Raw genomic sequence first — 57,671 nt, forward strand, 5'->3', positions numbered from 1 at the left:
AGCCCGCCGCTCCTCCGCCGTCTGCGGGTCACGCGCCAGCCGCGCACGCCATGCTGGCATCCAGTCCCTCAGCGCCTCCGGCTCCTCGCTATTGCTCAGTGCACGGAAGGTAATCGTGAAGTCGGCCCGTGCCAGCTGCATCGCGTCCAGCAGCCCCTGTATCAGCTCAAGGTCGCCGTCCTCCTCGCTCACCAGGCCGATCTTCCTTCGGAAGCCCGCCAGCCAGTATTTCGTATAGATCGCCGGAAAAGCCTCGACGCGCTCGGTGGCAATCCGGATCGCCTCCTCGCGGTTCTCGTTCAGGAAGGCCAGCAGCGTCTCGGCCAGCCGCGCCAGGTTCCACTGCGCGATGGGCGCCTGGTTCTGATAGGCATAGCGGCCATAGGTGTCGATGGAGCTGAACACGGTCGCCGGGTCATAGGCGTCCATGAAGGCGCAGGGGCCATAGTCGATGGTCTCGCCCGAAACGCTCGAGTTGTCGGTGTTCATCACGCCATGGATGAAGCCCACCTGCGCCCAGCGCGACACGAGCGAGGCCTGGGCGTCCATCACCGCGTCGAGCAGGGCAAGTGCGGGGTTCTCCGCGCCCTTGAGGTCCGGATAGTGGCGCGCGATCACATGGTCGATGAGCAGCCTGAGCGATTCGAAATCCTTGCGCGCGGCGAAGAACTGGAAGGTGCCCACTCTGATGTGGCTTGCCGCCACGCGGGTCAGCACCGCGCCCGGCAGCACCGCGTCACGGTAGACGCGCTCGCCGGTGGTGGCCGCCATCAGGGCGCGGGTCGTCGGAATGCCCAGCGCATTCATGGCCTCGCTGACCAGATATTCGCGCAGCACCGGCCCCAGTGCCGCCCGCCCGTCGCCGCCGCGCGAGAAGGGGGTGCGGCCGGGGCCCTTGAGCTGGATGTCGCGGCGACGGCCTTTCACGTCGATGACCTCGCCCAGCAGGATGGCCCGGCCATCGCCCAGCTGCGGAACGAAATTGCCGAACTGGTGCCCGGCATAGGCCTGGGCAAGCGGGCTGGCGCCCGCGGGGATCGCGTTCCCCACGGCCACCTCGGCCGTCAGAACCCGGGGGTCGATCCCCAGCTCCCGGGCCAGGGGTTCGTTCACCTTGATCAGCCGGGGGGCAGAGACGGGGGTCGGGTCTACCCCCACATGCATGGTGCCGGGCAGCCGGGCATAGGAGTTGTCGAAGGGAATGGGGCGGTGAGCTTCGGTCATGCCCGGCACTATAGGGTGGTAAGTGCGGAAGTTCCCCCCGGAAGCGACATAAAGAATTCTTTATGTCCTCATGGACAGGGGCGAGGACCACTGCTATAGACGCGCCCAATTCAGCCAATGAGGACCCGACCATGACCCGCGCCCACGACTATCACGTTGCCGACATCAAGCTTGCCGACTGGGGTCGCAAGGAAATCGACATGGCCGAGGTCGAAATGCCGGGCCTGATGGCCACCCGCGCCGAATACAAGGCGCTGCAGCCGCTGCGTGGTGCGCGCATTTCGGGCTCGCTGCACATGACCATCCAGACCGCCGTGCTGATCGAGACGCTGGTGGCACTGGGCGCTGACGTGCGCTGGGCCTCCTGCAACATCTATTCGACGCAGGATCACGCCGCCGCCGCCATCGCCGCCGCCGGCATCCCCGTCTTCGCCTTCAAGGGCGAGACGCTGAAGGATTACTGGGACTACACCGCCAAGATCTTCGATTGGCCCGATGGCCAGCCCTCCAACATGATCCTCGATGACGGTGGCGACGCCACGCTTTACATCCTCTTGGGCTCCAAGGCCGAGAAGGATGCGAGCCTCATCGCGCACCCCAAGAGCGAGGAGGAGGAATATCTCTTCGCCGCCATCAAGAAGCGCATCAAGGAACAGCCGGGCTGGTTCGACAAGGTGAAGGCTTCGATCAAGGGCGTCTCGGAAGAGACGACCACCGGCGTCCACCGTCTCTATGAGCTGCAGAAGAAGGGCGAGCTGCCCTTCCCCGCGATCAACGTCAATGACTCGGTGACCAAGTCGAAGTTCGACAACAAGTACGGCTGCCGTGAGTCGCTGGTGGACGCGATCCGTCGCGGCACCGACGTGATGATGGCCGGAAAGGTGGCCGTGGTCGCAGGCTATGGCGACGTGGGCAAGGGCTCGGCGGCTTCGCTGAAGGGTTCCGGTGCCCGCGTCATCGTGACCGAAGTCGACCCGATCTGCGCGCTGCAGGCCGCGATGGACGGCTTTGCCGTGCAGACCATGGAAGACGTTGTCGCGACGGCTGACATCTTCGTCACCGCCACGGGCAACAAGGACGTGATCACGGTCGATCACATGAAGCAGATGAAGGACATGGCCATCGTCTGCAACATCGGCCACTTCGACAACGAGATCCAGGTGGCGGAGCTTAGGAACTTCAAGACCACCAACATCAAGCCGCAGGTGGACATGGTCCACATGCCGTCGGGTGCGCGCGTCATCCTGCTGTCTCAGGGGCGCCTGGTGAACCTCGGCAACGCCACGGGCCACCCGAGCTTCGTGATGTCGGCTTCCTTCACCAACCAGACGCTGGCCCAGATCGAGCTCTTCACCTCGGCCGGCACCGGCAAGTACCAGAACGAGGTCTATGTTCTGCCGAAGCACCTCGACGAGAAGGTCGCCCGCCTCCACCTCGAAAAGCTGGGCGTGAAGCTGACGAAGCTCCGGGACGACCAGGCGGCTTATATCGGCGTGACACCCCAGGGTCCGTTCAAGCCGGAATATTACCGCTACTGAGGATTCCGGCCCGCCCCGCTTTTGGTTATACCGAAGCGGGGCGGATGACCGTGCTGATTCGGCACGCCATCCCGGCACTTGGACCGGAGAAGACATGGACGCCGGTTTCGGCAGCAGCTTGGCGGGCGATGGGGTCGCCCTCATTGCGGTTTTGGCCGTCACGGGCGCATTCATCCTCACCCGTCGCATGCTGCGTCGCTGGGGCGGCAAGACCGCCGGCCAGCGCATCGCCGACCTTGAAGCCCGTTTGAACGAGGCCGAAACCGCCATTGCGGCGGAAGCCCATGTGCTGGTGATCTGGCGCGGCAAGTCCGCACTCCCCGATCGCGTGCTGGGCTCCATGCATGGCGCGGCCACCCTGCCGGAGAGCCCTGAAGCCCTCATCGCCTTCCCCTCCTGGCTTGATCGTGATTCGGCCCTGGCCCTTGCCGACTGCCTGCGCGACCTCCGCCAGCACGGCACCCCCTTCAACATCGCCATCAAGAGCCTCGGCGGCGAATTGCTGGAGGCTGACGGCCGCACCGCCGGCGGCCTTGCCACGCTGCGCTTCCGCCCGCTGGCCGGCGAACGCCGCGACATCGCCGCCCTGGCGCATGAGGCGCACCGGCTGGGCAAGCAGGTGGAGCGCCTCAGCGCCGTGCTCGATGCCGCACCCTTGCCCGTCTGGCTGCGCGGCACCGAAGGCAAGCTCCTGTGGGTGAACCAATGCTACGCCGCGGCAGTCGATGCCCAGGATCCGGACGTCGTCGTGGGGCAGGGCACCGAACTCGCCGGCCGCGCCGCCATGGACCGTACGGCGGCCAGCGTCACGACGGGCTGCCTTGGCCGCATCCATGCCGTGGTCTCAGGCTCGATGCGGGCACTCGACGTGTTCGAGGTTCCCGTTTCCGGCGGCACGGCGGGCTTCGCCATCGACATGACCGTGCTGGAGAATGCCGAGAAGGAACTGGACCGACACATCAAGGCCCACACCTCGACGCTGAACAAGCTCGACACCGCGATTGCCATCTTCGGGTCCGACCAGCGCCTGCGCTTCCACAATGCCGCCTATGCGGAGCTCTGGCCGATCGATTCCGACTGGCTCGACAGCCACCCGCCCGATGCCGAGATTCTCGACCGCCTCAGGAATCAGCGCTGCATCCCCGAGCAGGCGAATTACCGTGAGTGGCGGGCCAAGCAGCTCACCGCCTATACCACCATCGAACCGCGCGAGGACTGGTGGCACCTGCCCGACGGGCGCACGCTGCACGTCGTCTGCGAGCAGCACCCCTTCGGCGGCGTCACCTATCTCTATGAGAACGTGACCGACGAACTCGCACTCGAAAGCCGCTACAACGAGCTGATCGGCGTGCAGCGCGAGACGCTGGACAATCTCGAGGAGGGCATCGCACTGCTTGGCTCCGATGGCCGCCTCAAGCTCTACAATCCGGCCTTCGCGCAGTTCTGGCAGCTTGACCCGGAGGTGCTCGAAGCCCAGCCCCACATCGAGGAGCTGGCGCAGCACGGCAGCCAGCTCGCCACCGATTCGAGTTCATGGGACGAGGTGCGCTACAGCGTCACGAGGCTCGATGCCGAGCGCAAGCCCGTCACTGGCAAGATCGATGTGTCCGACCATGTCCTGCAATTCGTGGCCGTGCCCCTGCCTGACGGCAACACGCTGCTCACCTTCGCCGACATTTCCGACTCGGCGCGCATGGAGCGCGCACTGCGTGATCGCGCCGATGCGCTGGAAGCAGCAGACCGCCTCAAGAACATGTTCCTCTCGAACGTGTCCTACGAGATCCGCACGCCGCTCACCTCCATCCTCGGCTTTGCCGAAGGCCTGCAGATTGGCCTCGCCGGACCCCTGACGGCGAAGCAGCAGGAATATGTGCGTGACATCCGTCGCTCGTCGACGGACCTCAAGACCATCATCGACGCCATCATCGACCTGACCGCCATCGACGCCGGTGCCCTCGAGCTCAAGCTCGAGCACGTCGAAGTCACTTCGTTGCTCGAATCCGTGGCCGAGAAGCTGGCCAACCAGATCGACGAACGTGACCTCACGCTCAACATCGAAGTGGGTGCCGACGTCAATGCCTTCGTCGCCGATGCCAAGCGCGTGGAGCAGATACTTTCCAACCTTCTCTCCAACGCCATCGGTTTCTCGGATCGCGGCGCCACCATCCGCATGGGTGCCAAGAAGACCCGCGGCCAATTGCAGCTCTGGGTCTCCGACCAGGGCCGCGGCATCGAGCCCGAATTCCAGAAGCAGGCCTTCGACCGCTTCCAGTCGCGCCCCGTGCCTGGCGGTCATCGCGGCCCCGGCCTCGGCCTTGCCATCGTCAAGAGCTTCGTCGAACTGCATGAGGGACAGGTGTCGCTCCTCTCAAAGATCAACCAGGGCACCACCGTCCTCTGCACCTTCCCGCTCGACGGCCCGGGCGCGGCGCAGCGCCCGGACATGCGCAAGACGGCCTGAGCAGGATGCAACTCACCCGCCGTTTCGACTCCGCAGCAGCGCTGGAATCCTTCGCCGCCGAACTCTCGCTCTTTGCACGCCGCGGCATGGTGCTGCTGCTGAAGGGTGATCTTGGCACCGGCAAATCCACCTTTGCGCGCGCCTTCATCCGCGCGCTGGCGCAGGGTGTTGAGTTCGACGTGCCGAGCCCCACCTTCACGCTGGTGCAGACCTATGACGAAACACGCGTGCCGGTGGCCCATGCCGATCTCTATCGCATCGGTTCCGCACAGGAACTGGACGAGCTCGGCTTCGATGATCTGGTGAAGACCCATGTGCTGGCCGTCGAGTGGCCAGAGAAGATCCTCAATGAAGTGCACGCCGACCGGTTGCTGATCGAACTCTCCGGCTCTGGCAACCACCGCGACGCCGTGATCACCGCGCGCGGTGCATGGGAGCAGGCATTGTCGCGCAACACCGTGATCAACCTGTTCCTCGCCACCACGCGCTGGGCCAATGCCGAACGCCGCTTCCTCGAAGGCGATGCCTCCTTCCGCCGCTACGAGACGCTGCACCTCGGGAGAGAGGTGGCGATCCTCATGGACATGCCGGCGCGCCCTGACGGGCCGCCAGTGAAATATGGCAAGCCCTACAGCGCCATAGCGCACCTGGCGGAGGACATCCGCGCGGTGATCGCCATCAACGGCGTGCTCTGCGAGCGCGGCTACAGCGCGCCCAGAACCGGGGCTCACGATCTGGCACAGGGCTTCGCGGTGCTGGAGGACCTGGGTCGCCAGGTCTATGGCGGCATGATCCGTGAAGGCCGGGACATGGCGGAACCCATGTCCGCGGCCGTTGCCGTGCTCGCCGACATGGCAAGCCGCGAGTGGCCGCGTGATGTACCGCTCGATGGCCAGACCCATCGCGTGCCGCCCTATGACGTTGAGGCCCAGCTGATCGAAGTCGATCTGCTGCCCTCATGGTTCTGGCCGCACCTGAACGGCGCGCCGATCCCGGCTGTGGTGCTGGCGGAATTCGAAGCGCTGTGGATGGAACTCCTGCCGCTCACGCAAAGGGGCCGCCGCGTCTGGGCGCTGCGCGACTATCACTCACCCAACTTGCTGTGGTTGCCGGAGCGCAAGGGGCTGGAGCGTGTCGGAATCATTGATACACAGGATGCGCTGATGGGCCACCCGGCCTATGACCTCGCCTCCATGCTGCAGGATGCACGCGTCGATATCGACTTCGGTGTCGCCGATGCGCTTTACGAACAATACTGCGCATTGCGGAAGGATGATCCCACGTTCGACCGCGCGGAATTCGACGTGGCCTATGCCATACTCGGTGCGCAGCGCGCCACCAAGATCCTCGGCATCTTTGCGCGGCTGTCGAAGCGCGACGGCAAGCACGGCTACCTCCGCCACATCCCCCGCGTCTCGCGCTATCTCGAACGCAACCTCGCGCACCCGCAGCTGGCGCATCTGAAGCGCTGGTTCGACACGCACCTGCCCGCCGCGCGGCGCGAGATCGCCTGATGCACAAGACTGGCACCCGCGCCATGGTTCTCGCTGCTGGCTATGGCCAGCGCATGCGCCCGCTCACGCTGACGCGGCCCAAGCCCCTGGTGGAGGTCGCTGGCAAATCGCTCATCGACTATGGCTTTGACCGGCTGCGCGCCGCCGGCGTGGAGGAGGCAGTGGTGAACGTCCACTACCTGCCTGACCAGATCGAGGCCTGGGCGAAGCGACAATCAGCACCCCGCATCATGATCGCTGATGAGCGGGCAGAGATCCTCGATACCGGGGGTGGTGTCGCCAAGGCCCTCCCGCTTCTGGGTGACGCGCCCTTCTTCGTCATCAACAGCGACAGCTTCTGGGTGGATGACGGCACCCCCGCGCTTGATCGCCTGCGCGCCGCGTGGGACGATGAGGTGATGGATTGCCTCCTCCTCCTTTCACCGCTCGCGCGCACCGTGGGTTATGACGGCAAGGGCGATTTCGTGCGAGGCGTGGATGGCAGGCTGGCGCGCCGCGCCACGTCGCAAGGAACACCACTCGCCTATATCGGCGGCTATCTCGTCTCCCCGCGCATCTTCAAGGACGCTCCGGAAGGCGCCTTCTCGATGAACCTGTTGTGGGACCGCGCCATTGCCGCAGGCCGCCTGTTCGGCATTGAACACACCGGGCGCTGGCTGCATGTGGGGACGCCGGAGGCCATCGGGCTTGCCGAAGCGGCGCTTGGTGCATGAGCCATGGCACGACACATCCCGCGCCTCTTCACCATCGCGCCTGACAAGCCCTTCCTCGAGGTTCTGGCCGACGCCGTCCTGAAAGGCTTTCCGCATGCGGATGGCAAGGCACCGGGCAAGCTCGACCTTGCGCGCTGGACCATCCTGCTGCCCACCCGCCGCGCCGTGCGCGAGCTGGAGGACATTTTCTTCCGCAAGACAGGTGGTTCGGGTGTGCTGCTGCCGCGCATCCAGCCGCTGGGCGACATCGACGAGGACCTGCTGCAGCCGGAGCATGGCGCCGAGGAGCTCGGAACCCCGATGAGCGTGCCGGGCCAGCTTCTGCTGCTGATGGACCTCATTGACGACTGGGCGGCAGCCAACCCGATGACGCGTCTGGCGCAGGAGATTGCCGCAGCACCCCACCAGGCGGGCGGCCTCGCGCAATCGCTTGGCGAGCTGCTCGATGCACTGGAGACCGAGGACGTTGAGGTGGCGAAGATCGCTGATCTCTATGGCCTCGAATCCGCTCGCCACCGCGAAGCGATCCTCGAGTTCCTGGCGATCGCGCGGGAGAAATATCCCCAGCGGCTGGCGGCAGAAAAGGCCATGGGCCCGCAGGCCCGCCGCTCGGCGATCCTCAGGCGCGAGGCGAAGCGGCTTGAATTCACCCGCACCGAAAGGCCCTTCATTGCCGCAGGCTCCACGGGCTCCATCCCGGCCACCTGCACGTTGCTCAAGGCCATCGCCGGCCTGCCCAACGGGGCCGTGGTGCTTCCCGGCCTCGACACGTTGATGGACGAGCCAGGCTGGACGGCCGTCGGCCCCACGCACCCGCAGCATGCACTGAAGCAGTTGCTCGCCCGCCTCGATGCCACGCGGCAGATGGTGTCCGAGATGGGCGGCGCGCCGGGCCCGCGCGCCTGGCTGGCGAGCGAGCTGATGCGGCCCGCCGAAACGGCGCATCTCTGGCATGGCGCGCTCAAGGGGCAGGAGGCGCGCGTGGCTGAAGCCATGCAGGGCGTGGAACTCGTCGAGGCGCGCTCGGTTCCGGAGCAGGCGCTGGCTGCCGCGCTGATCCTGCGCGAATGCCTGGAAACGCCCGGCCGCAGCGGCTGCCTCGTCACGCCGGACCGCCAGCTGGCGCGGCGCGTCAAGGTGGAGCTGCAGCGCTGGAACATCACCATCGATGATTCCGGCGGCGAGCCGCTGATTCGCTTCGGTGGCGCCTCGCTCCTCAACCTGCTGCTCGAGGCGCTGTTGCAGAACTTCGCCGCCGAGCCGCTGGCAGCCCTGCTGCGCCATGACCTTGCGACCTTCGGCCTGCCGCCTGATGAGGCGCGCCACCATGCGAGCCTGATCGAGCTTGCCTTGCTGCGCACCGGCACGGGTGCGCCCGAGATCGGCAAGCTCTCCCATGCCCTGCGCACCGCCACCGCGAAGGACAATCGCCGCGCCCTGTCGCTGGCGGTGAAGCACGTCACCGATCCGCAGTGGGAAGCGACCATTACGCAGGCGAGCCGCATCTCGGATGTGCTGTCACCGCTTGCCGCCAATGCGCCGGACACGCTCGCCGAACATCTCGACCGCCTCGTTGCGGCCTGCGAGGCGATCGCCGGGGAAGCCTTCTGGGCGGGCGAGGGCGGTGCGGAACTGTCCGATGCCTTCGCGTTGCTGAAGCAGGAATCGCGCCTCCTCAATCGCTGCGACCTGCAGCGCACGGCTGCCATCCTCCGCCACTGGCTGCATGGGCTTCCGGTGCGCAGCCAAAGGCGCAATCCAACGCCCCTCAGCATCCTTGGCTTGCTGGAAGCGCGCCTCATCCGTGCTGATGTGATGGTGCTTGCCGGCCTCAACGAGGGCACCTGGCCCGGCGCCACGGATTGCGGCCCCTGGCTCAACCGCCCGATGCGCGACGTCCTGGCGATGAAGCAGCCCGAGGCGCAGATCGGCCAGACCGCACATGACTTCGTGCAGGCCTTCGGCAACAGCACGGTGAAGCTGCTGTGGTCACGGCGCATCGGCGATGCACCGGGAACGCCATCGCGCTGGCTGCACCGGTTGCAGATGATTCTCGAAACCGCAAAGCTGAAGGAGCAGTTTGCAACCAGCCCGTGGCCTGCGCTGGCGCGCCGGCTGGCGGAGCCGGCTGCCGTGACACCCATCGCCATGCCGAAGCCGCGGCCCCCCGTGGCGCTGCGGCCCAAGGCATTGAGCGTCACCCGCATCGAGAAGCTGATTCGTGATCCTTACGCCATCTATGCCCGCTTCATCCTGCAGCTCGAGCCGGTGAAGCCCGTCTCCTCCGTGCCCGATCCCGCACGGCGCGGCACGATCTTCCATGCGGCGATCGGCGACTTCCTGAACCGCTTCCCGATGGAGCTGCCCGCCAATGCCGCAGCCGAGATGGAGCTTGAGGGGCGCAAGCACTTCGAGCAGATCGCGGACTATCCTGGCCTGGTCAGCTTCTGGTGGCCGCGCTTCCGGCGCATCGCCACCTGGATTGCCGAGCAGGAGCCGGCATGGCGTGACGGGGTGGGGCTCGTGGTGGCGGAGCGTAACGGTGCGATCGCCTTCCCCGTGGCGGGAGAAGACTTCACCCTCTCCTGCCGCGTGGATCGCATCGACCTGATGGCCGATGGCTCCGCCCGCATCGTCGACTTCAAGACCGGCGGCGTGCCCAGCAAGAAGGAGGTGGAGGTCGGCCTCGCGCCGCAGCTTACGCTGCAGGCAGTGATCCTGGCGCGCGGTGGATTCAGGGATGTGACGACAAGGGAGACGCGGCAGCTCTGGTACGTGAAGCTCAGCGGCGGCAACCCGGCGGGCGACGTGGATGAGTTGAAGAAGCTCGACCCGCCCGTCATGGAATTGGCGGAGAAGCACTTTGCGGAGCTGCAGAAGCTTCTTGGGAAATATGCCACGCTCGGGCAACCCTATTACCCGCGCACCATCATGAAGAAGGAGGATGATCCGAGCGATTATGATCATCTCTCGCGCTTCCAGGAATGGTCGCTGTCGGGGGGCGGCACATGAGCCTCAATCCCGCTGCCAGCATGGCCCAGCTCAAGGCGTCAGATCCGTCCGCCACCGTGTGGGTCAATGCCAATGCCGGCTCCGGCAAGACCCATGTGCTGGTCGACCGCGTGGTGCGGCTGATGCTGGATGGCACCGAGCCCTCGCGCATCATGTGCCTCACCTTCACCAAGGCGGCGGCAGCCGAAATGGCCAACCGCTTGTTCGACCGCCTGAGCAAGTGGATCGCGCTTGATGACACGGCCCTGCGGGCTGAACTGAAGAAGCTTGGCTCGCCCGATGCCGGTGCCGCACTGCTGGAGCGCGCACGCCAGCTGTTCACCCGCGCGCTGGAAACGCCGGGCGGCCTCAAGATCCAGACCATCCATGCCTTCTGTGAACGCGTGCTGCAGCTCTTCCCCGTCGAGGCGGGTGTGGTTCCGCATTTCACCATGCTGGATGACCGCGAGCAGCTGAGCCTGCTTCAGGAGGCGCGCAACGGAGTTCTCTCCGGCGCGCAGGATGAGACCACGGACATCGGCAAGGCTCTCAGCGATGTCGTCAACCGGGTGAACGCGGATGATTTCGACAAGCTGCTCACCCAGCTCCTGTCCAAGCGCTCAACCCTGCGGGCGCTGTTCGACGAGGAGAAGGGGCTGGAGCAGGCCGAAAGCCTGCTGCGCATGCACATGTCGCTGGAACAGGGCATCACGCGCGACAGCCTTGTTGCGGGCTTGTCCTGCGATGTGACGCGCTACCTTGAATTGGCGGATGCTCTCGACGGCGGAACGGATACCGAGAAGAAGACTGCCGCGAAGCTGAGAGCCGGCTGCGCTGCCCGGAACCCCAGCCTTCTCGATTTGCGCGGCGTGCTGCTGACCGGCGAAGACACGCCTCGCGCCAATGTCGCCAATGCACCAACACAGCGGCAGCATCCCTGGATCGAAGACTTCGTGAAGGCCGATCAGGCACGGCTCGTGACGGGTTTGGGCATTCTCGGCGATCTCACCTGCCTCGGTGCCACGCTGTCGTTGCTGCGGCTGGGCTCCGCCATCGTTTATCGCTTCGAGGCGGCAAAGCGCGCGCGCGGCGCCTATGACTTTGAGGACCTCATCATCAGGACGGCGGAACTCCTGCGCGAAAAGCCGGATGCTGCCTGGGTGCTGTTCAAGCTCGATGGCGGCATCGAGCATCTGCTCGTCGATGAGGCGCAGGACACGAGCCCCATGCAGTGGCAGATCGTGCAGGCTCTGACGGGCGAGTTCTTCGCGGGCGAGGGCCGTCATGGCAGCAAGGCGCGCACGCTCTTCGTGGTGGGTGACAGGAAGCAGTCGATCTATTCTTTTCAGGGGGCAGACCCCAATGTCTTCGAGCAGGTGCTGGGCGAGGTGAAGGGCCAGGTCGAGGGCGTGCAGCAGGAGTTCCGCCAGGTGGACTTCAGCGTCTCCTTCCGCTCGCTGGAAAACATCCTGAAGGCCGTCGATGGCGTGTTTCCGGCGGGCTCGGATGCGCGCAGCGGCCTTGATGGCAGCATGCCGCGCGAGTGGCAGCACGTGGCCAACCGCCGCGAGGCGCAGGGCACCGTTGAACTCTGGCCGCTCATCGAGCCCGCCGACAGGCAAGACCCCGACCCATGGCAGGCACCGGTCGACCGCGAGCCGGCGCAGTCGCCGCGCCGCCAGCTGGCGCAGAAGCTTGCCGCCACCATCAAGGGCTGGATCGGCAAGCGCATGCTGCCGGCGCGAGGCCGCGCGGTGCAGCCGGGCGACATTCTGATTCTCGTCCGGCAGCGCAACAGCTTCTTCGATGCGATGATCCGCGCCCTGTGGAACGCGCAGGTGCCGGTTGCGGGTGCTGACCGGCTGAAGCTGGGCGAGAACATCGCCGTCCTCGACCTCGTGGCGCTGGCGCAGTTCGCCATCATGCCGGAGGATGACCATGCGCTGGCCTGCGTGCTGAAGAGCCCGCTGCTGGCCACGGCCCTGAGCGAGGATCAGCTGATCGAGATCGCCGCGACGCGCGGCGCGATGCCGCTGTGGCAGAGCCTCACGCAGCACGACGCCGAAGCTTGCCGCAGTGCTGCCGCCTTTCTCCGTCCGCTCATCATGCAGGCGCCCTCGGCGCGGCCCTTCGAATTCTTCTCCGCCATTCTCGGCAAGGCAAGGCTGCGTATCGTGTCGCGGCTTGGCAGCGAGGCCAATGATGCCATCGATGCCTTCCTCGATCGCGCACTCGACTATGAGGAGGCGCATGGCACCTCGCTTGCGGGCTTCGTCAACTGGTTCCAGGCCGGCGAGATCGAGATCAAGCGCAACATGGAGCAGGGTTCGGGCGAAGTCCGGGTGATGACCGTCCATGGCGCCAAGGGCCTCGAGGCGCCGATTGTCATCCTGCCGGACACCACGAGTACGCCGGAACAGGGTCGTGGCGATTCACTCCTGATGCTGGAGGGTGGCGATGGCTACGCCCGCGTGCCGCTGTGGGTGGTGCCGAACCTCGGACCATCGAAGGCGGTCAAGGACCTCAAGGCGGCACAAAGGGATGTGGCAACGGCGGAGTATCGCCGCCTGCTTTATGTCGCGATGACGCGGGCCGGTGATGAACTCTATGTCTGCGGCTACAGTGGCAAGAACGAGCCACCCAAGAACTGCTGGTACAACACGGTCGCTGGCGCGCTCACCGACAAGATGACGCCGCTCGATGGCGGTGAGGGCTGGCGCCTCGGTCCCGCGCCGGTCATGGCCGAGGCCCAGGCGGAAGCCAGGGCGGTGGAGGTGCTCGCCCTGCCGGACTGGATCTCGCGCGAGGTCGGAACTGTGTCGGTCGAGACCTCGCCGCCCGCCCGCAAGCGCGCCGAGGCACGGGTGGCACGCGGCATCCTCATCCACCGCATCCTGCAGAACCTGGCCGACTTGCCCGAGGCAGAGCGCGCCGCCCAAGTCAGCTTGGCGGTGCGAAGGGCCGGGCATGACCCTGCCCTTGGCGAGCAGTTGCAGGCCCTGATCGCCGAGCCCGTGGTGGCGGAGCTCCTCTCTGCCGACGGGCATTCGGAAGCCGCGCTCATCGCCCAGCGGCCGGATGGCAGCCCTGAGCGCCGCCGCATCGACAGGCTGGTGATGACGGCCGATGGCATTCTCGTCGCCGACTACAAGACCGACCGCGAGGTGCCCGCGACAGCGGAGGCCTGTAACCCGGAATATCTCATGCAATTGGCGACTTACCGGGATGCCCTGCGATTGGCTGCACCCGGCAGGCCGATGCGCTTCTGCCTCCTCTTCACCGAGGCGCCGCGGCTGATCATGGTGCCGGACGCGCTCCTCGACCGCATGGCCGCCCTGCGCCAGACCCGGCCTTGACCCTGGGCGGGGTGGCTCCTACCTTCCCCCCATCGCAACGGCGAATCCCCGCCACAGTCCCAAAGAGGTTTCCATGTCCACCCACAAGGTCTCTGACGCGTCCTTCGAAAAGGACGTCCTGCAGTCCGACACGCCCGTCGTCGTCGATTTCTGGGCGGAGTGGTGCGGCCCCTGCAAGATGATCGCCCCGGCGCTGGAGGAAATCGCCCGGAGCCTCGGCCCCAAGGCCAAGATCGTGAAGATCAATATCGACGAGAACCCCTCGGTCCCCTCCCAGTATGGCGTGCGCGGCATCCCGACGCTGATGGTGTTCAAGGGCGGCCAGGTTGCAGCCACCAAGGTGGGTGCAGCGCCGAAGAACCAGCTGCAGAGCTGGATCGAAGAGTCGATCTAACCGCTCCGGTTGATTGGAACACGCGATGGCCGCCTTCGGGCGGCCATTTTCTTTTTGCGGCAATTTTTCTGCCTTGATGCTGCCATCGGCCCACCTTCATACGGTTGTCATGAAGTTGTCGGGTGGGTAGGATGCCCGGCGGGAGGACGAAGAATTGACGATCGCCGAAACGGGCAGCACCGCACCGTCCGAACTCAGCATATCAATACCCGCTTGGATGCAGGCAGCAGGACGGATCATACTGCAGCTTCTTGCCGTCTATCTTCTTCTGCTTGCCATCCATGCCTATCTCGGCTGGTGGTCTCCTGAATTCCTCGACGGCCGCAGCCTGTGGCATTTCTGGTTCTCGCGCATGATCGTTCCGATGGTCATGCTGGGCTTCTTCGTGTCCTTCGCGCGCCTGTTGCCCGCCGGCGCAATGCTGGGCGCGGGCCTTCTGTTTGTCGGCACGCTGTCGCAAATCAAGAAGGACTCGACCGGCGAGCCGTTCCAGATCAGCGACCTGTTCCTCGCGGGTCAGTCCGTGCACTTGCTGCACTATGTTTACTGGTATCACTGGCTGCTCGGTGGGCTGATCATCCCCGCCGCCATCTGGTATGCCATGAACCTCCGCTTCCGCTGGTGGAGCCTGCCAATGGCGCTGGTCTTCGTCGCGCTGCTCTCCACCTATCGCATCCAGTGGGTGGCGAACTGGATCCATGACAACAGCTGGTGGATCGGCGTCGAGAACCTCACCTTCAGCCAGGCCGAGAGCGAGCGCATGAACGGGCTCGGCACGCATCTCTATTTCTCCATGGCGGGGCTGCGCCTCAAAACCTACACGCAGCCCGAGGTGCAGCAGGCGATGGCGGAGCTTAATGCGCCCAAGCCGCCAATGGCCACTGCGGCCACCGGCACGAAGCCTGATGTCTACATCGTCCTCGGCGAGGCCTGGTGGCATGACCCCGACGATCCGGACTCACCACTCAACCAGCTGAAGGATGCGGGCTTCACGGAATCGATTGCGGTGTCGCCGGTCTATGGCGGCACCACGCCCAATGCGGAGTTCGAGGTCCTGACCGGCATTCCGATCAAGACCTTCCAGGATGGCATCATCCCCTACCAGCACTACATTCAATACATCACCGACAGTTCGCGCAGTCTGCCGCGCATCCTGACCGAAAGGGGCTATGCCGCAACGGCGTATCACAACTTCACCCGCCGCTTCTGGCTCCGGGACCAGATCTATCCGAAGCTCGGCTTCGATGACTTCGTCTCCATGGACCAGATGACGCTGACCATCCAGCCCAATGACTGGCCGACGGACGAGGGCCTCTACAAGGCGGTGCTGGACCGGGTGGGCAATGGCGGCCCGCAATTCCATTTCATCGTCACGGTGCAGACGCACGGCCCTTACGAGGCCGATGACAGTGACCTCAAGGGCCACGAGGGCGTGCATGATTATCGCACGCGCCTCGACGGCGCAGCGCGCGCGCTTGCGGCGTTCAAGAAGGAGCTTGATTCCCGGGGACGTCCCTATGCACTGGTGCTGTTTGGCGATCACCTTCCGGGCCTGCGCATGCACCAGCTCCACGATGGAATGAAATCCGAACAGGACCCGCGCCTGCACCAGATCCCGGTGCTGATCGCCAGCAATACGGACAAGCCTCAGGACCTTGCCGATGCAATCCACGGCCGTCCGCTCTACTGCCTGTCACCGATGGTTCTCGACTGGATCGGCCAACCGGTGGACGAGGCTTACATCAATTATCTCGATGCCAGCTGCCGCAACGCGGAAGATCCCAAGATTCGCCCGGCTGAAGCGGTGATCCAGAACCAGCTGTTCACCAAGGATCCGATCTAGGTCATTCCTCGTCGAACTTGCTGTCGACGAGCTGGGTCAGCGCGTCCAGTGCCTCGCCGGCCTGGTTGCCCCTCGCCTCGACCATGATCGAGGTGCCCATCGCCGCACCCAGCATCATCAAGCCCATGATGGAGGTGGCCGGCACCGACATGCCGTCGCGCGTCACCGTGATCTCGGCATCGAAGGCCTCGGCGCATTTCACGAACTTGGCAGAGGCGCGGGCATGCAGGCCGCGCTGGTTGGCGATCGCGAGTTCGCGTGCTGCCACCGTCGCCGACATGCTCAGTCTCCGAGGATCTGGCTGGCAACGTTGATGTACTTGCGGCCGGCGTCCTGCGCGGCGGTTGCCGCCTTGTCGAGGGCATAGTCCCGGCGGATGCGTGCGAGCTTCACGAGCATCGGCAGGTTCAGCCCGGCCACCACCTCCACCTTGCCGATCTCGAGCAGCGAGATGGCAAGGTTCGATGGCGTGCCGCCAAACATGTCGGTGAGGATAATGACACCGGAACCGGTGTTGACGCGGGCAACGGCCGCGGCGATATCGGCGCGGCGGCTTTCCATGCGGTCATCAGGGCCGATGGCGACGGTCTCGATCGCGGCTTGGGGGCCCACCACATGTTCCAACGCAGAACGGAACTCTTCCGCAAGGCGGCCATGGGTGACCAGGACGAGTCCGATCATGGTGGTGGTAAAACTCCGCGCATTTCCCGTTCAGGGTGGCGCACAATGCCTCTAACGACCGGGCGATGCAACATGGATTCAGGGACTGATGAACTGGTCCAGCGCGGCCCGCAAACGGGCAGGTGCTGAGGCATTCCAGGGGTCGAGCAGGATCAGCGGAAGGGCTTCGCCGAGAATGTCCATGCGGGCACTTGTCAGCTCCGGCATGCGCTCGATTTCAGCTGACGGCGTGAGCCTGACAGCAAGCCGCAATCGGGCTTCGGCGACAACGGAAAGTTCAGCAATGCCCAGGCCCCTGATCTCCAGCTTGCCCTTCAGGGAATCTGGCGCGGAGGCCAAAAGCGCTCCAGCCGATCTGCGGATGACGACCTGGTCATCCGCCACCAGCTGCGCCGTGCGTTCCCTGCCGGAAAGGCCAGCGCCTGCCTGGTCGATCAGCCGCAGCGCCAGGTCGGACTTTCCGCTGCCGGGCTTGCCCACCAGCAGCACGCCCTCAGCCCCGATGGCGACACAGGTGCCGTGGATGAGCGCTTCCTCATGCATTGGGTGCAGCCGGAATGCGCACGGTGAAGCGCGCGCCAAGCACCGGCTTCTCGCCCGTCTCGTCCGCCTTGCCATGGCGGTTCTCGACCCAGATGCGGCCCTTGTGGGCATCGACGATCTGCTGCGAAATGGAAAGGCCAAGACCGGAGTTCGAGCCGAAGCTGCCTTCGGGCCGGTCGGTATAGAAGCGCTCGAAGACACGCTGCAGATTGTCTGCCGGAATGCCGGGGCCGAAATCATCGACGCGGAATTCGACGTCAGGGCCGATGCGGCGGACGCGCACCTGCAGTTTCGTGCCGGGCCTCGTGAAGGAGCGCGCATTGTCGATCAGGTTGCGCACCACCTGGCCCAGTCGCGAGTCGTGACCCATCACGGTATATGCCTTGGCGCGGTCCATGCCGGGCGGCGGCTTGGCAATCTCGAACTCGACTTCGGCCTGGCCTTCCTTGCGGGTGTCATTGGCGTAGTTGGTGATCGACTCCAGAAGCTGTGACAGGTCGAAGGCCTGCGCCTCGCCGCGTGCGAGTTCGGCATCAAGCCGCGATGCATCCGAGATGTCGGTGATGAGCCGGTCGAGCCGCTTCACGTCATGTTTCACGATCTCGACGAGGCGCTCGCGCTGTTCCGGCGTCTTGGCATAGGCGAGCGTCTCGACCGCGCTGCGCAGCGAGGTGAGCGGGTTCTTCAGCTCATGGCTCACATCCGCCGCGAAAGCCTCGATGGCGGCAATGCGGTTGTAGAGCGCGTTGGTCATGTCGCGGACGGCACCTGAAAGATCGCCGATCTCGTCACCGCGTGACGAGAAGTCCGGAATTTCCACCCGCTTGTTGATGCCGCGTCGCACGCGTTCGGCGGCGGCCGCCAGCTTGCGCAGCGGCAGCGCAATGGTGGAAGCAAGCAGGATCGACAGCAGGATGGTGACGAGCGCTACGAAGCCGAAGGTCATCAGCACCACCTGGCGCTCGGCGCGCAGCACGCTGTCGATCTCGCCGCCGGTGGTGGAGAGCACGAGCGAGCCCAGCACGGCGCGGAAGCGCTGGATCGGCACCGCCACCACAACGATGATCTGGCCCCGGTCATTGAGGCGCACGAGGCTGACCTTGGCGCCCTTCAGGGCGGCGGCCACCTCGGGGAAGTCCTTGCCATTGTCGATGCCGTATTCGATCTGCTTCGGATAATCGTAGCTGAAAGTCCATGTGACGAAGCGGTTCCACAGCGACGAGGCACTGAAGCTGTCCGGCTCGCCATTGGGCGGCGGCAGGTCGGATTGCACGATGTCGCCACGCGAATAGAGGAAGCGGCTGTCGACGACGAGATTGCCGTCCTTGTCGATGATCCGTGCCCGGACGGTGGTGTTGGCGAGCAGGCGCTTCAGCACCGGTCCTGCGGCTTCAGGATCGATGGGAAAATCAAGGCTCGACATCTGTTCGGAGTCGGGCAGGATTTCTTCATTGCTGTCGGCCAGCGAGTCCGGGTCAATGACGATGGAGCCGGTATCGACGGTTGCTGAGCCCGCCACTGCCGCGGCGATGATCTGCGCCTGGGTGGTTAGGCTCTGGACGCGCGCGTCGATGAGGCCCTGGCGGAACTGGTTGAAGTAGAGGATGCCGGCCACCAGCACGATGAGGCCCAGCAGGTTGAGCAGCACGATGCGGCTGGTCAGCCGGTGCGGCCAGATGCGGCGCACAAGGCCTTGTCGCGGCGCAGCCTCGCGTTCCGCGGCATCGGCCTCTTCGGCCTCTGCGCGGTCCGTGGTCTCGGGCGGCATCACCTTGTCAAGCATCGGCGGTCACCGGGCCCGAGGGGGTCCGGTCTATTGCTCCTTGAAGCGGTAGCCCACGCCATAGAGTGTTTCAATGGCATCGAAGTCGGCATCGACCGCGTTGAACTTCTTGCGCAGCCGCTTGATGTGGCTGTCGATGGTGCGGTCATCGACATAGACCTGGTCATCATAGGCGGCATCCATCAGTGCGTCGCGGCTCTTGACGATGCCGGGGCGCTGGGCGAGCGACTGCAGGATCAGGAATTCCGTGACCGTCAGCGTCACGGGCTTGCTGTCCCATGTGCAGGAATGGCGGTCGGGGTCCATGGCCAGCTTGCCGCGCTCGATCACCTTGGCGGCCTCGGCCGGGGTCTGGGCCACGTCACGGTTCAAGGCGCGCCGCATGACGGCCTTCACGCGCTCGACCAGCAGGCGCTGCGAGAACGGCTTCTTGATGAAGTCATCCGCACCCATCTTGAGGCCGAAGAGCTCGTCGATCTCGTCGTCCTTGGACGTCAGGAAGATGACCGGCAGGTCTGATTTCTGGCGGATGCGACGGAGCAGTTCCATGCCATCCATGCGCGGCATCTTGATGTCGAAGATGGCCATGTCGGGCGGGTTGTCCTGCAGGCCCTGCAGGGCTGCCGCTCCGTCATTGTACTTCTGGACGACGTAGCCCTCGTTCTCGAGCGCCATGCCGACGGACGTCAGGATGTTGCGGTCGTCATCAACCAGCGCAATGGTGGGCATCTTCTTGTTCATTCCTTCAACTATGTCCTTCCATTGGCAGTAGGGGCGGAACTGGAACAAAATGTGGCAGGCATGATAGGCATTCCCGGCCACAATTGCGAGGTTTGTTCATGAGTGAGCGCAGAAGTTTCAGTGCAGACGAGGCCCGCAACCTGCTCCGCCGGGCCCGGACGGGCACATTGGGCACTCTCAATGCCGATGATGGCATCCCCTATGCCTCCCTGGTCAACCTCGGCACGGATGTCCGGGGCTGCCCGCTGATCCTCATTTCAACGCTGGCCTGGCACACCCGCAACCTGCTGGCGGACCCGCGCGGCAGCGTCATGGTGGCCGAGCTGCCGGAGCAAGGCGATGCCCTGACCGGCGCACGGGTCACCGTCATGGGGCGGTTTTCCAAGGTGGATCCGAAGGTCGCCGCCCGCCGCTTCCTCGCTCGCCATCCAGCTGCCGAGATGTATGCCGGGTTCGGTGATTTCGGTTTCTGGCGGCTGGAGCCCGAAAAGGCCCATGCGGTGGCCGGTTTTGGCCGGATCGAGACCATCCCCGCAAATGAGATGTTCCCCTCAGCCGATGAGATGATCGCGCTGGAAGAGGGTGCAGTGCAGCACATGAATGACGACCATGAGGACGCCATCCAGCGCTATGCCGGGAAGCTGCTGGGCGCCAGGCCCGGCGGCTGGAAAATAACGGCGATCGACCCCGATGGCGCCGACCTTCGGCGCGGCGATGATGTGCTCCGGCTTCCCTTTGACGTGCCGGTCTATTCAGGCGGCGCCCTGCGGTCGCTGCTTGCACGGCTGGGCGAGCAAACACGAAGTTAGGGCATACTCTCAGAAAATGATGTACGATACCGCAGAAAATTGATGTAAACTCTGCTTTTCAGTCATTTTCTTCTTGCAGGACCCGACGACCGGTCTCTAAGTAGCTCTACTGTTCACAGGAGCACGACATGGACACAGCCGCCGACGCCCTCATCCGCGCCCAGCTCGCCGACTTTGGTCTGGCCTGGCTGGACAAGATCTCGTGGAACGCGCCGGCCGCCGTGCTCTATCAGGACGCGGTTGCCCGCGGCGAAGGCGTCGTTGCGGAAGGTGGCGGTCTCGTTGTCACCACCGGCCAGCACACCGGCCGCAGCCCGAACGACAAGTTCGTGGTGCGCGACGCCTCCACCGAAAACACCATCTGGTGGGATAACAACAAGGCGATGAGCCGCGAGCAGTTCGAAACGCTGCGCAAGGACTTCATGGCCCATGCCCGACTGAAAAGCATTTTCGTGCAGGATCTGGCCGGCGGCGCCGAGATGGCCTACCAGCTGCCCACCCGCGTCATCACCGAATATGCCTGGCATGCGCTGTTCATCCAGCACCTGCTGATCGTGCCGGAGGACCAGAACGGTTTCGCACCGAAACTCACCATCATCGATCTGCCGTCCTTCAGGGCCGACCCGGCCCGCCACGGCACGCGCAGCGAAACGGTGATTGCACTCGACCTCGCCAATGGCCTCGTGCTCATCGGCGGCACGCAATATGCGGGCGAGATGAAGAAGTCGGTGTTCACCGTGCTCAACTACTTGCTGCCCGAGAAGGGCGTGATGCCAATGCACTGCTCGGCCAATGTCGGCCACAAGGGCGACAGTGCGGTGTTCTTTGGCCTCTCAGGCACCGGCAAGACAACGCTCTCGGCCGATCCCTCGCGCACGCTAGTGGGCGACGACGAGCACGGCTGGTCGGAGAACGGCCTCTTCAATTTCGAAGGCGGCTGCTACGCCAAGGTCATCAAGCTGTCGAAGGAAGCCGAACCCCAGATCCATGCCACCACCGAAATGTGGGGCACGGTACTGGAGAACGTGAAGGTCGATCCCGTCACGCGCAAGCTCGACCTGCATGACGGCTCGCTCACCGAGAATACCCGTTCCGCCTATCCGCTCTCCGCCATTGCGAACGCGTCGAAGACCGGCACCGCGCCGATCCCGAAGACCATCGTCATGCTGACGGCCGATGCTTTCGGCGTGCTGCCGCCGATTGCAAAGCTGACGCCAGCCCAGGCCATGTATCACTTCCTCTCAGGTTACACCGCCAAGGTGGCGGGCACCGAGCGTGGTGTCACCGAGCCGCAGGCTACCTTCTCCACCTGTTTCGGAGCGCCCTTCATTCCGCGCGATCCGGGCGTCTATGGCGAGCTGCTGCGCGACCTGATCGCCAGGAACGACGTCTCCTGCTGGCTGGTCAACACCGGCTGGACGGGTGGTGCCTATGGCGAGGGCCACCGCATGCCGATCAAGGCGACGCGCGCACTCCTGAACGCCGCACTCGAAGGCCGCCTCGACGACGTGCCGATGCGCACCGATGCCAACTTTGGCTTCGCGGTGCCGCAGGCCGTCGACGGTGTGGACACCAAGATACTCAACCCGCGCGAAACATGGGCCGACACGCGCTCCTATGATGCGATGGCGCGCAAGCTCGTCGGCATGTTCGTCAAGAACTTCGCCAGGTTCGAAGCCAAGGTTGGTGCTGACGTGAAGGCCGCCAGCCCCAGCCTGCAGATCGCCGCGGAGTAAGTCCCGGGCGCTTGCGAATTTCACGGCACGGGCCCAAACAGGGTTCGTGCCGTCTTCCTTTGATCACTACAACTTGCTGACCCTCGCCCTCACCGTGCTTGTCGCCGGCGTGGCTGGGCTGGCGCGTGGCTTCTCGGGCTTCGGCGCAGCGCTCATCTTCATGCCGGCGGGCAGCGCACTGGTGGGACCCGCCGTTGCGGCCCCCGTGCTGCTGGTGGCCGATGGCGTTCTCTCGCTGGGCTTCCTGCCGCGTGCCTGGGTCCTGGCGCGGAGACGTGACGTGGCGCTGATGGCGTCGGGTGCGGTGATCGGCGTGCCGCTCGGGGCCTATGTGCTGCGCCATTCCGATCCCCTGCTGCTGCGCTGGGTGATCGCCGGCCTCGCGTCCTCCATGCTGCTGCTGCTGGTATCGGGATGGCGCTATCACGGCACGCCGCGCGCATCCGTCACCGCTGTTGTGGGCGCGGTGGCGGGATTGTTCGGCGGGCTCGCGCAGATGACCGGCCCGCCCGTTGTTGCCTACTGGCTCTCCGGCAAGGAGACGCATGGCACGATGCGCGCCTCGATCATTCTGTTTTTCGGGGCGACCACGGTCTTCACCTTCATCAGCTATCTCGTCTCCGGCATCATCACCGTGCAGACGCTCTGGCTTGCCGCCCTGGTGGCACCTGCCTATGCGCTGGGCCTGTTCAGCGGCGCGCGCGCCTTCCATCTGGCCAGCCCCGACATCTTCCGCCGCCTGTGCTTCGTGCTGATCGCCGCCTCGGTGGTCACGAGCCTGCCAGTCTGGCGCTAAGCTCTGGCTTCGTGAGCGATGCAGATGCAACCTGTTTCCTCGTTCGACAGCGAATCCTCGAACAGCATGCAAAGGTGCGGGCCTGCTGCATCGCCGTCGCGGCCCTTCTCGCGAAAGAAGCGGCAGCTCGCGCAGATGCCGAAGCTCTCGAGCTCGCCGCGCTTCACCTCGCGCGCCAGCAACTCCTCGACTCCGCGCTGCATGCGTCGCCTGGTCTTGCCGCCGAGTTCCTCGACCGCCGCTTCGAACTGCACCCACGGGTCGTTGTCCAGCGTCTCGCGGCCCTTGTCGGTCAGCGAGAGGCGCACCGACTTCCGCGCATCGCGCGCCGCCTTGGCGATGAGCCCCTTGCGCTCCAGCGCCATCACCGTCTGCGAAATGGTGCCCTTCGTGGCGCCGAGATAGCGCGTCAGCGCGCCGGGCGTATTGGAAAAACGGTTGGCACGGGCGACATAACGCAGTGCCTCGCGCTGGGCAGGGTTCAGCCCATCCTCATGTTCGCGCGCCCGCATCACGCGGGCCAGCCGCTCCAGCGGCCAGGCGATCATGCGACCGTCGCCTGTCTCTTCATCATCACTGCTCATGGGGCGTCATGGTTCCACAAACAGGCGTCACGTGCGAGTGGAATTTGGGGCCTCACGCGCCCATGAAGCGCTGCACCGCAGCGCGTTGCGCGGCCGTGATGTGAAGGCCATGCTTGGTGCGGCGGTCAAGCACGTCTTCCGCCGTCCGCGCCCATTCCGCGCGGCGCAGGTAGTCGCTCTCCACCTGATAGAGCAACCCGCCGAAATGCTGGCCGAGACCTGCAATGTCGCGGGCACCGTTGAGCACATCCATCGTGCGGGTGCCGTAAAGGCGCGCATAGTGATGGGCGAGGCCTTCCGGCAGCCACGGCTTGGCCGTCTGAAGCTGCGCGAGAAAACGGTCGAAGTCGGCATCCGGCATGTCGCCGCCGGGCAGCGGGGCCGTGGCCGTCCACGCGGGCTGCATGGCGGGGAAGAAGGGCCTCAGCTTCTCCAGTGCGTGCTCGGCAAGCTTCCTGTAGGTGGTGATCTTGCCGCCGAACACCGACAGCATCGGCGGCTCCCCCGTCACGTCGAACACATAGTCGCGCGTGACGGCCGATGGGTTCTCGGCATTGTCATCGTATAGCGGCCGCACGCCGGAGAAGGCGTGGATCACCAGGTCCTTCGTGATTGGAGCCTTCAGATAGCGGTTGATGGCGGCGAGCAGGTAATCGACTTCGCGCTGGTCGATGACCACGTCCTCAGCCTTGCCCTCATAGGGAATGTCGGTGGTGCCGATCAGCGCCATGTCGCCTTCGTAGGGGTTGACGAAGATCACCCGCTTGTCGTCGTTCTGGAAGAGATAGGCCTGCGGGCCCTCCCAGAATTTGCGGACGATGATGTGGCTGCCCTTGACGAGGCGCACGCGGCGCGGCGAGTTGGAGCCGGCAACGCCGTTGATGACATTCTCCACCCACGGCCCCGCCGCATTGGCGATGGCCTTCGCCTTCACTTTCGACTGCACTCCATCGGCAGCGGTGAACTCCACCTCCCAGCCGCCGTTCACGCGGCGCGCGGCGGTGGCGGCGGTGCGTGTCATGATCGTTGCGCCGTGCTCCTTCGCATCGAGTGCGTTCAGGGACACGAGACGTGCATCATCCACCCAGCAATCGGAATATTCGAAGGCGCGTGTGAACTCGGGACGGATCGGCTTTCCTTCCGGATCGTGCGCCAAGTCGATGTTGCGGCAGCCCGGCAGCTTCTTGCGGCCACCAAGATGATCGTAGAGGAAGAGACCGAGGCGCACGAGCCAGGCCGGGCGCTGTTCGGGCGAATGCGGCAGCACGAAGCGCATGGGCCAGACGATGTGTGGTGCTGCATTGAGCAGCACCTCGCGTTCGATCAGCGCCTCGCGCACCAGGCGGAACTCGTAGTATTCGAGATAGCGCAAACCGCCGTGGATAAGCTTGCCGGAGCGCGATGACGTGCCTTGCGCCAGGTCGTCCTTCTCGCACAGGATGACGGAGAGGCCTCGGCCTGCCGCATCGCGGGCGATGCCGGCACCGTTGATGCCACCCCCGATGACGACCAGATCGACCGGCTTCAGCTCCTGCATGGCACGAGATCCGTCAGCACCTGTTGAGCGCGGGCTCTCCCGCAAGGTAGCGGCGCACTTCCTCCGCCGCGAGGCCCGCGGCATAGCTCACCGTCTTCACCGAGGCGCCCGCGATGTGCGGCGTCAGCGTGACGTTGGGCAGCTTGAGGAAGCGGTTGTCCGGCGGCACGGGCTCCACGTCGAAGGTCTCGAGCATGGCGCCCTTCAGCTTGTTCGTTACCAGCGCCTCATAAAGGTCGTCGTAATTCACCAGCGGCCCGCGTGCGGTGTTGATGAGATAGGCGCCGTCCTTCATCCGGGCGAGCGTGTCCTTGTTGATCATCTTCGTCGTTTCCGCCGTCACGCGCGGGTGCAGCGACATGACGTCCGCCTCCTCGAGGATGCGGTCCAGCGAGCACTGTATCACGCCGTCGTTGAGGTCATCCGCACTGAGCTGTACGTAAGGGTCGCTCACCAGGATGCGGCATCCGAAGGCCTTCAAGAGCTTCACCACGCGGCGGCCCACCTCGCCATAGCCAATCAGGCCCACCGTCATCTCGGAGAGTTCCTGGCCCGTGAGGTCGGCGCGGTAAAGATCGCCCCGCCACTCGCCGCGGCGCAGCGCGTCATGGCCCTGGGTGATCTTGCGCGTTTCGGCGAGAATGGCGCCGATGGTGAACTCGGCGACGGCCGAGGCATTGCGGCCCGGCGTGTTCACAACCTTGATGCCGCGCTCACGCGCTGCCTTCATGTCGATGTTGACGGGCCCGCCGCGCGACACGGCGACGAACTTGAGCTTGGGCAGCCGGTCCATGATGGAGGCCGAAAGCGGAGCGAGTTGCGTGACCAGAATCTCGGCGTCGCCCGTCAGCTCCACCACCTGGTCGGCCGAACCCATGTATTCCTTGAGGCCGTCCATGCCCTGAACCGCATAGCCATGTTCCATCGGCTCGTCCGGCCAGGGCATGTCATGGGTGCGGATGTCGAGGTCGAACAGGCGGCAGCGTTCGCGCAGCGCCGCCTCGAACATGGAGGAAAGCATGAAGCGGTCACCGATGACGGAGATCTTAGGACGCACGATTGGCCACCATCTCGCGCCAGATCGGGCGCATTTTTTCGCGGGTTTGCTTGTAGATGCCAAACGCGCCGTCATAGCGGCCGGTCAGCGACGGATCAGGCGCCGTGGACGACCCGAGAAGCGGGGTCACCCATTCCGCCACGCAGGCATCCATGTCGGGGTAGAGCTTCTGCTGCACGGCGGCCATCATGGCGGCACCTGCCGCACCGGCCTCCTCGCGCTGCACGGTGCGCACGGGTGCCTTCAGCACGCTGGCCAGAATGACCCGCAGCGCGTGTGAGCGCGCCGCCCCGCCAGTGACGCGCACTTCGCGCGGGATTTCGCCCATCGCCGAATAGCAATCGCGCGAGGCAAAGCACAGACCCTCGAACACGGCCCGCATCATGTCGGCAAAGCCCATGCCGAGTTCCAGCCCGGTGAACATGGCGCGCGCCGCAGGTTCCATCACGGGCCCTCGTTCGCCCGCCTGCGAGATATAGGGGTGGAAGATCGCGCGCGCCGGCTCGGCCTGCAGGATGCGCGCATCGAGGCCCTTCAGCAGGTCGGCCCTGGTGCTCTCCACGCCTTGGGAAGCCAATACGTCGAGGCCCAAGTCCAGCAGCCAGTCGATGTTGAGGGTCGATGCCATGTTGGACTGGATCTGCGCATACATGCCCGGCACCGGGAAGCACATGGTGTAGCCCGACAGCTCGCTGTTGAGCTTCACATGCGCAGCGCTCGGCGCGATCTTCATGTGCATGCCGGTGGATCCGACGATGGTGCAGCCGGTCTCGCCCTTGGGATCATAGAGTCCGCCGCCAAGTCCGGTGCACAGCACGTCGACATAGCCGAGCGTGATCGGCGTGCCCGGCTTGAGGCCGGTGAGCGCTGCCGCTTCCGGCGTGAGGCCTCCTGCAACTTGCGTGCCTTCGACGATCTCCGGCAGAAGCGACTTCGTATCGGGTATGCCGAGCACGTCGAGGACCTCGGGCGCGTAGGTGCGCGTGGCATATTGGCCGAAGGTGAAGTTGGCCTCCGATGGATCGGTGCGGCGTTCGCCCGTCAGCTTGAAATAGAGCCAGTCCTTGCAGTGGAAGCCGGTTGTGGCGCGGGCCAGCAGGTCGGGGCGGTTCCTCGTCATCCACACAAGCTGCATGCTCATCTGGCAGGCGTTCACGCCCGTGCCGGTGCGCTTGTAGTGTGCGGGGTAGTCGGCACTCGCCACGAAACCCTCGGTGATGGCGGCGGCGCGTGCGTCAAGCCACAGCCAGGCGGGTGCCACGGGCTCGCCCGCCTTGTCGATCAGCCACATGCCGTCACCCTGGCCTGTCACTGAAATGGCGATCAGGCGATCCTGCAGGTTCGGCACCTTTTCGGAGAGCTGCTTCAGCGTCGCGGCGGTGTCGGCCCAGGTACGGGCCATGTCCTGCTCGGCGCCGCCATCGGGGAAGGTCTGGTAGCGGTTGGGAATGGCGGCAGAGGCGATCTGCTCGCCCTTCGTGGTGAAGGCAATGGACTTGATGACCGAGGTGCCGGCATCGATGCCGATGAGCACGCCATCCTTCATGCGAGCGTGCCCCCATGTGCAATGGCATTGCCACTGGCCGGATCGAAGAGGTGCAGGTCACGCGCCGCCACGTTCAGAGATACGTCGCTGCCCGTGGCCCGTGATACGCGCTCCTGCGAGACGGAAACGACCGTGCGGCCCGCAACGTCGACAGCCACATGCGTCTGGTCGCCCAGCCACTGGCAGGCCATGACCTTGCCCTTCACCGGCCCGTCACCCAGCTGCAGCGCATGGGGGCGGATGCCGAGTGCAATGCGCGGCGTCTTCGCGAGAACTCCGCGCAGTGCGTCCGAGATGTCGGAGGCAGGGTAGGAGAGTGTCGTTCCGCCCTCGACCGTGAAGCTCACACGGTCGGCATTGGCACTCACATCGGCGGTGAACACGTTCATCGGCGGCTCGCCGATGAACGTGCCGGTGAACAGGTTGGCAGGCCGCGCCTTGAGTTCGGCTGGTGTTGCGTATTGCTGCAGAACGCCGCCTTCCATCACCGCGATGCGGTCGGCCAGTGCATTGGCCTCCGTCTGGTCATGAGTGACGAGAATGGTCGTGCAGTTGTGCTCGCGCAGGTAATGCTTGATGCGGCCGCGCAGGATGGCGCGCAGCTGCGGCTCGAGCTGGCCCATCGGCTCGTCGAGCAGGTAAAGCCCCGCATCGCGCACTAGCGCGCGGCCAAGGCTGGCGCGCTGTTGCTGGCCGCCGGACACGGAGGAGGGATATTTGTTCAGGATGTCGGCGATCTCCAGCATCTCCGCCATGTGCGTGACGCGCCTTTCCTGCTCCGCCTGCGGCAGCTTGGACGACTTGAGCGCAAAGGACATGTTCTCGCCGATGGTCAGCGGCGGGTAGAGCGAATAGGCCTCGAAGGCCATGGCCACGCCGCGCGCTGCCGGCGGCAGCGTGTGGATGGGTTTGCCACCCAGCGTGATCGCGCCATTGGAAACCTCCTCGAAGCCGGCGATCATGCGCAGCGTCGAGGTCTTGCCGCAGCCCGAAGAGCCAAGCAGCGCCACAATCTCACCGGGCTTCACCACAAGGTCCAGCGCCTTCACGGCATGCACGTCGCCCTTGCGGGAATGATAGATCTTGTCGACGCGGGTGATGTCGAGCTCAGCCATGGAGGCGCTCTCCGCTCTGGCGGTCAAAGATGTGGGTGCCGACCGCCGCGAAGCTGGCGCGCACCTTCGAGCCCGCGTCCGGAATGCTGGCGGCGCTCGACGGCAGTGAGGCCAGGAATTCCCAGCCATTGAGGGTCTGCAGCAGCAGCACCGTGCGTTCGTTGAGCGGCGTCACGGCGATCACCTCCGCCTCAACGCCCGCGGAACCGATCTCCACCGCCTCCGGACGCACGCCGAAGATCACCTCACGGCCACCGAATCCGCGATACCCATCCGCCACCGGAACCCGCGTACCGCCCAGCACCACATGGGTGCCGCCCTCGGTCTCGATCACCGTGTCGAACGTGTTGATCGAAGGATCGCCGAACAGCCGTGCCACGCCAAGCGTGGCGGGTCGCACGTAGATGTCCTCAGGCGTGGCCGTCTGCACGAAGGTGCCATTGGCGAGAACCGCGATGCGGTCCGCCAGCGCCATGGCCTCCTTGTAGTCCTGGGTCACGTAGAGAACCGTGGCGCCGGACTGGCGCAGCAGGCGCGGCAATTCAAGGCGCATCTCGAAACGCAGCTTGGCGTCGACGTTGCGCAGCGGGTCGTCCAGCAGCAGGATCTGCGGCTCGGCGGCCAGAGCGCGGGCGAGCGCGGTGCGCTGCTTCTGGCCGTTGGAAAGCTCGCGTGGGCTGTGGTTCAGCACATGGTCGATCTTGAGCAGCTTCGCCACCTTGGCGACACCTGCCTTCACCTTGCTCTCGTCCGCTCCTGCCGCGCGCAAGGGCGTGGCGATGTTCTCGGAGGCATTCATGTGCGGGAACAGCGCGAAGTTCTGGAATGCCATGCCCACGCCGCGGTGTTCGGGCGCGATGTCGGACACGTCATGCCCGCCAATCTCGATGGCACCCGCCGTCGGTTCCTCGACACCCGCGATCAGGCGCAGCAGGATGGTCTTGCCGGTGCCGGAGCCACCGAAGATCACCACGATCTCGCCGACGTCAGCCTCGAGGTTCAGCCCGTCGAAGACCTTGAAGGCGCCGTAGGACTTGGTCAGCGACTTGATTGCGAGCTGGCTCATCCCTTCACCGCACCCATGGACAGGCCCTCGACGAGGTAGCGCTGCGCATAAAGCGCAAGTGCCAGCGTGGGCGTGATCGAAATGATGATGGCCGCCGCGATCTGGCCATACTGGATGCCCGATGCCGTCACGAAGGCGAGTGCACCCACCGTCACCGGCTGCTTGTCGGCCGATGCCAGGATGAGCGCGAAGACGAAGTTGTTCCACGCGAAGATGAAGGCGAGCAGGCCCGCCGCGGCGATGCCGGGCTTGGCCAGCGGAATCGAGATCTTCAGGAAGGTCTTCCACCAGCTGTTGCCAGCGATGCGATAGGCGTATTCGATGTCCGGGCTGATGTCCTCGAAATAGCCTCGCACGATCCACAGGATGAGCGGCAGGCAGATCAGCTGATAGACCCAGATGAGCCCGATATAGGTGTTGGTCAGGCCCAGCGTCTTGAAATAAAGGCTCAAAGGCAGCAGCACCAGAAGTGCGGGCGCGAAGCGGAAGGACAGCAGCGTGAAGGCAATGTCCTCGCCCAGCCGGAACTTGAAGCGCGCGAAGGCATAGGCCGCAGGCACGCCCAGCACCAGCGAGAGGGCGACGGAACAGACTGACAGCAGCACCGAGTTGAACATGTTCTGCATGAAGTTCAGCTGCAGGCTGCCGGCCGCCGTGCGCAGCTGGCCGGTGATGAGTGCGGTGTAATTGTCGATGATCGGCGTGAAGGCGATCGAGGGTGGAATGCGCAGGATCGTCTCGTTCGTCTGGAGCGACATCAGGAAGATCCAGGCGATGGGGAACAGGAAGAAGACGAGCACCAGCGTGATCGCCACGCTGCGCAGGATTTTCTCGAGGCTTGATGAATGGTCCATGGTCAATGCGCTCCGTGGGCGCGTTCGCGCAGTTTCAGCCACTGCTTGATGAAGACGTTCGACAGGGCATAGGTGATGGCCCAGAGGATGACCATGAGGGCGGCGGAACGTCCCACATTGGTGGCCTGGAAGAAGTCGAGATAGGCCTGCACCTGGAACACCAGCAGCTTGTCGCCGGGCCCGCCTTGCGTCATCGCATAGATGATGTCGAACTGCTGGATCGAATCGAGCAGGCGGAACAGCGTCGCCGTGATGATGTAGGGCATCAGCATGGGCAGCGTGATGCGGAAGAACACGAAGCTGCGCGGCACGCCGTCGAGTGCCGCCGCCTCGAAGGGGGCTTTCGGCAACGAGCGCAGGCCTGCCAGCAGCAGGATCATGATGAAGGGCGTGTAGACCCACATGTCGACCAGCACGACGGTGAACAGGGCCGTATCGGGGTCAGACGCCCACTTGAAATCATGGATGCCGATGAGGGTGAGGAGATAGCTCAGCACACCGAAGTCCGGGTGCGTCATCAGCTTCCACATCAGCGCGGCGAGCGCGGGCGCCGTCATCAGCGGCAGGAGGAGCAGGATGGACGCGATGTTGTTGAAGCGCGAAGGGCGCTGCAGCAGCAGCGCAATGCACAGGCCCAGCAGCAGCTCGAGAACCACCGTCAGGAAGGCGTAGGTGAGCGAGATGTAGACGGTGTTCCAGAACTTCGGGTCGGTGAAGAAGTTGATGTAGTTCTGGAACCAGATGAAGCCCTTCATGGCGGGCAGGTTCATCCGGTAGCGCAGCATCGAGTAATAGACGGCGGTGAAGAAGGGAATGAGGATCCCGATGCACATGAGGAGTGCCGGAAGGGACAGGATATAAGGCAGGGCCCGGCGCATGAAGCGGCTCTGCTTCACGGGGGTGCGCATCTCTGTGGCGGCGGCTGTCATTCGGAGGCCCGGAATTCGACGGTGGGACGGTGGAGGAAAAGGCGCGCGGGTTGCCGCAGGGAGTCGGTGCCCCGCGCGCCAGTTCTGCTTACTTAGCCAAGGCCGGCTTCTGCCAGCTTCTTGTCCATTTCGGCGGCCATCGCGTCGAGGCCTTCATCGACGTTGATTTCCTTGGCCACCATCTTCTGCAGGTTCTCGGCCCACAGCGTCGTGAGGTCGAAGAACAGCGGCTGGGCGGTGAAGTAGATCTTCGCGCCCGGTGCGGAAACTTCGTACTGATTGAGGTAGCCCGGGTAGGACTTGTCGATGCGGGCGCGGAACTCGTCGTCCTTCCACACCGAGGCGCGGACGGGGTTGACGAAGTCCATCTTGCGGGCGCCGAACAGGTCATGCTCGGTGGAGGTCGCCCACTGCAGGAAGTACCAGGTGGCGTCCTTCTGGGTGCCGGCATTGTTCATGGCCAGCGACCAGATCCACACGTTGGGGGTGGGGGCAGCCGCTGCCGGGTTGGCCGCGAACGGCGCATAGCCCAGGTTGCCGGCTTCCTTGTTGTCGCCGCCGTTCATGAAGTAGCCGAGGATGTCGGCGTCGAAGATCATGGCGGAAGCGCCCGCACCGAGGTCGGTGCCGACCTGGTACCAGGTGTAGGTGGACCAGTTCTTCGGCCCTGAGTCCTGGATCATCTTGACCCAGTCCTTGTGGTAGGACTTGGAGCCAGCCGAGTTCATCGCGGCCTTCAGCTTGCCGTCGGCGACATTGAAGTCCTTTTCGCCGAAGTTGGCATAGCCCGAGAGGAAGCCCGGGTGGATGGTCGCCCAGCTGCGCGAACCGCGGACGCCGATGCCATACGGGCCACCGAGGTCCTTCGTGAGCTTCGCCGAGACTTCGATCATCTCGCCGATGTTCTTCGGGGGCTGCACGCCGACCTTGTCGAACATCTTCTTGTTGTAGGAGATGTTGTTGAGCTCGAAGCCCCACGGGATGCACCACTGCTTGGCATCCGCCGAACCCAGTTCGCCGCCCGGTACGCCGTTCCACGAGGTGGAGGCGCGAAGCCCCGGCAGCACGTCTTCCCAATTGTAGTTGGGGTTCGTCTTGGCCGGGTCCTTGATGTACTCGTTGAGGTCGGTGATCCAGCCGGCCGGACCATAGGTCCAGGTCATGTAGGCGCCGGTCATGAAGGCATCATACTCGGTCGAACCCGAGGAGAGTGCTGCCGTCACCTTGTCGAAGTAGACGTCCTCGGGGAAGATGTCCCACGAGATGTCCATGCCGGTCATGTCCTTGAAGGCCTGGATATTGGCGATCATGGCATCGGCATAAGGATGCTTGTTGAGCAGGAGCTTGAGCTTCGTGCCCTTGTACTTCATCCAGTCGAAGTCGGCAGCCATGGCGCGGGTCTGCGCCTGGGTCAGGAACACGCCGGCGGCCGAGGCCGAAAGGCCCAGCTTGGCGGCACCATTGATCACTTCGCGGCGGCTGATCTTCTTCGCCACGAAGGCGTCGAAGAGGCCTTTTTCTTTCTCGAACATTCCCATTCCTCCGTTGGTTTGTGGGGTCTTCTTGTTTAGCCCGGTGCGGGTTTTCCGTTCTTCTTGCCGGGCTCACGTCCCGGTTTCAGCGAGACGAGGCGCCTTGCGGTCGCCTCGTCGGTGATCAGGCCAAAAAGCAGTCCGTGCGCAAGAATGGCGCGGATGGCCCGAGTTTTCGATGTGCCGCCGGCAACGGCGACGATCCTGTGGCTCTTGAGGTCCGAAAAGCGCGGCGCCATGGCGCGCGCGGACACAGAATTCGGCAAATGCTCGCCATGTTCGTTGAAGAAATGACCGAGTATCTCGGCGCAGGCGCCGGTCTTCATCACCTCTTCAACGTCTTCCTCGTCCACCATGCCGGCGGTGGCGATGAAGCTCTTGCGGTCCACTTCGCCGATGCCGGCGATATAGAGTTCGGCCTCCCGCGCCATGGCGATGACGTCGGAGACGCCATATTGTGCCTCGAGCACCTGCCGGTCCTTTTCCGAGTTGGCGAAGAACGGCACCGGCATCACATAGGTTTCCGCTGCGGTGCGCTCGGCCAGGCGGTGGATCACGTCGAAGGGGCTGGCCGCAAAACGCCGCGTCAGGCCACCGAGCAGCGAGACGAATTTGGTGTCATTGGCTGCAACGCTCGGCATGAGGTCCACCGCAGTTGCCAGGGTGCGGCCATGGCCCATGCCGATCATGCGATACTTGGCCGATTCGATGAGGTTGCGCAGGTAGCGCGCCCCCGCCATGCCAAGCGTGCGCAGCGGCAGCGAGCCTTCATCGATGTTGGGCACCACCTCGCAGAAGGCGAGGCCATAGTCGGTCTTGAGCTTCTCCTCCAGCGCGATGCAGCCGGAGATCGGGCCTTCGACGAAAACGCGGATCAACCCGTCGGCCCGGGCCTTGGCGATGAGGCGGTGCGCCTTGGTGCTCTGCACGCCCAGAAGCTCGGCCACTTCGCCTTGCGTCTTGCCTCCAGCGAAGTGCAGCCACGCGGCGCGGGCCGCAAGGGCGGCCTCCTCGTCCACCTGAGGGGCTGGCTGGTGAAGCGTCAACGTCTTCCCATTTGCTTGTGAAAATTTTTTCTTGAGGTGCAATATTTTTCAGATAAGCTCTGGCGTCAACAGAATTCGATATTGCGCTGCAATATCAGCGGGCTCCGAAACATGGGATGTGCACGCGGAGCGCAGCCCGATTGCGGCCACACCCAAATCCATGTCCTATTGGGCAGCCCTTGCGAAGTTAGGATGCAACTGATGAAGACGCCGTGGATCGGCACCAGCTGGAAGATGAACAAGACGCGGAGCGAAGCCCGCGCCTTTGCCGAGGCGCTGAAGGCGTCACCCTTCGCGCAGACGGGCAGGGCGCAGCCCTTCGTCATTCCGCCCTTTCCCTACATCACTGAGGTCGCCGGCATCCTCTCCGGCACCCGCGTCAAGGTCGGGGCCCAGAACATGCACTGGGCGGACGGCGGTGCCTGGACGGGCGAAGTCTCAGCCCTGATGGTGAAGGACTGTGGTGCCACGCTGGTCGAACTCGGCCACAGCGAACGTCGCACGCATTTTGGCGAGACCGATGAGACGGTCTCGAAAAAGGTGACGGCAGCCGTGCAGCATGGGCTCATCGCGCTCGTCTGCATCGGCGACACGCGCAGCGAATATGAGGCGGGCGCCACGGCGGACGTGCTGGCGAAGCAGACGCGTTATGCCCTGCGTGACGTCGGCAAGCATGCGCCGGGCAAGGTCATCCTCGCCTATGAGCCGGTGTGGTCAATCGGGGAAGGCGGCATTCCGGCAGATCCCGATTTTGCCAACGCACAGCATGCGAAGCTGAAAGCCCTGACGGCGGAGATTGTGGGCCAGCCGCTGCCCATCCTCTATGGCGGCAGCGTCAATCCGCAGAATTGTTGCGATCTGGCCGCCATGTCGGATATTGACGGGCTCTTCATCGGAAGGTCCGCCTGGGACCCCGCCGGATTCATCGGCATCATCGACGCCGTCACAAAGAGATTGGGAGACAAGCCATGAAGATCGCCGTGGGCGCCGACAGCGCCGGAAAGCCCCTCCTCGATGTCATCGAGGCGCATCTGAAGTCAATGCCTGCGCACGAGATCACCAATCTCAGCCAGTCCGGCTATTATGCCGATCTCTCCGCCAACCTCGCCCACAAGGTGAAGGACGGCGAGTATGAGCGTGGCATCCTCATCTGCGGCACCGGCATCGGCGTCTGCATCTCGGCCAACAAGGTGCCGGGTATCCGCGCGGCCCTCACGCATGACACTTATTCGGCCGAACGTGCGGCAAAGTCCAACAACGCCCAGATCATCACCATGGGTGCCCGCGTCATCGGGCCGGAGCTGGCCAAGGCCATCGTGGATACGTGGCTGGCATCGGCGTTCGATCCCAAGGGTTCGTCGGCCGCCAATGTCGAAGCGATCAACAAGCTGGATGGTTCTTGCTGAACCCGAGCTGCTTCCTCACAACCACTATGGCCGGGCTTGTCCCGGCCATCTTCTTTGGCAGCGGGACAAGAGGATGCGCGGATCAAGTCCGCGCATGATGTAACTTGAGCAATGCCTGCCGCTTTAGAGCGACGTGAACCCGAAGCTCGATGCTGGCAGATCCAGGTAGTGCTTCAACTCCGCATCCAGCTTCATCAGCGAAATCGAGAACCCCGCCATCTCCTGCGAGGTGAGCCAAGAGCCCACAAGGCTGCGGTGCACCGTTATGCCCTCGCGCTCGAGAATCTGCCGCACCCGGCGATTGGCGATCAGCAGTTCGAACATCGTCGTGGAGCCAAGATTGTTGATGAGCAGCGCCACCTCATCACCCCGTGAATAGGGCAGGTCACGCAGGATTGGCGCCATCATCTGGTCGACGATGTCGTCCGCCGTCGTCATCTTCTGGCGCTTCACGCCCTTCTCGCCATGCGCGCCCATGCCGATCTCGATCTCGTCATCACCCAGCTCGAAGGTAGGCTTGCCCGATTCAGGAAGCGACCCGGGCGAAACGGCAACACCCATCGAGCGCGTGTTGGCCTCGGCCTTCGCCGCCACGCGTGCCACCTCGTTGAGGCTGTCCAGTTCCGCCGCGGCACCACCTGCGATCTTGATCACGAACACGTCGCCCGCAATGCCGCGCCGTTCATCGGGGCGATCAGGCGCGCCCACCGCCACGTCGTCGCGCACGCGAATGGTGCGGGTATCGATCCCCCCGGCGGCGAGGAACTCGGCCGCCATGTCGAAGTTCATGTTGTCGCCGGAATAATTGCCATAGACGAAGACCACGCCCTTGCCCCGGTTGATGGCGCGTGCCGTCTCGCAAATGGTCTGGGGTGAAGGCGAGGTGAAGACTTCACCCGCCGCTGCGCCATCCGCGAGGTTTCGGCCCAGGAAGCCGCCGAAAATAGGCTCATGCCCGCTGCCGCCGCCCACCAGCAGCGCCACCTTGCCGGCAGGAATCTCCTTCAGGAAGAAGGCGCCATGGCCCTCCACCTTGCTCACGCGCCCGTCATAGCCAAGCACCAGACCTTCCATCATCTCCTGCGTGGCGTGGCGCGGGTCGTTCAGGATCTTCTTTGGCGTCTTCATGTGTATCCCCCCGTATTTTCTCTCAACGTATTTCCACGAGGCATAACATGTGAGGACTGCCACTTGAAGCCGCCACGCTCGCAGCCCTATCCTTCGACCCATGACGCATGAAGACATCCGCGCCGCTGTCGCCAAGCTGTGTGAGGGCTACCCTGGCCCTTACTGGCGCGCGCTTGACCGCGAACGGGCCTACCCATCGGCGTTTGTGGCAGAGCTGACGCGTTCCGGCTTTCTGGCCGCGCTCATTCCGCAGGCCTATGGCGGCTCCGGCCTGCCGCTCAGTGCGGCGGCGTCCATCCTCGAGGAAATCCAGGCGGCGGGCTGCAATGGCGCAAGCTGCCATGCCCAGATGTATGTGATGGGCACGCTGCTTCGCCACGGCAGCGAGGAGCAGAAGCAGCGCTACCTCCCGCGCATCGCTTTGGGCGAGTTGCGGCTGCAGGCCTTCGGCGTGACGGAGCCTGACAGCGGCACCGATACCGCGTCGATCACCACCACCGCGCGTCGTGAGGGCAACCACTACATCATCCGCGGCCGCAAGATATGGACGAGCCGTGCCGAGCATTCCGATCTGATGATCGTCCTCACACGCACCTCGCCCGTTGCAGACGGCATGAAGCGCACGAGCGGACTGTCGGTCTTCCTGGTCGATCTGCATGAGGCCCGCACACACGGCCTCACCATTGATCCGATCCGCACCATGATGAACCATGCCGCCACCAGCATCGGGTTCGACGATGTACCCGTGCCAGCCGAGAGCCTCATCGGCAAGGAGGGCGAGGGATTCCGCTACATTCTCTCGGGCATGAATGCCGAGCGCATCCTGATTGCCGCTGAATGCGTGGGTGATGCGCGCTGGTTCATCGACAAGTCTTGTGGCTACGCGAAAGAGCGCGTGGTGTTCGGCCGCCCGATCGGCCAGAACCAGGGCATCCAGTTTCCCATTGCCCGCGCCTATGCCAACATGCGCGCAGCGGGCCTGATGGTGAATGAGGCGCTTCGCCGCTTCGAGGCGGATGAACCCTGCGGACCCGAGGCCAACATGGCGAAGATGCTTGCGGCGGACGCCAGCTTCGAGGCCGCCAATGCAGCGATCCAGACGCATGGTGGTTTTGGCTTCGCCGAGGACTTTGATATCGAGCGCAAGTTCCGCGAAACGCGGCTCTACCAGGTGGCGCCGATCTCCACCAATCTCATCCTGTCCTACCTTGCCGAGCATGTGCTCGGCCTTCCGAGGTCCTACTGATGCCCGATTTCAGCGATTGGATTGGCCGCAGCGTGACGCGCATCGACACCGTCACGCAGCGGCTGTTCGACAAATACAGCGCCACCATGGCACCATTTCTGTTCGAACCGGGTGATCGCATCGCGCCGCCGGGGCTTCACTTCGGCGTCGCACCCCCCACACCGGAAACGGATGAGACCGGCCCTGACGGTGCTGAACTCAAGGGGGTGTTCCTTCCACCCATTCCCCAGTCACGCCGCATGTGGGCGGGAGGATCCATCGAGACCCTGCGGCCGCTGCGCCACGGGGCGCTGGTGATCCGCACCTCCACCATCACCGATGTTCGCTTCAAGCAAGGCAGCGGCGGCGAGATGTGCCTCGTCTCGGTCGAGCACGACATTGCCGATGGCAACGGAACCGCAATCCGCGAACGGCAGGATTTGGTGTTCCGCGATCCGCCGTCCGAGGGCGTGCCGCCCGTAGGGCCAGACCAGAAGATCACGGCAGACTGGCAGGTGGATGCTTCGCCACTGCTGTTGTTCCGGTTCTCGGCCTTCACCTTCAACGGTCACCGCATCCATTACGATCTCAGCCACACCCGGGAAGAGGGCTATCCCGGACTGCTGGTGCACGGGCCGCTGCAGGCCGCCATGATGCTCAACCTGGCAGCCGACAAGCTCGGCTATGTGCCGCAGCGTTTTGATTATCGATGCCTTGCGCCTCTCTATTGCGGCGCCCGCTTCGGCGTCGCCTGGGATGCGGGTGTCCTGCGCGTCATCCGCAGCGATGGCGTCACAGCGGCGGAAGGCCAAGTTCGCGCTCGAGGAACAGGCTGAGCAGCACCGTCTTGGCATCGACGATGCGACCGTCCTGCACCATGCGGCGCATCTCGTCGAAGGGCATTTCCAGCACCTCGATGTCCTCGCCCTCATGGGCCTCGCCGCCGCCCGCGCCGATGCGTGCGGCGTGGTCGTAGTCTGCAATGAACAGGGAAAGCCTTTCCGTGACGGCGCCCGGCGACATGTAGACGGTCGTCATGAAGCGCAGGTTGGCCAGGCGGAAACCGAGCTCTTCTTCCGCCTCGCGCATGACGCATTGCGCCGGATCATCATCGTCCAGAAGCCCGGCACAGGCTTCGATGATGAAGCCGTCGTGGTCGTGAAGGTAGGCCGGAAGCCGGAATTGCCGCACCAGCAACACCGTGCCGCGCTGCGCGTCATAGGGCAGCACCGTGGCGCCATGCCCGTGGTCATGGACCTCGCGTTCGAGAACATCCTCGCGCCCGTCGCTGCGGGTGTAGCGGATCGTATAGCGGTCGAGCCGCGCCCAGCGGCGTGAAAGTGGCTCCACCTTCTCGATCACCACGCGGCGCTTCATGTCTCCCGCTCCTGCTTCACGGCTGTCAGGATGCCCTGCGCCAGTGGGCCCTCCGCCAGTGCCTCCACGGGCACGTGAACGCGCCGCCGCCAGTTCGGCCATTCGCGGTCGGTGCCGGGCACGTTGAGGGGGTCTGTCTCGCCCGCCAGGTCATCTGCCTGCACCAGCATGATCTGCGATGGCGTGCGCGCCACGAAGCCATGCGTTGCGGCGCTCGCCAGCAAGCTGTCATCGCCCGCATAGCCGGTGCGGTTGCCGAGAAGGCGATCCTCCTCGCCGCGCAATGCCGTCTGCTCGCTGGCCTGCACGCCCGAGATCTGGCCAATCGCCATCGCAATCTCGATGTCACGCCCCGCGCGCCAGCCCATGAAGGTCGGAAGGTCATGCGAGGCGAGGCACGCCAGCGCGTGCCTGGGGTAGTCATCGCCGGGCTTGAAGCCTATTCCCTCGCGCTCGAACCACAGCACGCGGTAGGAGAGGATGTGTGTCGCCGAGAGCTTGTCACGCAGTCCCTCCGGCACCGTGCCGAGGTCCTCTCCCACCACGAGGCACTGGTGGCGATGGCTTTCGATGGCCGTCACCGCGATCAGTGCGTCGAGCGGAAAGCGGACATAGGCGCCATGTCGGCCCTCGGCTCCTTGCGGAACCCAGAACTGCCGGGCAAATCCCAGCACATGGTCGATGCGCAGTGCCGCGGCGTGGCGCATGTTGGCGGCGATCACGCGGCGCATCGGCTCCATGCCCTGCGCGTCGAGGGCAATGGGCGAGAATGGCGGCAGGTTCCACACCTGCCCCGCCGCCGAGAACGGGTCGGGTGGCGCCCCGATCGACACGCCCGCGGCGAAGGCCGTGGGGTTGGCCTCGAGTTCGCCGCCGTCGAAGGCGCAACCCAGCGCGAGGTCGCCATAGAGGTTCCTGTGACCGGCGGCTTCCGCCAGCTGCCCGTCCGCGATCCATTGCAGGAAGGCACGATAGGCGATCCGGTCGGGCGAGGGCGCTTCGCCCATCCGCTCCGCCTCGAAGCGACCATGAGCGGCCAGCGGCGCACCGCCTGCGCGCATGAAGCTGTCGAGCGCCGGTGCTCGTCCCAGTTCGGCAAAGGCAGCTTCCAGCAATCGCGCCTTGGCCTGCCACACGGCGGGGTAGTCAACCAGCGGCAACCTATCGAGCTCTGCGAAAGCGGCGCGGGATCTTACCGCAAGTTCCGCCGTCCGCGGCAGCGGTTGCATTTTCAGCAACCTGTCGATGCTGATGTAGAGGGGATCAATATAGTGCCGGTCGGATGGTTGATAGGGGCTGGCCCGGCTGCGGTCAGACGGGAACAGGTGATGCAGCGGGTTCAGGCCCGCATAGTGCCCGCCGATGCCAGCGCTCAGGCCTGCAAGGCGGCGGAGCGTTTCGAGATCGCCAATCCCCTCGCTTCCCTCGTGGCGCAGCGCATAGAGATGCGAGGCCAGGCCAAACACCCGGTGCCCATCGGCGATCTCCTGTGGCAGGTGGCATGCGCCGGGGCTGGCGATTACGCTGCGTGGCTCATCGTCCCCGTCCCGCAGCCGGTAGCAGCCCGGCTCCAGGCGGGCGCGCGCGGGCGTGCCGGGTGCCACGTCGATCGTCTGTGTGCCACCTTGCTCATCTGCGATAACGATCCTGCGCCGGTGCGCAGCGGGCGGCAGAAGCATCGCCTCTTCGCCAGCCCGGACCACCAGCGGCTTCGGGCGTGACAGGGTGGCGTAGGCCTGTTCGATGTCGTGCGCGGTCGCGAAGCCAAGGCCGAGGGCGGTAAGCAGCGCACGCTGCGTGTCGAGGCTCACGCGATGATGCGTGCCGTCGACCTCCCACCACTCCGCCTCGATGCCGGCGGCGATGGCGAGCGCTTCGACGTCGTCATCCGCCACACCGGTCGTCGCGATGCGTTCCTCGGCGAAGACCGAGACGGACTGTGCGGGCAGTTCCTCGCCCTCGGCAGAGCAGAAGAGCCTTGACCAGCGGTGGCCGCCGCGTCTGGGCAGTGCCAGGCCACGCGCCGCGCCGCGGTTGAAGACCAGCGCCACACGCCTGGCACCTGCGACAAGCAGAAGGCCCAGCACCGAAGCCGCCGCGTCTTGCCAGCCCATCGGGCTGCCATCGGCGCCGAACCACTGTGCTGTGTGGTCCGTCAGGAACGCATCGCCCATGATCGGGCCCAGCGCGCGGCGCAGCTGCGCGAGCGCGGCGGTGAAGCCGATGAGCCGCTGGTCGGCCTTCGCCCAATCGAGCCACGTCGTCGCATTGTCCTGGGCATAGGCATTGTTGTTGCCGGATTGCGTGCGTCCGAACTCGTCGCCCGCCGTCAGCATTGGCGTGCCGCGGGAAAGGAACAGCGTGGCGAGCAGTGCCCTTGCATCACCGCCCGGCCATGTCGGCTCGTGCGCGTTGCCGTCGCGATTGTCCTCGCCATTGGCGGCGTTGTTCTTCGCGCCATAGGTCACCGCATCACGCAGCGTGAATCCATCATGCGCAGCGATGAAGTTGATGCCGGCGGATGGCGGGCGGTGCTGCCCGCCGAAGACGTCTGACGATCCCGCAATGCGCGTGGCGAAGGCGCCTGTCATGTGCGGCTCGCCACGCCAGAAGCGGCGCACCTCGTCGCGGTAGCGGTCGTTCCACTCCTGCCAGCGCGCCGGAAAATTCCCGAGCTGGTAGCCGCCCGGCCCCACGTCCCAGGGTTCCGCAATCATGATGAGGCGGGAGAGCAGGGGGTCCTGCTCGATGGCGCTGAGCAGCGGCGCATGCGGCGTGAAGCCCGTTGGCATCCTGCCCATCACGGTTGCAAGGTCGAAGCGGAAGCCGTCGATGCCGGTGCGCATCGCCCAGCTGCGCAAGGCATCCATCGCAAGCTGCAGCACCGCGGGCTCATCCAGCGCTAGCGTGTTGCCGCAGCCGGTATCGTTGATGAGTGTTGCCCCGTCACGGCGATAATACAGCGCCTCGTCGAGCCCGCGGAGCGACAGCGTGGTGCCATGAACGTCGCTCTCGCCCGTATGGTTCAGCACCACGTCGAGCACCACGCGGATCCCTGCTGCATGCAGCGCATCCACCGTGGCACGGATTTCCTCCAGCCCCCCCGGTGCCAGCCGCGGGTCAGGCGCCATGAAACTCACCGGATTATAGCCCCAGGCATTGGAAAGACCGACGGTCGGCAGGTGCCGCTCGTCGATCCACGCGGCAAGCGGCATCAGCTCAACCGTGTCGACGCCAAGTCGCTTGAAATGCTCGATGATCACCGGCTCGGCCAGTGCGGCCACCGTGCCGCGCTTCTCGGGTGGCACACCCGTGTGCAGCATGGTGAAGCCCTTGACCGGCACTTCATAGATGAACTGCGGCCGGTGCGGCGGCAGCGCCTGCGCGTCCACTGCAACATGTCCGGCAATGGCCTTCGGCACGCACAGCGAGGTCTCGGTGCCGCGCTGCATCAGTTCCGGCAGATGATGGAATGGCCCTGTGAGCTGCGTCGCATAAGGATCCAGCAGCAGTTTCTCAGGGTCGAAGCGCTGGCCATGCTCGGGCGACCACGGCCCCTCGGCGCGCAACCCGTAATGCATGCCCGCCACAAGACCGGGAACGAAGCCGTAATGCACATCGCCCAGCCGATGGTCCAGCGGAATGCGTGCCGTCTCCACTTCGCCGTCGAACAGCGAGACCAAAATGCGCGTGGCATGGCGCGACACCACGGCCACATTGGCGCCGTCGGCGGAAGGCGTGACGCCGAGTGGAAAGGGCAGGGCCCGTGCGGCGTCCACGCTCAGGTGATCACCGTGGGCGCGGCACGGCCGGTGCGCGCCTCGATCCCGGCCAGCGCGCGCGACAGCGCGATGAGATCGGCCAGTGCAACTTGTGTCTCGATGGCATGGCGGCTCGCATCGGGCTCGTAACGCTCGATATAGACGCGCAACGTGGCACCCGCCGTGCCAGTGCCGGACAGGCGATAGATGATGCGTGAGCCATCCGCGAAGATCAGCCGAATGCCCTGGTGCGTGGTGCGCGAACCATCCACCGGGTCATCATAGGAGAAGTCATCCGCCATGCTGATCCCGTGCTGGCCGACGAGGCTGGGCAGCTGCTCGCGCAATGCCTTCATCAGCCCGTTGGCGGCCTCCGCATCGACCTCTTCATAGTCATGCCGCGAATAATAGTTGCGGCCATATTCGCGCCAATGCGCCGTCACAATCTCGGCCACACCCTGGTGGCGCTTCGCCAACACGTTGAGCCACATCAGCACGGCCCACAGCCCGTCCTTCTCGCGCACGTGGTTCGAACCAGTGCCGAAGCTCTCCTCGCCGCACAGCGTGGCCTTGCCGGCATCGAGCAGGTTGCCGAAGAACTTCCAGCCGGTCGGCGTCTCATAGGCGCCGATCCCCAGCCTCTCCGCCACGCGGTCGGCCGCACAGCTTGTCGGCATCGAGCGGGCGATCCCGGCGAGGCCCTGCGCATAGCCGGGCGTCAGCGTTGCATTGGCAGCGAGAATGGCAAGCGAGTCCGATGGCGTCACATACATGCCGCGCCCGATGATCAGGTTGCGGTCGCCGTCGCCATCGGATGCCGCGCCGAAATCCGGCCCACCCGGTGGCATCACGATGTCGACCAACTCCTTGGCATGCACGAGATTGGGGTCGGGGTGGTGGCCGCCGAAATCAGGCAGCGGCGTGCCGTTCATCACCGTGCCCTGGGGAAAGCCCAGAATGCCTTCGAGAATCCGATGCGCATAGGGTCCGGTGATCGCGCCCATGGCGTCGAACTTCATGGTGAAGCCGGAGGCGATGAGATCGCGGATCGCATCGAAGTCGAACAGCGTCTGCATCAGCGCGGCATAATCCGCCACAGGGTCGACCACCTGCACCACCATGCCTTCCAGCCGTGTCTCGCCAATGCGGCCGAGGTTGATGTCGGGCGATGTGGTGATGCGATAGCTCGAAATCGTCTTGGTGCGCGCGAAGATCGCGTCGGTCAGCTTCTCGGGCGCCGGGCCGCCATTGCCGGCATTGTACTTGATGCCGAAGTCGCCATCGGGCCCGCCCGGATTGTGGCTGGCCGACAGGATGATGCCGCCAAAGGCCTTGTACTTGCGGATGAGGTGCGAAGCGGCCGGCGTCGACAGCAGCCCGTTCTGCCCCACCATCACCCGGCCGAAGCCATTGGCCGCCGCCATGCGGATCGCCGTCTGGATGACCTCCGCGTTGTAGAAGCGGCCGTCACCGCCGATCACCAGCGTCTGGCCCGTGAAGCCGTCGAGCGAGTCGAAGATCGACTGGATGAAGTTCTCCGCATAATGCGGCTCGCGGAACACGGTCACCTTCTTGCGCAGGCCCGAGGTGCCGGGCTTCTGGCCTTCGAAGGGAGCGGTGGCGACGGTGAGGATCATGGGTGTGGAACCTTCACGAGATTGCGGTAGAGCTGGGCATAGGCAGCAGCGCTGCGGGCCCAGGACACATCCTGCTCCATGCCGCGCTTCTGCAGGCCGCGCCACAGTTTCGGGTCTGCAAAACACTCTGCGGTGCGGGCGAGCGTGTGTTCGAGCGTCGCCTCATCAACGGGCGCGAACTGGAGGCCGGTGGCAGCGCCCGCCTGCAGTGCCGCATCATTGGCATCGATCACCGTGTCATTCAGGCCGCCGGTGCGCGCCACAACCGGCACGCAGCCATAGTGCAACCCATAAAGCTGTGTGAGGCCGCAGGGTTCGAAGCGCGAGGGAACCAGAATGGTGTCCGCACCCGCCTGCAGGAGGTGCGAGAGTTCCTCGCTATAGCCGATGATCACCCCGATGCGCCCCGGGTGGCGCATCGATGCCTCGAAGATCGCATTCTCGATGGCCGTCTCGCCCGTTCCCAGCAGTGCGAGTCTCGCACCCGTCGCCACCAGCGCATCGAGGCTCGTAGCGAAAATATCCATGCCCTTCTGCCAGGTCAGCCGGCTCACCACGCCATGCAGCAACCCGTCGCCGGGCGCGAGCTTGAAGCGCGCCTCGAGTGTCCGCTTGTTGGCAACGCGCTTCTTCAATGTCTTGGCGCTGTAGTTTTCGGTGATCAGCGTGTCCTTCGCCGGGTCCCACACATCGGTGTCGATGCCGTTGACGATGCCGCGCAGAACCTGCCGCCTGGCGCGCAGCAAGCCGTCGAGCCCCATGCCATATTCCGGCGTGCAGATTTCCTGCGCATAGCTCGGGCTCACGGTGGTAATGGCATCCGCCGTGGCGAGCCCACCCTTCAGATAGCCCACATTGCCGTAATACTCGACGCCATCGATGGCGAAGGCCTGCTGCGGCAGGCCGAGAAGCCCGAAGACGGTGGCGGGGAACTGGCCTTGGAAGGCGATGTTGTGCACCGTCATCACGCTCTTCGGCCCATCGAGGAAACGCGCATAGACGGGCCCCAGTGCCGCCTGCCAGTCATGGCAGTGCAGCACGTCGGCGCGATAGCGGCGGTTGATGCCGCCCGCCACGTCGGCCGCGGCCTTGCCGAGTGCGGCGAAGCGCCCGGCGTTGTCTGGCCAGTCCAAGCCGTCCTTGCCGAGATAGGGGTTGCCCGGCCGGTCGAAGAGATGCGGCGCGTCGATGGCGATGATGTCGAGGCCATGCGCCGTGCCGCGCAGCAGCTGTGCTGCCCCGCCGAACAGGTCCTTGTAGGCATGGAAGGGTACCGCCTTCTCGAGTGCCGCCATCACCGCAGGGTAGCCGGGGATGATGGACGTCACCTCAACGCCCTCGGCGGCAAGTGCCGCGGGCAGTGCCCCCGTCACGTCGGCAAGCCCGCCGGTCTTCACCAGCGGAAAGAGTTCGGATGCGGCTGAGAGGACCTTCATAATGTGAGGCGATCGATCATCGGCTGGGTGATGAGGCAGATGCCGCTCGCCGTGCGGCGGAAGCGCTTGGCATCAAGCGCTGGGTCCTCTCCCACCACAAGCCCCTCGGGGATCACCACGCTGGTGTCGATCACCACCTTCTTGAGGTGCACGTTGCGCTGAATGTGCACGGAGGGCAGCACCACTGCCTCTTCGAGCGAGGAGAAGGAATTCACCCGCACATTGGGCGACAGCATGGTGCGTTTGATCGAGGCACCCGACACGATGCAACCACCCGACACCAGCGAGGCCACGGCCGCGCCGCGCCGACCCTCCAGGTCATGCACGAACTTGGCAGGAGGGGTCACCTCCGAATAGGTCCAGATCGGCCAGTTGTTGTCATAAAGATCGAGTGCGGGCAGCGTCTCGGTCAGGTCGATGTTGGCTTCCCAGTAGGCATCGACCGTTCCCACGTCACGCCAGTAGGACTCGGTCTCGTATTCGGAGCGGACACAGCTTGCGGTGAAACGATGCGCCACCGCCTTGCCATTGCTGACCAGCCAGGGGATGATGTCCTTGCCGAAATCGCGGCTCGAATTGGGGTCCGCCGCATCGCGCTTCAGCAGGTCTGCGAGCTTCGCCGTCGCGAAGACATAAATGCCCATCGAGGCCAATGCCATCTCGGGGTTGCCCGGAATGCTCGGCGGATCTTTCGGTTTTTCCACGAAGGCGGTGATCCGGTCCGTCTCGTCGACCGCCATCACGCCGAAGCCCGTCGCCTCCATGCGCGGCACTTCGAGGCAGCCGATGGTCACGTCGGCGCCGGAGTCAACGTGCTGCTGCAGCATCAGCTCGTAGTCCATCTTGTAGATGTGGTCGCCCGCCAGGATCACCATGTATTGCGGCCCATAGCTCAGGATGATGTCGAGGTTCTGGAACACGGCATCCGCCGTTCCGGCATACCACTGGTCTTCCGACACGCGCTGCGAAGCGGGCAGGATGTCGAAGCTCTCGTTGCGCTCCGGCCGGAAGAAGTTCCAGCCGCGCTGCATGTGGCGGATCAGGCTGTGCGCCTTGTATTGTGTGGCGACCCCGATGCGCCGGATACCGGAGTTCAAGGCGTTGGACAGCGCGAAGTCGATGATGCGCGACTTGCAGCCGAAGGGCACGGCGGGCTTCGCCCGCCTGTCGGTCAGCTCCATCAACCGGCTGCCGCGGCCACCAGCCAGCACATAGGCCATCGCGTCGCGCGCCAGCGGTCCTGTCCTGCGATTCTGGGCCATGGGCCGTCCTCCCTTTCCAGTTCCACTCCCACTTTCGGGGAGGCATCCACTTCATTCTCCCCTCCCCACAGGGGGGGAGGGAAACAAGGGAGGACGAGCCTATCCCACCCTAAGTCTCCTGCATGAAATACAAGGTTGCGAGCGGTGGCAAGGTCACCATTGCCTGGGCCGGCTTGCCATTCAGCGGGTTCGGCTCCGCCGTCACGGCGCCCAAATTGCCCATGTCGCTGCCGCCATAGCTATGGGCATCGGTGTTGACGATCTCCCGCCAGCGTCCGGCAACGGGGAAGGGCACGGCATAGCCCGTCCGTGGCACCGGCGTGAAATTGCTGATGACCACCACGATGGGGTGCCCCTCGCCCGAATGGCGCGCCCAGGCAAAGACCGAGTTTTCCTTATCGTCCGCAATCAGCCATTCGAAGCCCTCGGGCTCGCAGTCCCGCGCATGAAGTGCAGGCGTCCCGCGGTAGACGTGGTTCAGGTCGCGCACCAGCGACTGCACGCCGCGGTGCGGCGCGTGGTCCAGCAGGTTCCAGTCGAGGCTGCGGGCCTCCGACCATTCGTCCCAGGGTGCGAATTCCTGCCCCATGAACAACAGCTTCTTGCCGGGGTAGCCCCACATGAAGGCATAGTAGGCGCGCAGGCTTGCGAATTTTTGCCACGCATCGCCCGCCATCTTGTTCAGCAGCGAGCCCTTGCCGTGCACCACCTCGTCATGCGACAGCGGCAGCACGAAATTTTCCGAGAAAGCATAGAGCAGCCCGAAGGTCAGTTCATTGTGGTGGTGCTTGCGGTGCACGGGCTCACGCTTCAGGTAACTGAGCGTGTCATGCATGAAGCCCATGTTCCACTTGAAACCGAAGCCGAGGCCGCCCGCCGTCGTGGGCTTTGAGACGCCGGGAAACGCGGTTGATTCCTCGGCGATGGTCACGATGCCGGGGTTCTGGCCATAGGCCTCGTGGTTCACCCGCTTCAGGAAGGCGATGGCCTCGAGGTTCTCGCGGCCGCCATGCTCATTGGGAATCCACTCGCCCTCTTTGCGTGAGTAGTCGAGGTAGAGCATCGAGGCCACCGCATCGACGCGCAACCCGTCGATGTGATAGCGCTCCAGCCAGTAGAGCGCATTGTTGATGAGGAAGGACGTCACCTCGCGGCGTCCGAAATTATAGATCGCGGTGTTCCAGTCGGGGTGGAATCCCTGCCGCGGGTCTGCGTGCTCGTAGAGTGCGGTGCCGTCGAAATTGGCAAGGCCATGCTCGTCGGTGGGGAAATGTGCCGGCACCCAGTCGAGGATCACGCCGATGCCTGATCGGTGTGCACGGTCCACGAAGCGCGCAAAGCCTGCCGGGTCGCCAAAGCGCGAGGTCGGCGCATAGAGGCCGGTGGGCTGGTAACCCCATGAGGGATCGAAGGGATGCTCGCTGATAGGGAGCAGCTCCATGTGCGTGAAGCCCATGTCGGCCACGTAAGGGATCAGCGTGTCGGCGAGTTCGTCATAGGTCAGGAAGCGGTTGTCGTCCCAGCGCCGCCAGGAGCCGAGGTGCACCTCGTAGATCGACATCGGCGCGCGGCGCTGGTCGGTCTTGTTCCGGCGGTCGAGATAGGCCTTGTCTTCCCAAGCGAAGTTGTCGGTGCGCACCACGCGTGACGCGGTCTTGGGTCGCATCTCGGCGGAAAAGCCGAAGGGGTCGCTCTTCAGCGGCAGGAGCTTGCCCGCGGGGTCGAGCAGTTCATACTTGTAGCATTGCCCCTCAAGCGCGCCGGGAATGAAGATCTCCCACACGCCGGTGTCGCGGCGCTTGCGCATCACGTGGGCGCGGCCATCCCAGCCGTTGAAGTCGCCGACGACGGACACGCGTGAGGCATTGGGCGCCCACACCGCGAAATGCACGCCGTCATGTCCCTCATGCCGCATCGGATGCGCGCCGAGCCTGTCATGAAGGCGCAGGTGATTGCCCTCGCCGATGTAATAGTCGTCAAGCGGCCCCAGCACGGGCCCGAGAAGATAGGGGTCGACCACCGTCCAGCCGCCACCCGCATTGCGCGCGAGGTAGCCCAGCGCCTGACGGCTGGGGAGTGGCAGCGAACCCTCAAAGAAGCCCGCCTGATGGCGGCGCGGCAGCCACACAAGGCGCTTGCCGTTCTTGTCCAGGACTTCCAGTTCCTCGGCACCCGGCACGAAGGCGCGGACCACCCAGTCATTACCAGCCTGATGCAAGCCCAGCACCGCGAAAGGGTCACCGTGTCGAGCCGCTACGATAGCCTCGACCTCGGGCGCGGGCAGTGTCCAGTCCGGGTCGGCCATTGGGCGTCTGCTCCTAGTCGGTGGGCACGTTCCAGATGTCGCGGGCATATTCCCGGATCGTCCTGTCGGACGAGAACCAGCCCATGTTCACCGTATTGAGGATCGTCTTCTCCGTCCAGTCCTGGCTCCGCCGCCACAGCTTGGCGACGTCACGCTGCGCTGCGGCATAGGCATTGAAGTCGGAGCCTACCATGAACCAGTCGCCATGGGTGATGCTGTCGACGATTGGCCGGTAACGGTTTGCATCACCCGGCGAGAACACGCCGGAGCCAAGTTGGTCGAGCACATCCCGTAGCTCGTGGGCAGCATCCAGAACAGCAACAACATCAACACCAATGCGTCGTCTTTCTTCAACTTCCGCAGCCGTCAGACCGAAGATGAAGATGTTGTCGGCACCCACATGCTCCAGCATCTCGATGTTGGCGCCATCGAGCGTGCCAATGGTCAAGGCACCATTCAGCGCGAACTTCATGTTGCCGGTGCCGGATGCTTCCATTCCGGCAGTTGAAATCTGCTCGGAGAGATCGGCAGCCGGAACAATGACTTCGGCGAGGCTCACATTGTAGTTCGGGATGAACACCACCTTCAGCAGGTCGCGGATGTCGGGGTCGTTGTTCACCACATTGGCGACATCGTTGATCAGCTTGATGATCAGCTTGGCCTGCGCATAGCTCGCCGCCGCCTTGCCCGCGAAGATCTTGACGCGCGGCACCCAGGGCTTCTCGGGGTGCGCGCGCATCGCGTTGTAAAGGGCGATTGTTTCCAATATGTTGAGCAGCTGGCGCTTGTATTCGTGAATACGTTTCACATGGACGTCGAACATCGCCGCCGGATCGACCTTCAGCCCCATGCGCGCCGAGATCAGGTTCGCCAGTTCTTCCTTGTTGTGGCGCTTGATGGCGGCAAAGCGCTGCTGGAAGGCGGCATCTTTTGCAAAGGGTTTCGCCTTCACCAGAAGCGCCGCATTGTCCATCACATTGGCGCCGACGGCATCGTTGAGAAGTGATGTAAGTTGCGGATTTGCCTCGAGAAGCCAGCGCCTCGGCGTGATTCCGTTGGTCTTGTTGTTGATGCGGCCCGGGTAGAGTTCGTTGAGGTCGCGGAACACGCTCTGCTTCATCAGTTCGGTGTGCAAGGCGGAGACGCCGTTGATCGAATGGGCACCCGCGAAAGCCAGTTGCCCCATGCGCACGCGGCGCCCGTTGTGCTCGTCGATCAGCGACACCGAGGCGAGGAATTCGGATGTGCAGTCGGGTCGTTTCTGTGCGTCGGCGATGAGTTTTGCGTTGATGCCGTAGATGATTTGCATGTGCCGCGGTAGCACATGCTCGAACAGGTGCACGGGCCAGCTCTCGAGTGCTTCCGGCAACAGCGTGTGGTTGGTGTAACCGATCGCAGCCTTGGTGATCTCCCAGGACTGGTCCCAGTCGAGGCCATGATGATCAACCAATATGCGCATCAGCTCCGCCACCGCGATGGCGGGGTGAGTGTCGTTGAGATGGATCGCCACCTTGTCGGCCAAGAGCCGGATGTCGTCATACTGCTGCATGTGGCGGCGGATGATGTCCTGCAGTGAGGCGGAGGTGAAGAAATACTCCTGCCTGAGGCGCAGCTCCTGGCCCGCCGGTGTCGAGTCGGCCGGGTAGAGCACGCGGGTGATGATCTCTGCCTTGTTGCTCTCGGAGAGGGCTGCCGCATAGTCGCCGCTGTTGAAGGCATCGAGCCGGATGGGGTCGGGCGCGCGCGCCGTCCAGAGGCGGAGCGTGTTCACCCGCTTGCCGCGCCAGCCGACCATGGGCGTGTCGCAGGCAGACGCGATGAGCTTTTCGGCGGGCTTCCAGCGGCGCTGGTGACGGTTGCCGCTATCGACGCCCGGTGTCACCTGTCCGCCGAAGCCCACCTCATAGGCGGCCTCGCGGCGCGGGAATTCCCAGGCATTGCCATGCTCGAGCCAGTTCTCGGGCAGCTCCACCTGCCAGCCGTCGGTGATCTTCTGGCGGAACAGGCCGTGATTGTAGCGGATGCCATAGCCGTAAGCCGGGATGTCGAGGCTGGCCATGCTCTCCATGAAGCAGGCGGCGAGACGGCCGAGGCCGCCGTTGCCCAGTGCCGCGTCAGGCTCCATGGCCTCGACGAGGTCGACGTCGACATTCAGACCGGCCAGAGCCTCGGTGAAAGCGCCGGTGAGTTCGAGGTTGCTCATCGCGTCACGCAGCAGGCGGCCGATGAGGAACTCCAGCGACAGGTAATAGACACGCTTGGCATTGGCCTGGTAGGCGCGCTTGGTCGATTCCATCCAGCGGTCGATGATGCGGTCGCGCAGCGCCAGGATGGTGGCGTTGAGCCAGTCATGGCGCTTGGCCACGGCAGGGTCCTTGCCGATCGAATAGGTAAGCTTCTCGAGAATCTCGGCGCGGATCGTCTCTGGGTCGGTGCCGCGCGGTGCTGGCTTGATCATGTCTCGCTCGCTGGTCCTGCCGTGGAGTTTCCAAGATAAATCAGGAGGGTTGATTTATCCAAGTCAATTCGTTCCCTAGCCCTGTGTGGCCGACAAGGTTGCCACGCCTGTGACAATCATGGCGAGTCCCGCCCATTGGCCGGGTGAAACTTTTTCCTTGAGGAAGATCATCGCCATGATGACGGAGAGTGCGCCATAGGCCGAGATGCCGATGCCGGCGAATTCCTTGCCGGGGAAATGGCCTGACGTGTTGACGGCGATCACGCCGAGCACGTCGAGCCCGCCCATGACGAAGATGGCGATCCATTGGTTTTGGGTCAACACGCCACGCTTGCCATCGAAGAAGGCAAAGGGCAGCAGCACCAGCAACGCGATGGGACGCGACAGCCACGTGGCATCCACCTCGCCCACGGTCAGGGCCGCCTGCTGGCCCAGCACGATGGACGAAGAATATCCCAGCACCGACATGACGGCGAAGAACATCAGCACCGGCAACTTGCCGGGCTCGACCGCATTGATGCCGCCATCGGGCTCGCCCGAACGCGCAACGATAATGGCGCCCAGAAGTGTCGCTCCGACACAAGCCCACTGCAGAGGTGTCGGTTCCAATCCGTTGAACACGCCCCACAGCACGGCCAGCACAGGGTAGCCGGCCGTGATCGGCCCGACGAGCGAAACCGGACCGAGGCTGAAGGCCTTGAACAGCCCGCCGACTCCGAAGCCATAGGCAAAGCCCAGCAGCAGGCCCGAGAAGATGGCGGGGCCAGTGGCCTGCCAGACGGAGCCATCCCACAGCACATAGGCCGAGAGCAGGATGAAACCGGAAACCATGACCCAGGCTGCCGTGCGGAAGCCGCCGACCGCCCCGGCGATCGACCGGGCGATCACATCATGGATGGACCAACACAGCGCGGCGAACACGCCGAAAAGCACGGCAATCATGGCGTCGGAAATCCCCTGTCAGCTCCGTGGGCATGCATATCAGCACGCCCGCCGGAGGCCGGGAACTGCAATTGCGGCATGGTGCCCGCCGCCGGCGGCGCGGGCTCCGGCGTCAGCTGCGGCTCAGTAGCCGCGGTCCTTCAGGGCGGTGTTGCACTGGCTCCAGTACTGCGGCCAGGTCATGCCAGAGGGGATCTTGTCGGCGGCCTTGGCAGCGCGCCACTTGGCGCCGCACATCCTGATGCGCTTCTGCGCCGCGACCTGGCCGGGTGTTCCCTGTGAGGAGGACGCCTTGCCCGAGCCGCTCACTTCCGTGGCGCTCTTGAACTTGTCGAAGACCGACGCCGGGATGATGCCCTTCGATTCGAACTGGGCGAGCGAGGCATAGGGGCGGCCTTCGACGATGGCCTTGGCGCGCACCGGACCCACGCCCGGCAGCACTTCGAGCTCTTCAGCAGTGGCCGCGTTCAGGTCGATCTTGCCCACCGGTTCCGGCGGGCTCTTCTCTTCCGGGGTCTCGGCCACGGCGGGCTTGGCCCTGGCTTTGGACACAGTGACGTCGTCCTTGAACTTCTCGACGGTGGAGGCCGCAACGACGTTGCGGGATTCGAAATCATTCAGCGACTTGTAGGGCCTGCCTTCGATGATGGCATTGGCCTTGGCGGGGCCGATGCCGGGCAGCGCCAGGAGTTCGTCGACTGTCGCGGTGTTGAGGTCGATCCTGGTCGAGGTCTGCGCCGGGGTCTCGGCAGCAGCCGTCTCGGTGGCGGCAGCCTTGGCTTTTGAAACAGTGAGCTGGCCCTTGAACTTCTCGACGGCAGAAGCCGCCACGATGTTGCGGGACTCGAAGTCCTTCAGTGACTTGTAGGGTCGGCCCTCGATGATGGCCTTGGCCTTGGTGGGCCCGATGCCGGGCAGCGTTTCAAGCTCGTCGGCGGTCGCGGTGTTGAGATCGACCTTGCCCGCGGGCTGCGCTGCGGTGGTGGCGGCTTCGGTGGTCGCAGGCTTGGCCTTGGCGGTCGTCACCTGATCCTTGAACTTCTCGACAGTGGAGGCCGGAACGATGTTGCGGGACTCGAAGTCTTTCAGCGACTTGTAGGGTCGGCCCTCGATGATGGCCTTGGCCTTGGCGGGCCCGATGCCGGACAGGGTCTCGAGCTGGTCGGCGGTGGCCGTGTTGAGGTCGATCAATGCGGCAGTGGTTGCGGCTGAACTGTGCTGGACAAAGGCCAGCTGCGGGCTCGCGGACAGGGGAAGGCCCAGCATCAGGCCAAAGAATAACCACTTCCGAATAGACATGAGATCACCTGTTCGAATTTGTTTTAGCAATCGATTGCTAATATCCTTACGCCTGCACCCGCGACCGTTCAATAAGGTCTGGTTGTCGTGATGCGACGAGGCAAGGCTGGGGCTCGATCATTGCTGGCCTCCTCCGTCGATCAGTTCATCAGATCAGGGAAGGGGGACAGCATATGGTCCACTGCCGCGCGGGCTGACAGAGGCGAAGACGTTGCGGTTGCCCTACGGCCGTTCAGGTGTGACGACAATTCGCATTACTGGCAGGCCGCCAGAAATACGTATAAACACCTATAATTTTGGTGCCATAACTGCATGTGGGTGAACAATCTCAACTTCCGATTTGACCGATAGAAATACTGCCGATACAAAACTGGCAAATAGACTCTCCGGGCCAACAGGCAGGCAACGATCACAATTGCGCGCCTCCAGAGATGCGCGACACACAAGGGGACCAACATGAACATTGTCACGACCATCCTCAACATGATTGCGCCCGCGATCCTCGACAAGATTGCGGCATCACTCGGCATCAGCAGCGGTGCTGCGAAGTCGGCGCTCACCGCCGCCATTCCCGCCGTGCTTGGCGCCATGGGCAGCAAGGCCTCCACCGATGGCGGTGCGCGCGCCCTGTTCGACGCCGTATCGAAGACCGACACCGGCGCGATGGGCGACCTCGCCGCGACGCTGACCGGCAGCTCTGGCGCTGACTTCGTGAAGGGCGGCCTCGGCTCGCTCACCTCGCTTCTCGGCGACAACACGCTGAACGGCCTCACGGGTGCCATCGGCAAGCAGGCCGGCCTTCCGGCTGCCGCAACATCCTCGCTCGTCGGCCTGGCGGGCCAGCTCGCCATGGGCCAGCTCGCCAAGTCGGTGACCGGCGGTGGCCTCAACGCCTCCTCGCTGGCGGGCCTCCTCAGCTCGCAGCAGGGCAACATCGCCTCGGCCCTTCCGGCGGGCCTCGGCAGCGCGCTGTCGAGTGCCGGTGTGCTGGGCGGCGACTTCGCTGGCCAGGCCAGCCGCGCCGTAAACGATGCGGCGCGGAACGCGTCTGCCGCCACGGCGAAAGCGGCCACTGCCGCCAAGAAGACCGGCACCAGCTGGCTCACCTGGCTCATCCCGCTGCTCCTCATCGCCGCAGCCGCCTGGTACTTCCTGGGTGGCATGGGCCATTCGGTGAAGGAAGCGACCGAGAAGGCCGCCGGCAGCGCCACGTCCCTGGTGGTCGACGGTGTCGACGTCAATGCCCAGCTGACCACGGCCTTCGACGGCCTCAAGACCACGCTCGGCGGCATCACCGACGCCGCCAGCGCCCAGACCGCCCTGCCGAAGCTGCAGGAGGCCGTGACCTCGGTCGACGGCCTTACCGCCATGGCCGCCAAGCTGACCCCCGCCCAGCGCACCATGCTGTCGGGCCTCATCACCGCCGCGCTGCCGACCTTGAAGGACCTCATCGCCAAGGTTGTCGCCATCCCGGGCGTGGGCGATGTGGTGAAGCCGACCACCGATGCACTGCTGACGAAGGTCGAGGCGCTGGTCAACCCGGCCTGATGTCACGACCCGTTTTCTGAACCGACCTGGCTCCACCGCATTGCCTGATGCGGTGGAGTTTTCATTGGCCGCAAGTCGGCGGAATGGTCCGGTTTTGGATAGCGAGACGTATATGGCGCAAAAAGCGGCAGATTTGGCTATGCTGCAGGCTCCGAACAATGATGACTGGTGGCCATGTTTCTCTCTGTCTTCGACATCTTCAAGATCGGCATCGGCCCGTCCTCCTCCCACACGGTGGGCCCGATGGTGGCCGCCCAGCGGTTTCTTTCCAAGGCGGCTGACGCCTCGCTGCCGCGCACCGGGCGGCTCACCGTGACGCTGCATGGCTCGCTGGCCTTCACCGGCAAGGGCCATGGCACCGACCGTGCCGTGATCCTCGGGCTCGCCGGTGAGCGCCCCTCCACCATGGACCCTGACCGGGTGGACGAGGTGCTGCGCCAGATGGCCGAGCGCGGCAGCGTGCAGATCGCCGACGACTTCGCCGTGGCCTTCAACCCGGCACGCGACGTGATCTTCGATTTCGGCCCCGCCCTGAAGGGCCATGCCAATAGCATGGTGTTCCGCATCCTCGACGACGACAACAACGTGCTGCTGTCGGAAACCTATTTCTCGATCGGCGGCGGCTTCGTGCAGACCGAGGCCGAACGCGCGGAAAGCCTTGCCGCCAGCAAGACCGAGAAGCCCTCGGTGGAAGTGCCATATCCGTTCCGCACGGCAAACGAGATGCTGGAGATGGGCAAGCGCTCCGGCCTCACCATCGTCGAGATGAAGCGCGCCAATGAAGTGGTGGCGCAGACCAATGAACAGCTCGACGCCAACCTCGACCACATCTGGGCCGCCATGCGCGACTGCATGAACCGGGGCCTGCGCCAGACCGGCACGCTGCCGGGCGGCCTGAAGGTCAAGCGCCGCGCCGCCGAGATCTATTCCAAGCTCAAGGAAGAGAAGGGCAACAACGCCATCCAGCCGCACCAGCTGATGGACTGGCTCTCAGTCTATGCCATGGCGGTGAACGAGGAGAATGCGGCGGGCGGCAAGGTGGTCACCGCACCCACCAATGGTGCGGCGGGCGTCATCCCCGCCACCATCCGCTACTACCTCGACCATTGCCTCGGCGCCGACCAGCAGGGCATTCGCACCTTCCTGCTGGCGGCCGCAGCCATCGGCGGGCTGATCAAGCACAATGCCTCGATCTCGGGCGCCGAAGTGGGCTGCCAGGGCGAGGTAGGTTCGGCCTCGGCCATGGCCTCAGCCGGGCTTTGCGCGGCACTGGGTGGTTCGAACGAGCAGGTGGAGAATGCCGCCGAGATCGCGCTGGAGCATCACCTCGGCATGACCTGTGATCCGGTGGGCGGCCTCGTGCAGGTGCCCTGCATCGAGCGCAATGCCTTTGGCGCGGTGAAGGCAGTGACGGCAGCATCCCTCGCGCTGCGCGGCGACGGCACGCATTTCGTGCCGCTCGACACCTGCGTCGAAACCATGCGCCAGACGGGGCTCG

The 57,671-nt window shown here is 64.6% G+C and carries 43 protein-coding genes (1 of these 43 running past the window's edge); 17 read left to right on the top strand and 26 right to left on the bottom strand.

Annotation, left to right across the window (positions count from 1 at the left end; genetic code table 11):
* Window positions 1-1,224 (bottom strand): YdiU family protein (locus WCJ41_RS02135; RefSeq protein ID WP_336904174.1); only part of this gene is annotated, 1,224 nt, incomplete at its 3' end.
* Window positions 1,225-1,355: 131 nt separating this feature from the next.
* Between WCJ41_RS02135 and ahcY the strand changes: the two genes are divergently transcribed.
* From ahcY to WCJ41_RS02175, 8 genes are all read left to right on the top strand, one after another.
* The gene (gene ahcY / locus WCJ41_RS02140) at window positions 1,356-2,762 is read left to right on the top strand and encodes an adenosylhomocysteinase (protein ID WP_336904175.1); all 1,407 of its coding nucleotides are present in this window, start codon (window positions 1,356-1,358) and stop codon (window positions 2,760-2,762) included.
* A gap of 94 nt (window positions 2,763-2,856) precedes the next feature.
* Window positions 2,857-5,223 (top strand): PAS-domain containing protein, encoded by a 2,367-nt coding sequence (locus WCJ41_RS02145; RefSeq protein WP_336904176.1) that lies wholly within the window; start codon window positions 2,857-2,859, stop codon window positions 5,221-5,223.
* A gap of 5 nt (window positions 5,224-5,228) precedes the next feature.
* The gene (gene tsaE, locus WCJ41_RS02150; protein ID WP_336904177.1) at window positions 5,229-6,737 is read left to right on the top strand and encodes a tRNA (adenosine(37)-N6)-threonylcarbamoyltransferase complex ATPase subunit type 1 TsaE; all 1,509 of its coding nucleotides are present in this window, start codon (window positions 5,229-5,231) and stop codon (window positions 6,735-6,737) included.
* Complete coding sequence (locus WCJ41_RS02155; protein ID WP_336904178.1) at window positions 6,737-7,450, top strand: nucleotidyltransferase family protein; 714 nt, start codon at window positions 6,737-6,739, stop codon at window positions 7,448-7,450. The genes tsaE and WCJ41_RS02155 overlap by 1 nt, the downstream gene beginning before the upstream one ends.
* 3 nt (window positions 7,451-7,453) lie before the next feature.
* Window positions 7,454-10,462, top strand: a complete 3,009-nt coding sequence (addB, locus tag WCJ41_RS02160; protein WP_336904179.1) for a double-strand break repair protein AddB — start codon at window positions 7,454-7,456, stop codon at window positions 10,460-10,462.
* The gene (gene addA, locus WCJ41_RS02165; protein WP_336904180.1) at window positions 10,459-13,797 is read left to right on the top strand and encodes a double-strand break repair helicase AddA; all 3,339 of its coding nucleotides are present in this window, start codon (window positions 10,459-10,461) and stop codon (window positions 13,795-13,797) included. Before addB ends, addA begins: the two co-directional genes overlap by 4 nt.
* 73 nt (window positions 13,798-13,870) lie before the next feature.
* On the top strand, window positions 13,871-14,191 hold the full coding sequence (gene trxA, locus WCJ41_RS02170; RefSeq protein ID WP_336904181.1) for a thioredoxin: 321 nt from the start codon (window positions 13,871-13,873) through the stop codon (window positions 14,189-14,191).
* Window positions 14,192-14,345: 154 nt separating this feature from the next.
* Complete coding sequence (locus tag WCJ41_RS02175) at window positions 14,346-16,034, top strand: LTA synthase family protein (protein WP_336904182.1); 1,689 nt, start codon at window positions 14,346-14,348, stop codon at window positions 16,032-16,034.
* A 1-nt stretch (window position 16,035) separates the two neighbouring features.
* Here WCJ41_RS02175 and WCJ41_RS02180 read toward each other — a convergent pair whose 3' ends face one another.
* The 5 genes from WCJ41_RS02180 to WCJ41_RS02200 form a co-directional block, all read right to left on the bottom strand.
* On the bottom strand, window positions 16,036-16,314 hold the full coding sequence (locus WCJ41_RS02180; protein ID WP_336904183.1) for an HPr family phosphocarrier protein: 279 nt from the start codon (window positions 16,312-16,314) through the stop codon (window positions 16,036-16,038).
* Between the two features lie 2 nt (window positions 16,315-16,316).
* A complete protein-coding gene (locus WCJ41_RS02185) occupies window positions 16,317-16,715 on the bottom strand; it encodes a PTS sugar transporter subunit IIA (protein WP_336904184.1) in 399 nt (132 codons plus the stop codon).
* 78 nt (window positions 16,716-16,793) lie between these two features.
* On the bottom strand, window positions 16,794-17,258 hold the full coding sequence (locus WCJ41_RS02190) for an aldolase (RefSeq protein WP_336904185.1): 465 nt from the start codon (window positions 17,256-17,258) through the stop codon (window positions 16,794-16,796).
* Complete coding sequence (locus WCJ41_RS02195; RefSeq protein ID WP_336904186.1) at window positions 17,251-19,041, bottom strand: stimulus-sensing domain-containing protein; 1,791 nt, start codon at window positions 19,039-19,041, stop codon at window positions 17,251-17,253. Before WCJ41_RS02195 ends, WCJ41_RS02190 begins: the two co-directional genes overlap by 8 nt.
* Window positions 19,042-19,071: 30 nt before the next feature.
* Complete coding sequence (locus tag WCJ41_RS02200; RefSeq protein ID WP_336904285.1) at window positions 19,072-19,770, bottom strand: response regulator transcription factor; 699 nt, start codon at window positions 19,768-19,770, stop codon at window positions 19,072-19,074.
* Window positions 19,771-19,880: 110 nt separating this feature from the next.
* Here WCJ41_RS02200 and WCJ41_RS02205 point away from each other — a divergent pair, with 110 nt between their 5' ends.
* The 3 genes from WCJ41_RS02205 to WCJ41_RS02215 all read left to right on the top strand — a co-directional run bounded on the left by WCJ41_RS02205 (window position 19,881) and on the right by WCJ41_RS02215 (window position 23,123).
* Entirely contained in the window at window positions 19,881-20,591 is a 711-nt protein-coding gene (locus WCJ41_RS02205) for a DUF2470 domain-containing protein (protein WP_336904187.1), read from the top strand.
* Between the two features lie 128 nt (window positions 20,592-20,719).
* Window positions 20,720-22,327 (top strand): phosphoenolpyruvate carboxykinase, encoded by a 1,608-nt coding sequence (locus WCJ41_RS02210; protein ID WP_336904188.1) that lies wholly within the window; start codon window positions 20,720-20,722, stop codon window positions 22,325-22,327.
* A gap of 73 nt (window positions 22,328-22,400) precedes the next feature.
* Entirely contained in the window at window positions 22,401-23,123 is a 723-nt protein-coding gene (locus WCJ41_RS02215; protein ID WP_336904189.1) for a sulfite exporter TauE/SafE family protein, read from the top strand.
* Here the strand turns inward: WCJ41_RS02215 and WCJ41_RS02220 are convergent.
* The 10 genes from WCJ41_RS02220 to WCJ41_RS02265 all read right to left on the bottom strand — a co-directional run bounded on the left by WCJ41_RS02220 (window position 23,120) and on the right by WCJ41_RS02265 (window position 34,389).
* Window positions 23,120-23,707 (bottom strand): MarR family transcriptional regulator, encoded by a 588-nt coding sequence (locus tag WCJ41_RS02220; RefSeq protein ID WP_336904190.1) that lies wholly within the window; start codon window positions 23,705-23,707, stop codon window positions 23,120-23,122. The genes WCJ41_RS02215 and WCJ41_RS02220 overlap by 4 nt on opposite strands.
* Window positions 23,708-23,759: 52 nt before the next feature.
* A complete protein-coding gene (locus WCJ41_RS02225; RefSeq protein ID WP_336904191.1) occupies window positions 23,760-25,244 on the bottom strand; it encodes a glycerol-3-phosphate dehydrogenase in 1,485 nt (494 codons plus the stop codon).
* Between the two features lie 13 nt (window positions 25,245-25,257).
* Window positions 25,258-26,301 (bottom strand): 2-hydroxyacid dehydrogenase, encoded by a 1,044-nt coding sequence (locus WCJ41_RS02230; RefSeq protein WP_336904192.1) that lies wholly within the window; start codon window positions 26,299-26,301, stop codon window positions 25,258-25,260.
* Window positions 26,291-27,847 (bottom strand): FGGY-family carbohydrate kinase, encoded by a 1,557-nt coding sequence (locus WCJ41_RS02235; protein WP_336904193.1) that lies wholly within the window; start codon window positions 27,845-27,847, stop codon window positions 26,291-26,293. The genes WCJ41_RS02230 and WCJ41_RS02235 overlap by 11 nt, the downstream gene beginning before the upstream one ends.
* Window positions 27,844-28,962, bottom strand: coding sequence for an ABC transporter ATP-binding protein (locus WCJ41_RS02240; protein WP_336904194.1), 1,119 nt, complete (start codon window positions 28,960-28,962; stop codon window positions 27,844-27,846). The genes WCJ41_RS02235 and WCJ41_RS02240 overlap by 4 nt, the downstream gene beginning before the upstream one ends.
* Complete coding sequence (locus tag WCJ41_RS02245; protein WP_336904195.1) at window positions 28,955-30,028, bottom strand: ABC transporter ATP-binding protein; 1,074 nt, start codon at window positions 30,026-30,028, stop codon at window positions 28,955-28,957. The genes WCJ41_RS02240 and WCJ41_RS02245 overlap by 8 nt, the downstream gene beginning before the upstream one ends.
* Complete coding sequence (locus WCJ41_RS02250; protein WP_336904196.1) at window positions 30,025-30,882, bottom strand: carbohydrate ABC transporter permease; 858 nt, start codon at window positions 30,880-30,882, stop codon at window positions 30,025-30,027. Before WCJ41_RS02250 ends, WCJ41_RS02245 begins: the two co-directional genes overlap by 4 nt.
* 2 nt (window positions 30,883-30,884) lie before the next feature.
* Window positions 30,885-31,790, bottom strand: coding sequence for a sugar ABC transporter permease (locus WCJ41_RS02255; RefSeq protein ID WP_336904286.1), 906 nt, complete (start codon window positions 31,788-31,790; stop codon window positions 30,885-30,887).
* Window positions 31,791-31,903: 113 nt separating this feature from the next.
* Window positions 31,904-33,343, bottom strand: a complete 1,440-nt coding sequence (locus WCJ41_RS02260; RefSeq protein ID WP_336904197.1) for an extracellular solute-binding protein — start codon at window positions 33,341-33,343, stop codon at window positions 31,904-31,906.
* Between the two features lie 35 nt (window positions 33,344-33,378).
* A complete protein-coding gene (locus WCJ41_RS02265; protein ID WP_336904198.1) occupies window positions 33,379-34,389 on the bottom strand; it encodes a sugar-binding transcriptional regulator in 1,011 nt (336 codons plus the stop codon).
* Between the two features lie 201 nt (window positions 34,390-34,590).
* Here WCJ41_RS02265 and WCJ41_RS02270 point away from each other — a divergent pair, with 201 nt between their 5' ends.
* Together WCJ41_RS02270 and WCJ41_RS02275 are read left to right on the top strand one after the other, a co-directional pair.
* Window positions 34,591-35,361: a triose-phosphate isomerase gene (locus WCJ41_RS02270; RefSeq protein ID WP_336904199.1), complete on the top strand. Its 771-nt coding sequence runs from the start codon at window positions 34,591-34,593 to the stop codon at window positions 35,359-35,361.
* On the top strand, window positions 35,358-35,795 hold the full coding sequence (locus WCJ41_RS02275) for an RpiB/LacA/LacB family sugar-phosphate isomerase (RefSeq protein ID WP_336904200.1): 438 nt from the start codon (window positions 35,358-35,360) through the stop codon (window positions 35,793-35,795). Before WCJ41_RS02270 ends, WCJ41_RS02275 begins: the two co-directional genes overlap by 4 nt.
* 123 nt (window positions 35,796-35,918) lie before the next feature.
* On the opposite strand, the gene WCJ41_RS02280 is transcribed toward WCJ41_RS02275, so the two are convergent.
* Entirely contained in the window at window positions 35,919-36,923 is a 1,005-nt protein-coding gene (locus tag WCJ41_RS02280; protein WP_336904201.1) for a dihydroxyacetone kinase subunit DhaK, read from the bottom strand.
* Window positions 36,924-37,023: 100 nt separating this feature from the next.
* Between WCJ41_RS02280 and WCJ41_RS02285 the strand changes: the two genes are divergently transcribed.
* Together WCJ41_RS02285 and WCJ41_RS02290 are read left to right on the top strand one after the other, a co-directional pair.
* Entirely contained in the window at window positions 37,024-38,169 is a 1,146-nt protein-coding gene (locus tag WCJ41_RS02285; RefSeq protein WP_336904202.1) for an acyl-CoA dehydrogenase family protein, read from the top strand.
* Window positions 38,169-38,984 carry a MaoC family dehydratase N-terminal domain-containing protein gene (locus WCJ41_RS02290; protein WP_336904203.1) on the top strand — a complete coding sequence of 272 codons (816 nt, stop codon included), beginning with the start codon at window positions 38,169-38,171 and terminating at the stop codon, window positions 38,982-38,984. The genes WCJ41_RS02285 and WCJ41_RS02290 overlap by 1 nt, the downstream gene beginning before the upstream one ends.
* Here the strand turns inward: WCJ41_RS02290 and WCJ41_RS02295 are convergent.
* From WCJ41_RS02295 to WCJ41_RS02335, 9 genes are all read right to left on the bottom strand, one after another.
* The gene (locus WCJ41_RS02295; protein ID WP_336904204.1) at window positions 38,941-39,525 is read right to left on the bottom strand and encodes an NUDIX domain-containing protein; all 585 of its coding nucleotides are present in this window, start codon (window positions 39,523-39,525) and stop codon (window positions 38,941-38,943) included. The two genes, WCJ41_RS02290 and WCJ41_RS02295, sit on opposite strands and share 44 nt — an antisense overlap.
* Window positions 39,522-43,304, bottom strand: coding sequence for a glycogen debranching protein GlgX (gene glgX, locus WCJ41_RS02300; protein ID WP_336904205.1), 3,783 nt, complete (start codon window positions 43,302-43,304; stop codon window positions 39,522-39,524). The genes WCJ41_RS02295 and glgX overlap by 4 nt, the downstream gene beginning before the upstream one ends.
* Window positions 43,305-43,306: 2 nt before the next feature.
* Complete coding sequence (locus tag WCJ41_RS02305; RefSeq protein ID WP_336904206.1) at window positions 43,307-44,923, bottom strand: alpha-D-glucose phosphate-specific phosphoglucomutase; 1,617 nt, start codon at window positions 44,921-44,923, stop codon at window positions 43,307-43,309.
* Complete coding sequence (glgA, locus tag WCJ41_RS02310) at window positions 44,920-46,359, bottom strand: glycogen synthase GlgA (protein WP_336904207.1); 1,440 nt, start codon at window positions 46,357-46,359, stop codon at window positions 44,920-44,922. The genes WCJ41_RS02305 and glgA overlap by 4 nt, the downstream gene beginning before the upstream one ends.
* Complete coding sequence (gene glgC / locus WCJ41_RS02315; RefSeq protein ID WP_336904208.1) at window positions 46,356-47,621, bottom strand: glucose-1-phosphate adenylyltransferase; 1,266 nt, start codon at window positions 47,619-47,621, stop codon at window positions 46,356-46,358. The genes glgA and glgC overlap by 4 nt, the downstream gene beginning before the upstream one ends.
* A 109-nt stretch (window positions 47,622-47,730) precedes the next feature.
* A complete protein-coding gene (glgB, locus tag WCJ41_RS02320; RefSeq protein ID WP_336904209.1) occupies window positions 47,731-49,926 on the bottom strand; it encodes a 1,4-alpha-glucan branching protein GlgB in 2,196 nt (731 codons plus the stop codon).
* 13 nt (window positions 49,927-49,939) lie between these two features.
* The gene (locus tag WCJ41_RS02325; RefSeq protein ID WP_336904210.1) at window positions 49,940-52,384 is read right to left on the bottom strand and encodes a glycogen/starch/alpha-glucan phosphorylase; all 2,445 of its coding nucleotides are present in this window, start codon (window positions 52,382-52,384) and stop codon (window positions 49,940-49,942) included.
* A 75-nt stretch (window positions 52,385-52,459) separates the two neighbouring features.
* Window positions 52,460-53,326 (bottom strand): DMT family transporter, encoded by an 867-nt coding sequence (locus WCJ41_RS02330; RefSeq protein WP_336904211.1) that lies wholly within the window; start codon window positions 53,324-53,326, stop codon window positions 52,460-52,462.
* 123 nt (window positions 53,327-53,449) lie between these two features.
* Window positions 53,450-54,625 (bottom strand): helix-hairpin-helix domain-containing protein, encoded by a 1,176-nt coding sequence (locus tag WCJ41_RS02335; protein ID WP_336904212.1) that lies wholly within the window; start codon window positions 54,623-54,625, stop codon window positions 53,450-53,452.
* A 456-nt stretch (window positions 54,626-55,081) separates the two neighbouring features.
* Here WCJ41_RS02335 and WCJ41_RS02340 point away from each other — a divergent pair, with 456 nt between their 5' ends.
* Together WCJ41_RS02340 and WCJ41_RS02345 are read left to right on the top strand one after the other, a co-directional pair.
* The gene (locus WCJ41_RS02340; RefSeq protein WP_336904213.1) at window positions 55,082-56,173 is read left to right on the top strand and encodes a DUF937 domain-containing protein; all 1,092 of its coding nucleotides are present in this window, start codon (window positions 55,082-55,084) and stop codon (window positions 56,171-56,173) included.
* Between the two features lie 174 nt (window positions 56,174-56,347).
* Window positions 56,348-57,671, top strand: the 5' portion of a protein-coding gene (locus tag WCJ41_RS02345; RefSeq protein WP_336904287.1) for an L-serine ammonia-lyase. It continues 65 nt past the right edge of the window; the window shows 1,324 of its 1,389 coding nt (coding positions 1-1,324); it begins with the start codon at window positions 56,348-56,350; its stop codon lies off the right edge, out of view.

Origin of the sequence: Aestuariivirga sp., from assembly GCF_037139295.1 — a bacterium.
Lineage (GTDB): Bacteria > Pseudomonadota > Alphaproteobacteria > Rhizobiales > Aestuariivirgaceae > Aestuariivirga.

What these genes read in the sequence shown, in the direction of transcription:
- WCJ41_RS02210 (WP_336904188.1), top strand. Translation starts at nt 20,720, where the DNA reads ATGGACACAGCCGCCGACGCCCTCATCCGCGCCCAGCTCGCCGACTTT.
- WCJ41_RS02145 (WP_336904176.1), top strand. Translation starts at nt 2,857, where the DNA reads ATGGACGCCGGTTTCGGCAGCAGCTTGGCGGGCGATGGGGTCGCCCTC.
- WCJ41_RS02340 (WP_336904213.1), top strand. Translation starts at nt 55,082, where the DNA reads ATGAACATTGTCACGACCATCCTCAACATGATTGCGCCCGCGATCCTC.
- WCJ41_RS02270 (WP_336904199.1), top strand. Translation starts at nt 34,591, where the DNA reads ATGAAGACGCCGTGGATCGGCACCAGCTGGAAGATGAACAAGACGCGG.
- WCJ41_RS02180 (WP_336904183.1), bottom strand. Translation starts at nt 16,314, where the DNA reads ATGTCGGCGACGGTGGCAGCACGCGAACTCGCGATCGCCAACCAGCGC.
- WCJ41_RS02240 (WP_336904194.1), bottom strand. Translation starts at nt 28,962, where the DNA reads ATGGCTGAGCTCGACATCACCCGCGTCGACAAGATCTATCATTCCCGC.
- addA (WP_336904180.1), top strand. Translation starts at nt 10,459, where the DNA reads ATGAGCCTCAATCCCGCTGCCAGCATGGCCCAGCTCAAGGCGTCAGAT.
- WCJ41_RS02185 (WP_336904184.1), bottom strand. Translation starts at nt 16,715, where the DNA reads ATGATCGGACTCGTCCTGGTCACCCATGGCCGCCTTGCGGAAGAGTTC.
- WCJ41_RS02305 (WP_336904206.1), bottom strand. Translation starts at nt 44,923, where the DNA reads ATGATCCTCACCGTCGCCACCGCTCCCTTCGAAGGCCAGAAGCCCGGC.
- WCJ41_RS02290 (WP_336904203.1), top strand. Translation starts at nt 38,169, where the DNA reads ATGCCCGATTTCAGCGATTGGATTGGCCGCAGCGTGACGCGCATCGAC.
- WCJ41_RS02155 (WP_336904178.1), top strand. Translation starts at nt 6,737, where the DNA reads ATGCACAAGACTGGCACCCGCGCCATGGTTCTCGCTGCTGGCTATGGC.
- WCJ41_RS02295 (WP_336904204.1), bottom strand. Translation starts at nt 39,525, where the DNA reads ATGAAGCGCCGCGTGGTGATCGAGAAGGTGGAGCCACTTTCACGCCGC.
- WCJ41_RS02200 (WP_336904285.1), bottom strand. Translation starts at nt 19,770, where the DNA reads ATGCCCACCATTGCGCTGGTTGATGACGACCGCAACATCCTGACGTCC.
- trxA (WP_336904181.1), top strand. Translation starts at nt 13,871, where the DNA reads ATGTCCACCCACAAGGTCTCTGACGCGTCCTTCGAAAAGGACGTCCTG.
- WCJ41_RS02235 (WP_336904193.1), bottom strand. Translation starts at nt 27,847, where the DNA reads ATGAAGGATGGCGTGCTCATCGGCATCGATGCCGGCACCTCGGTCATC.
- glgB (WP_336904209.1), bottom strand. Translation starts at nt 49,926, where the DNA reads ATGGCCGACCCGGACTGGACACTGCCCGCGCCCGAGGTCGAGGCTATC.
- WCJ41_RS02255 (WP_336904286.1), bottom strand. Translation starts at nt 31,790, where the DNA reads ATGCGCACCCCCGTGAAGCAGAGCCGCTTCATGCGCCGGGCCCTGCCT.
- WCJ41_RS02285 (WP_336904202.1), top strand. Translation starts at nt 37,024, where the DNA reads ATGACGCATGAAGACATCCGCGCCGCTGTCGCCAAGCTGTGTGAGGGC.
- glgC (WP_336904208.1), bottom strand. Translation starts at nt 47,621, where the DNA reads ATGGCCCAGAATCGCAGGACAGGACCGCTGGCGCGCGACGCGATGGCC.
- ahcY (WP_336904175.1), top strand. Translation starts at nt 1,356, where the DNA reads ATGACCCGCGCCCACGACTATCACGTTGCCGACATCAAGCTTGCCGAC.
- WCJ41_RS02325 (WP_336904210.1), bottom strand. Translation starts at nt 52,384, where the DNA reads ATGATCAAGCCAGCACCGCGCGGCACCGACCCAGAGACGATCCGCGCC.
- WCJ41_RS02220 (WP_336904190.1), bottom strand. Translation starts at nt 23,707, where the DNA reads ATGAGCAGTGATGATGAAGAGACAGGCGACGGTCGCATGATCGCCTGG.
- WCJ41_RS02335 (WP_336904212.1), bottom strand. Translation starts at nt 54,625, where the DNA reads ATGTCTATTCGGAAGTGGTTATTCTTTGGCCTGATGCTGGGCCTTCCC.
- WCJ41_RS02330 (WP_336904211.1), bottom strand. Translation starts at nt 53,326, where the DNA reads ATGATTGCCGTGCTTTTCGGCGTGTTCGCCGCGCTGTGTTGGTCCATC.
- WCJ41_RS02280 (WP_336904201.1), bottom strand. Translation starts at nt 36,923, where the DNA reads ATGAAGACGCCAAAGAAGATCCTGAACGACCCGCGCCACGCCACGCAG.
- addB (WP_336904179.1), top strand. Translation starts at nt 7,454, where the DNA reads ATGGCACGACACATCCCGCGCCTCTTCACCATCGCGCCTGACAAGCCC.
- tsaE (WP_336904177.1), top strand. Translation starts at nt 5,229, where the DNA reads ATGCAACTCACCCGCCGTTTCGACTCCGCAGCAGCGCTGGAATCCTTC.
- glgA (WP_336904207.1), bottom strand. Translation starts at nt 46,359, where the DNA reads ATGAAGGTCCTCTCAGCCGCATCCGAACTCTTTCCGCTGGTGAAGACC.
- WCJ41_RS02245 (WP_336904195.1), bottom strand. Translation starts at nt 30,028, where the DNA reads ATGAGCCAGCTCGCAATCAAGTCGCTGACCAAGTCCTACGGCGCCTTC.
- WCJ41_RS02275 (WP_336904200.1), top strand. Translation starts at nt 35,358, where the DNA reads ATGAAGATCGCCGTGGGCGCCGACAGCGCCGGAAAGCCCCTCCTCGAT.
- WCJ41_RS02190 (WP_336904185.1), bottom strand. Translation starts at nt 17,258, where the DNA reads ATGCATGAGGAAGCGCTCATCCACGGCACCTGTGTCGCCATCGGGGCT.
- WCJ41_RS02225 (WP_336904191.1), bottom strand. Translation starts at nt 25,244, where the DNA reads ATGCAGGAGCTGAAGCCGGTCGATCTGGTCGTCATCGGGGGTGGCATC.
- WCJ41_RS02260 (WP_336904197.1), bottom strand. Translation starts at nt 33,343, where the DNA reads ATGTTCGAGAAAGAAAAAGGCCTCTTCGACGCCTTCGTGGCGAAGAAG.
- WCJ41_RS02205 (WP_336904187.1), top strand. Translation starts at nt 19,881, where the DNA reads ATGAGTGAGCGCAGAAGTTTCAGTGCAGACGAGGCCCGCAACCTGCTC.
- WCJ41_RS02195 (WP_336904186.1), bottom strand. Translation starts at nt 19,041, where the DNA reads ATGCTTGACAAGGTGATGCCGCCCGAGACCACGGACCGCGCAGAGGCC.
- WCJ41_RS02250 (WP_336904196.1), bottom strand. Translation starts at nt 30,882, where the DNA reads ATGGACCATTCATCAAGCCTCGAGAAAATCCTGCGCAGCGTGGCGATC.